The following is a 56,030-nucleotide window of genomic DNA, read 5'->3' as shown; positions in this document are numbered from 1 at the left end:
GGCGGATGCCATCATCAGCATGCAGGGAGCGCAGGCGAGTTGAACGGGAACGCGTGCCTGATGGGGCGGGGCGTGTAGATTGTCGCTCCCGTCGCCTCTCCGGTATCGAACGAGATTGGCTGTACGTTCTACTTGCGGTAATCAATTATTCCATAGAAATAAGCTTTATCTTTAATGCGGACCGAACTTGTTCTTGTAAAGGGAATATTCGGCAAGATGGAACGTGTCACGTCCTCGTTTGTGATAAATGTGAGGCGTCTGAAACAGATCTCAGATTATCCATAGAAGACGCAAAAATACCTATTGTAACTTTCATGATAGGCGTGGTATTTATTTATCTATTCCCCACGCATTTTGTCGAATGAACGGTTTCATAACCATCATTTCCATATTTGCTTCGATTATTATTTATACATGTGCTATATACCGAATCATTGAGTTCAATGCTTTGGCTCCTCCCTGAACTCAATACTGAACATGGCGCTCTCCTCCCTGCCGTGTTCAAAGATATGGCCCGCTGCTCCTCCTCCCGCAGCGGGCCTTTTTATTAAGTTCACAAGAAGTTTTTCCGTAATTGTCCGCTATTTTTATGAAAATAGCGTCGTTCAAATTCGGGCTGTTTATAAGCTATGATGCGACATTTGCGGAAACGAGAAAGTATTGTTGAGTGAAATTCACCGCTCCACTCAAATGGCCTGGCCACCCGATACTTCGATCCTCTGCGCATTGACCCAGCGATTGTTCTCGGAGAGCAGGCTTGCAATCATCGGCCCGATATCATCCGGCACGCCGGTGCGGCCGAGCGCGGTCATGTCAGCGAAGATCTTGTTGATCTCCGGATTATCGCGGACCGCGCCGCCGCCGAAGTCGGTTTCGATTGCACCCGGCGCCACCGTATTGACGGTGATCCCACGGCCGCCCAACTCCTTCGCCATATAGAGGGAGAGCACCTCGACCGCACCCTTGGCGGCCGCATAGGCGGCGAAGCCGGGATAGGAGACCCGAGTCAGGCCGGAGGAGAGGTTTACGATGCGGCCGCCATCGGCGATTAGCGGCAGTAGCTTCTGGGTGAGAAAGAACACACCCTTGAAGTGGACGTTCACTAGCCGGTCGAACTGTTCTTCCCCAGTGTCACCAATCAGCGCCATATCGCCATGCCCGGCATTGTTGACGAGGTGGTCGAATGTCTCGCGCTGCCAGGTTTGGTGTAGCGCTGCCCGGAGGCGATCTGCGAAGGAGGTGAAGCCGGTAACGTCGGCGGTATCGAGTTGCAGCGCGACCGCCTTGCGGCCCATCGCTTCGATCTCGGTGGCGACAGCCTCAGCGTCCGCCTCGCGGCTCTGATAGGTGATGATGACGTCGCTGGCCTTGCGGGCGACGCTGAGCGCGGTGTTGCGGCCGAGTCCGCGGCTGGCGCCGGTAATGAGAGCGATCTTGGTCATGGTCCGTCTCCTTTTGTTGTGACGGCTCCTATATCTCTCCACCGGCATGACTCTTGTTGCCGAAAGCTCGACATTTCTTGCTTATTCCTCCAAATGCGGTTTACCCGAGCAATTGGTATGGGTAGGATTAGGGCATGAAGGATACGCTGCTTGATGCTGTCCGCCGCTATGCGGAGGCCCACGCCGATCCGGCCGGCATTGCCCGAACCCCCATTCCGGGCCTGACGGTCATTCGGGCGACCATGCCCAGTGGGCTGGACTATGCGATTTCGCGGCCGCTCGTCGCTCTTGTGGTGCAGGGAAGCAAGCAGGTCGCGATGGGCGATCAGACCTTCACCTTGGGGGCCGGTGATACGATGCTGATTGCGGCCGATGTGCCGACCGTCAGCAAGGTCATGCGGGCCAGCATCGCTGCGCCTTATCTGTCGCTCGTCTTGGATCTCGATCTGGCGGTGATCGCGGAGCTGATGGTGGAGATGAAGACGGCTCCAGTGGCCAATATGGCGCCGATCCGCGTCGAGTCAACCGATGCCGAGGTCTCTGACGCGGCGCTGCGGCTGGTGCGCCTCCTTGAACGTCCGGCATCCGTACCCGTGCTGCAGGCGCAGCACGTACGCGAGATGCATTACTGGCTCCTGACGGGATGCCACGGAACGGTGATTCGGCGTCTCGGCTATCCGGATGGCCATGTCCGACGCGTCGCACGCGCGGTCGCCATGCTTCGGACCGAGTTCGCCCAGGCCTTGCGGGTTGAGCATTTGGCGACGGTGGCCGGAATGAGTCCGTCCTCCTTCCACCAGCATTTCCGCGCTGTCACTTCCCTCTCGCCGCTACAGTTCCAGAAACAGTTGCGGCTGATCGAGGCGAGGCGGCTGATGATTGCGGAGGGCGTATCGGCAAGCGGCGCGGCCCTCGCCGTGGGTTACGAGAGCGTGCCGCAGTTCACTCGGGAATATCGCCGGATGTTCGGCCTGCCGCCGGTTAAGGATGCGAAGACGGCAAGACGTTGGGCGGAAGCGGCGGAATAGGGAAACGACAGGGTCAAGCTGGACATCCAGCACAAAAAACAACACCCGCCGCGGGAGGAGGTGCGGCGGGTGTCGTTAGGGTAAGGCTGGCTGGGAGGAGGAGGTGCCAGCCTCAATCGCGCGGGTTTGGGAGGAGGTAAACCCTTGCGAAGCTCTATCTTCGAAACTGAAAATAAACCAAATCGCCGAAATTGGAATGCACAATATTGCATGGCAGCAATGTTTCTGATGCAATGCAGCATTGATTGTCCAGCCGGCACATGCTGTATCTCGACAGCGATTATTCCTTCAATTCGGGGCTGGGCATGACGGATTTGAGGCCCTTTATCTGTTCGATACATCGCTCCGCCGGCAGGCGGCAGGCGATCGCCATGGCAAAGACGGCGAGGGCAAAAACGGTGATCGCGGCGATGTCCCAGCCGAAGGGTAACAGACCCCGGCCGCCGAAAGTGCCGAAGTAGGAGAACAGACCCAGCCCCGCGAAATAGGGAAGGAGCCAGCTCGCTTCCCGGAAGTCGAGCTTGCCCGGAGAATGCCACCGCGCATGGATCAGGAAGAGCACTAGGCCTGCCAGAAGCGCCAGGCCGAGGCGCCAGAGCGTGTCCCATCCGCTCCAGTAGATGACCAGTGTCGACACCACGAATGCCGGCGCGGCTATCCAGCTGACAGCGGGCAGGCGCAGCGGACGCCGCTGGTCCGGCAACAGATCGCGAAGCGCAACGACGGTCACCGGGCCGACGACGAAGGACAGAACGATCGCGGAGCTGTTCAACTGCACGATCTCCTGGAATGGCAGCAGCAGGAAGACCATCGTGCTGAACGCGAAATTGACGAGAAGCGCCAGCAGTGGAATGCCGCGCTCGGAAAGCTTGGTGAGAATTTTTGGAAAGAAGCCGTTCCTCGCCAGCGCATAGGCGAGACGCGCATTGGAGCCGGTCGCTACCAGACCACCGCCGAACGGGCCGATGACGGCGCCGACATTGAGCAGGCTGACGAGCCATAGAAGCCCGAGCGAGGTGGCGATCGCCTCGATCGGCCCATACTGGGCATTCATCAGCAGACCGTTCCAGCCGCCGGACAGCATGTCGGTCGGTAACGCGCCGATGAAGGCGAGCTGCAGGCTGGCGTAGACGATAAAACAGATCAGGACCGAAAGGATGAGCGCCAGGGGAATTGTAAGGCCGGGCCGGTGGACCTCGCCGGCCATGTCAATGGCATGGCGAAAGCCGATATAGGAAAAGATGATGCCGCCCGTCGATACGGCGGCGAATATCCCGTGCAGGCCGAACGGAGAAAAGCCGCCGGTATTGGTGAAATTGGCGGTGTCGAAGCGCGACCACAGAAGCGTGACGATGATGACCAGTGGAATGGCGATCTTCGCCCAGGTCAGGGTGGAATTCACCCTGGAGAAGAACTGCACGCCGGCGGCGTTGATAAGTGTGAAAATGGCAAGGAGCACGATCGCCAGGAAAAGAGTCGGCCCATGCGAGATGTCGCCGCTGATCCAGTTGAGATGCGGCGCGAGATAGCGCAGCATCGCCTCCACCTCGACCGACGCCGTCGTGTTGTAGCCAATCCAGGCACTCCACCCCATCGCCATCGCCACCACATTGCCATGGCTGAACTGCGGAACACGGGCGATGCCCCCAGGGACCGGCAGCATGGCGGAAATCTCGGCGAATGTGAGCGCGATCAGGAGAATTGCCAATCCGCCGATACCCCAGGCGATGATCGCAGCCGGTCCGGCCTGCTCACTGGCAAGAAGCGGCGCGAACAACCAGCCAGAACCGAGCGTGCCGCTCACGGCCACGAAAGTAAGGCCGATCAGCCCTATTTCGCGCTTCATATGTTGGCTCTTCGTCACAGTATCCCTGGAAGCTAAGTTGTTTTTGCAGGTGTGCGATGATTCGTGGCTCTGTTATTCGAAGATTGCCGACTTGGAGAAAGATCGCAACAAAAGGTTCTGCAAAGAACTACTTTTTCATTACAGTGGCAATTTCTGTCGCATATTGTCGATGCTGATCAGGAATTCGTACTGTCTACTGTGTCCCCGAAGGCGACCGCCCCGTCTGTTGATCGAGGTCTTTGGCACTAGCCGACCGATCCTTCCCGAGGCATCGTGGATTCCGGTCCAGTGATTTAGCGCTGGCGGGCTTTGCGTGCGGCGTAGCGGCGATCGCGCTCGGCTTTCCGCTCTGCATCATCTGCCAGGACACGCGCGATGTGGCCGTTCATTTTAGCCTGCCGTGCTTCTGCCATGGCTTTGGCCTCGGCATTTGCCGCTTCGGCCAGGGCTGCCGCCTCCGCCAGCCGACGGTCGTGCTCTCCCTGCTTCAACCGCTTGCGTTCGGCGCTTCGCGCTTCGCGCGCAACCGAAATCGCCAAGCGCTCTTCTCGTCTGGCAAGCATTTCGGGATCATCGAGCTTCGGTGCGGCTTCGAATTTTCTCAGGAGCTGTTGCTTGGCTTCGGCCGCGGCTTTGCGGCGTTCGGCAAAGCCACCGTCAGTTGTTGCATGTCTCAATCCGGCATCATCCTTGTCGCTGCAAATCCATCTCAACTATCACCGGTGGTTTCCCCGGCATGAAAAAAGGCCAGGCGATTGCCCGGCCTTCCCTGGATTTCATCTATGCCATGCCAGTACATCCGTGGTCATGGTGAGATCAAATACCGTTAGGCAGCTTGCAGCTGACCTGCGGACATCTTGCCCGACTTGTTGTCTCGTTCCATCTCGAAGCCGATCTTCTGGCCTTCAACGAGCTCGCGCATTCCGGCGCGCTCGACTGCGGAGATATGGACGAAAACGTCCGGACCGCCATTGTCAGGCTGAATGAAGCCGAAGCCCTTTGTGGAATTGAACCATTTAACTGTGCCAGTGGTCATAACGAACCCTTTCCTTAGCAACATTCGTTCCCTCCGTACGACGCACGGAAGGCATTCACTTCGATTATTGCAGTGGGAAGTTCGTCAAGAAAGCACACGAGGCGCCAGCAAAAACAAAATATCAGCAAACAACTATCGAGTGCTATAGATAGGGTGTTCCCACTGCTTTGTCAACTTGTGGCGCAGTTTATCGTCTGTTCCGCCAGCAGGGGGAACTTTTGGCGCTTGCCGGCCGATCATCCCGGATGCACTATCTTTCCTCATGGCAGTCGATCCCCGGGTCGTTGATATCGATGAAAAAATCTAGAATGGAAAAAGCGTTCTCAAGTGCTGCAAACGCGGTGGCCAACGCAGCCGGCCGGCCATCCGTTTTTCTCCTTTGCTGTCTTATCGTCCTGATATGGGCCTTGAGCGGGCCGGTGTTCGGCTTTTCAGATACCTGGCAGTTGATCATCAACACCGGCACGACGATCGTCACCTTCCTCATGGTGTTCCTCATCCAGAACACGCAGAACCGCGACGGGGCGGCCATACAGGCCAAGCTCGATGAGCTGATCCGCGTCAGTTCCGGCCACAACAGTTTCATCGGAATCGAGCATCTTCCCGCATCGGAGGTCGAGGAGTTCCGACGCAAATGCGAGGCGGCGGCAAAGCAACATCATCGGACCCGGAGGCATTCCCGGCGAAACGACGTTCATAAGGCGTAAGCCATGGCAACGCGACCCCTCACATGAAATCGCGAGCGATCTGCTTCTCATAGCCTTTCTCGAAGATGAGCGTTTCGCCCTCATAGGCCCTGACATGGGCGCTCAAGAGCCAGTCTTCGTGCGTGCAAGCAAGACGCGCGCGGCAGACGGTGCGCACCGACCAGTCGCCACGCCGCATTTCACAAATCCAGGTGGAAATGCCTGTCATGGAATGCGGATCGCCTGGCGTGATCGCCCAATCCTCGTCGCGGATCTGGCGGGTTGCTAGCCCGGTATCGGGATGTGCCGACAGGCCGGTATCCTCATGGATCCGGTAATGCGTGTTGCCCGAAACAAGATCGCGCTCGACCGAGCGTCGGGTTTCCGCCGGCTCATGATCGATATATTTCGGCAGTGGATCGGGGTTGGCCGGCTCCGGCATATCGGTATCCTGATACGCGCCAAGTTGCGGCAGGCGGAGTTCGAGGCTCGCTCGGTCGATCGTCAGGCCGGGATCGGTGGGAGCAGGCAGGACCATCGGCCAATAGGCTGTGGAGAGGGCAAGGCGGATGCGGTGGCCCTTCCGGAAGCGATAGCCGCAGGCATCGAGGACGAGCGTTATCCTGACCTTCTCACCCCTGGGCATCGGCTTGGGATCGGCATTGCCCTCGCGGTGGGCGAGATTGAGAACACCGAAGCTGACACGCATTGCGGTTCCATCAGGATGGACGTCAACAAGACGCGCGGCAAGGTTGGCCCAATCGCCGTCACAGGCAACATCGAGCATAAGGACCGGGCGGCCGAGATAGTCGCGTGCCTCCGCAAGCGGTGCGGTTTCGAAGACAAGGGATCGCGCATCGTCGAGACCTTGATCTCCCGCCATTTCCGCATCCGGCTTGAGCGTGAAATATTCGCCCGCCGTAGTGCCGAGATCGAGCGGCGACTTCAGGAAGACGTCGCGCGCGTCTCCGTCTCGCCGCGGGTCGAAATCGAGAGCACCCGTGGCCGAGACATGGAGCTCCTCCATATCCGGCTGCCGCCATTCCTGCTTGGCGATCCAGCGGCCTGGGTCGAATTTCCGGCGTAGCGCCGGACGTGGAGCATCAAGAATATAGGCACGCACCTCAGGCAGCTCCTCCGCGCCGTTCTGTTCGTCGCGCAGCCAATGGTTCCACCAGCGGATCGCCTCGCCGTGGAAATCGGCACGCGGCTTCGGCCAGGCGAAATGCGGATATTTGTGGACCCATGGTCCGAGGATCGCCTTGGCCCGCCCACCGAGACCCTCGACCGCCATCAGCGGCGTATTGCGGTATCCGTCGGCCCACCCAGCGATGACAAGCGCGGGGATGCGGACGGCTGCGAAATCCTCGCATATCGATCCATGCTGCCAAAAGGCGTCCCGCCGCTGATGCTCAAGCCACTCTTCCAGGAAGAAGGGCTCATCTTCCAGCCGCTCCAGCCACTGCTCCCGCCAACGTTCGCCGACGATGGCCGGATCGGCCGGGCGCGACTGATAGGCGAGCATTGTTGCCGCCCAGGACAATTGCGCGGAAAGCTGGCAGCCGTTCTTGTAATGGATATCGTCATTATAGCGATCGACGGTGGAGGCGATGGAAATGGCCGCTTTCAGCGCAGGCGGCTGCAGGGCCGCCACCTGCAGGCAGTTGAAGCCGCCCCAGGATATTCCCATCATGCCGACACTGCCGTTCGACCATTTCTGCGCCGCGATCCAGGCGATCACCTGGCAGGCGTCGTCGAGCTCGCGCGGTGTATATTCGCCGTCGATCACGCCATCGGATTCACCGGAGCCGCGGATGTCGACGCGTATGCCGGCAATGCCAGCCGCGGCAAATACGGGATAGGTGGATTCGTCGCGCGGTAACGTACCGTCGCGCTTGCGGTAGGGCAGAAATTCCAGGACGGCGGGCACCGGATCGGCCTCCGCCCCTTCCGGCATCCATATGCGGGCGGCAAGCCGCGTACCGTCGGCAAGAGTGATCCACTCGTTCTCGATTACGGTGAAAGGACGTGCTGCCATTGTCATCAATCCTGGAGAAAAGGGCGGTTCAGCGGATGGAAGAGAGACCGCCGGCTAATTGCCGGCGCTTTCCATGCGGCGGGTTTTCAGCACCTCTTCGAGCCAGCCTATCCGCATCTCAGGAACCGATTTCAGGAGCAGGTCCGTATAATCATCGAAGGGCGGCGAGAGGGCAACGTGCTTGGGCCCAAAACGAACAAGCCTGCCGCGATGCATGACGGCGACGGAATCCGCGATGGCGCGGACGATGGCGATGTCATGGGTGATGAAGACATAGGAGATCTCGGTCTCCGCCTGCAGCCGCATGAGGAGCTTCAGAATGCCCTCCGCCACCAGCGGGTCGAGCGCCGAGGTCGGCTCGTCGCAAAGGATCAGATCGGGCTTTGCCGCCAGCGCGCGGGCGATCGCCACACGCTGCTTCTGGCCGCCGGAGAGCTCGGCCGGATAGCGATCGAGAAATTGCGGCCCCATCTCGATTTGATCGAGGAGTTCGGCGACGCGCTCCGTCTTCTTGCGCCCATGCATGCCGTAATAGAAGGTAAGCGGCCGGCCGATGATGTCGCGCACGGTCTGCCTCGGGTTCATGGCGGTATCGGCGATCTGGTAGATCATCTGGATGCGGCGCAATTGCTCGCGCGTGCGCTGTGCCAGCGCCTTCGGCAGATCCTCGCCCTCGAAGACGATCTTGCCTTCGCTGGGCGGAAGCAGGCCTGTGATGACGCGGGCGAGCGTCGATTTGCCCGACCCGGATTCGCCGACAATGGCGAGCGTCTGCCCCTTTGGCAGATGCATCGAGACATTGAAGAGCACTTGCACGACATTGGAATAGGCGGCGCTGATATTATCGAGCTTCAGAAGCGGTTTCGTTTGATCGGCTGCTTCCTCATGCTGCATCTCGCGCACGCTGACGAGTGCTTTGGTATAGTCCTCCTTCGGCGCCTCGATGATCTGCCTGGCGGTGCCGTATTCGACGGTCTTGCCGTTGCGCAATACCATGATGTCGTCGGCGACCTGCGCGACGACGGCGAGATCATGGGTGATATAGAGCGCGGCGACGCCAGTCTCCTCGATCGCGTGCTTGATGGCCGCGAGCACATCGATCTGGGTCGTCACGTCGAGAGCGGTTGTCGGTTCGTCGAAAACGATGAGCTCGGGGTTGGGACAAAGCGCCATGGCGGTCATCGCCCGCTGCAGCTGCCCGCCCGAAACCTGGTGCGGATAGCGCTCGCCGAAGCTTTCGGGATTGGGAAGGCCGAGCACGCGGAAGAGATAGGTGGCCCGCTCGCGTGCTTCCTCGCGGCTCATGATCCCGTGCTCGACGCTCGCCTCGATCACCTGCTCGCCGAGGCGGTGCGCCGGGTTGAAGGCGGCGGCCGCCGATTGCGCGACGTAGCAGACCTTGGCGCCGCGCAATGATCTGAGCCCGTTCTTGCCGAGCTTCAATATGTCCTGGCCGTTCAGAAGCACCTCGCCGCCGGTGATGCGGATGCCGCCGCGGCCATAGCCGAGCGCGCTCAGGCCGACCGTCGATTTTCCGGCGCCGGATTCGCCGATGAGGCCGAGCACCTTGCCCTTCTGCAGCTTGAAGGACACGCCGTCGACGATGGTGACGTCGCGCGGGGCTTCGCCTTGCGGATAGATCTTCGCTTCGATCTTGAGATCGCGGACGGCGAGAAGAGCTTCATGCATCGCCGCGTCCTCCTTTGAGCGAGGATGTTCGTTTCATCAGCCAGTCCACCACCATGTTGACGCAGATCGCCAGAATGGCGATCGCCGCTCCCGGCACGAGCGCGGCGGATATGCCGAAGATGATGCCGTCCTTGTTGTCCTTGACCATGCCGCCCCAGTCGGCCGCCGGCGGCTGGATACCCAGCCCGAGGAAGGAGAGGGTGGAGAGGAACAGGATCGAGAAGGCGAAGCGCAGGCCGAACTCGGCCAGAAGCGGCGACAGTGTGTTGGGCAGGATCTCGCGGAAGATGATCCACAGCCTGCCTTCGCCGCGCAGCTTCGCCGCCTCGACGAACTCCATGACCGCGACATCGAGAGCAACAGCCCGTCCCAGCCGGTAGACGCGGGTGGAATCGAGAATGGCCATGACGAGGATGAGGACGACGAGATTCTGCGGCAGGACGGCGAGCACGACCAGCGCGAAGATGAGCATCGGGATCGACATCATCAGATCGTTGAAGCGTGAGAGGACCTGGTCGATCAGCCCGCGCGACGTGGCGGCGGTGAAGCTCAGTATGACGCCGAGCGAGAAGGAGATGATGGTGGCGGCGAGCGCCACCAGCAGCGTCGTTCGCGCGCCGAAGACCAGCCGGGAAAGGATATCGCGGCCGAGATTGTCGGTGCCGAAGACGAACTGCGCATCCGGCGGTTGCCAGACACTGCCGACGATCTCCGTTTCGCCATGAGGGGCGAGCCAGGGTGCGAAGATGGCGCAGATGAAGGCAAGCAGAATGCCTGCTATGCCGATCCAGGCCGTGACGGGAATATCGCGTAGTCTCATCGCGGGTGCCTCAGCCTTGGGTTGGCGACGATAGCGAGGATGTCCGCCAACATGTTCAAGAGGATATAGACGGCGGCGAAGATCAAGCCGCAGGCCTGCACCACGGGCATGTCGCGCACGGTCACTGCGTCGACCATATATTGGCCCATGCCGGGATAGACGAAGACGACCTCGACCACCACGACGCCCACGACGAGATAGGCGAGATTGAGAGCCACCACATTGATGATCGGCGCCACCGCATTGGGCGCGGCGTGGCGGACGATCGCGCGGAAGGCGCCGAGACCCTTCAGTTCCGCCGTTTCCATATAGGCCGAGGACATGACGCTGAGGATCGCCGCGCGCGTCATGCGCATCATATGGGCAAGTACGACGAGGACGAGCGTTGCGACAGGCAGGGCAACGGCTTTCAGGCGCTCGACAAAGGTCATGCTGTCATAAACGGTGGCGGGGAAGGTCGCCATGCCGAATTTGACGGCGAAGAAGAGGATGAGCAGATAGCCGATGAAGAATTCGGGCAGGGAAATCGCGGCAAGCGATAACACGTTGATGATCTTGTCGGGAATTCGATTGCGGAAATGGACCGCCAGCATGCCGAGCCCCACCGCCAGCGGCACCGATATCATCGCCGCACAGAACGCGAGGAACAGCGAGTTGCCAAGCCGCTTTCCGATCTGCTCGCTTACCGAATTGCGGCTCGCCCAGGAGGTGCCGAAATCGCTCTGCACCGCATTGCCGAGCCATTCGAAATAGCGGGTGACCACCGGGCGATCGAGGCCCAGATCCTTGCGGATATTGGCGACGGCCTGCGGTGTCGCGGATTGACCGAGATAGGTCGAGGCAAAATCGCCTGGCAGCGCCTCGACACCGCCGAAGATGAGGACGGAAACGGCAAAAAGCAGGGCAACGCTGAGCAAAAGCCGCTGGATGATGAGCGCCAGCAGCGGAAAACGGTCCCTGTAGCTCAGGTCGGGTTCTTTCTGGTCGGGCAGGATCCCGGTGTCTACGGATTCGGACATGGACAAGAGGCCTCGCACTGAAACGGATCGGGAAGCACCGCAGGACGGGCCTGCGGCGCGTGTTCCGGAATTTCAGGCGTCAACTCTCCAGCCACACCCGGGTGGCGACATAGCCGTTGGACATGTCGTTGCCGATATCGTGGACGTAGCCTTTCACGTTCTTGCTGGCCGCGTTCACGAAGTCATTAAACATCGGCAGGATCAGCCCACCCTCATCGCGGACCATCATCGCCATCTCGCGATACATGTCCTTGCGCTTGGCCTCGTCGAGTTCGGAGCGTGCTTCGTAAAGCAGCTTGTCGAACTCCGGACGCTTGAAGCGCGTATCATTCCAGTCGGCGGTCGAGAGATAGGCCGTCGAATACATCTGATCCTGCGTTGGGCGGCCGCCCCAGTAGGAGGTACAGAACGGCTTTGCGTTCCAGACATTGGTCCAGTAGCCATCGCCCGGCTCACGCTTGACCTCGATATTGATGCCGGCCTTCTTGCAGCTTTCTTGGTAGAGAACCGCCGCATCAACGCCGCCTGGAAACGCGACTTCCGAGGTGCGCAGCAGCACGGAGCCGCTATGGCCGGACTTTTTGTAATGGAAAGCGGCCTTGTCGGGGTCATAGGTCCGCTGCTCGATGCCTTCCGGGAAGAGGGCATAGGTTTCGTTGATCGGGAAGTCGTTGCCGACCTTGCCATAGCCGCCGAGGATCCGCTGGACCATGGTCTCGCGGTCCATCGCATATTTCAGCGCCAGCCGCAGATCGTTATTGTCGAAAGGCGCGGTGTCGCAATGCATGATGAAGACGTAATGGCCGCGACCGGAGGTATTGAGGATTTCCACGGTCGGCGCGCGCTTCAGGAGGTCAACCGTCTTCGGATCGACGCGGTTAATGTAATGCACCTGGCCCGACGAAAGCGCGGCGATGCGGGCGGTCGCATCGTTCATGCCGATGATCTCAATCGAATCCACATAGCCACGGTCGGAACGCCAGTCATTGGGGTTCTTTTCGAACGTGGCGCGAACACCCGGCTCGAAGCTTGCCATTTTGTAAGGGCCGGTGCCGATCGAGGCACCGGGGTCGTCGACGCCGCCATTCGGCTGGATGATGAGGTGGTAGTCCGACAGGAGCAGCGGCATGTCGGCATTGCCTTCGTTCAGCGTCAGCACGAGCTTGTCGCCGTCCGTCTTGATATCCTTGATCGATTTCAGGACGCCGAGTGCGCCGGATTCTGACTTCTCGTCGGTATGGCGCTTCAGGGTCGCCACGACATCGTCAACCGTGAGTTCCTTGCCGTCATGGAATTGCACGCCCTTGCGGATGGTGAAGGTCCAGGTTGCGGCGTCGGCCGAGGGTTCCCAGGACTCGGCCAGCGCGGGAACCGGCGCACCGGTATGCGGATCGGATTCGACCAACATGTCTCCCCAGCAGCGGCCGACGACGAACATGAACTGCGATAGGAATTTTGCCGGGTCCTTGGAATCGGTGGCGGCACCGCCTTCAAGACCGAGTTTCAGATGACCACCGCGCTTCGGCTCCTGGGCCGCCGCACTTTCGGTGAAAAGCTGGCTTGCCACCGTCAGCGTCAGCCCGGCGGCCATGGCGCGGCCCATGAATTCACGGCGGCTCATGCCGCCTGCTGTCACCCGACCGGCAAGATATTTCGTTTCGTTGCTCATTTCCTTGTTCCTTCTCTGGTTGGCCCTTATAGCGCCCCGGCACATTGTTTTTTATTCCGGGGCGAGCGGCGAAATTTGCGGCAAACTAAACGGCAATGCCGTTAAATCAAAGCCTTGGCGGGCTTCTTATCGCAGATTTCGCATCAATTCGTGATTTGTTCCGTCCCCCTTTCCCGCCTCTGTGGCCGGGTTTTCAGCGTAAACCCCACACATCTGCCGACGTTGGAAATTGGCAGTGGATAAGCGCGAATGTTTTTGGATTTTCGCCCCAAGAGGGGCTCGTGACAAGGTCTATGGCGACGGCTCTTGCGGTCCATCATCGCTTCGGGGACGCCGTCAGCGCGGCGGATGCGAATGGGATCGGTCAAATGAGCATTGCCTTTCCGCCGGAGGGTGCTCGCCGCGACAACCCGTCGCCATCGCGCAGCACCATCGAAAAATTAGTATCCCCTTTTTCCGGCTTGGAAGCTTTTGAAGCGACATATTTCGCCGCGCTTGCGACGCCTATCACTTTGGCATCGTCAGGCCGTTCGCATGCCCAGTATTTCGGCGCCGATATCCGCGGGTTGGCGTGCCGCGTCGAGCTTGCGCCAGGCAACATTACCGGCATGTCTTTGCAATTGCCTCGACAGGATGTCGACGGTGGCGTCTGATGGCCCGCTCGTGCGCTCGCTGATCCGCTGCCAGAGCAGCGCGGGGTCGGCTTCGAGCCAGATGCCGAGAAACGGTAGGTTTCGGTCGCGCGCCTGCGTTTCGATGAATTTCCTGTCATCGGGCCTGTCGAAGACGGCATCCGCGACGACCGAGCCGCCTTCGGAGAGGATGAGTCCGGCTCGCCAGGCCATCTCGCGATAGACCTTGATGGAAACTTCCCGCCGGTAGGCTCTGTCCGGCAGACGCGTCTCCGACGGCACGCCATGCATGGCCTTACGGATGCGGTCACTTTCAAGGATCCGCGCGCCCGGCGGCGGGCCGACATGCGTCGCCAGGGCTTCGGCAACCGTCGTCTTGCCGGAACCGCTCAGACCCCCGATCGCGATAAGCCGCGGCGGATATTCGTGAAGCAGATCGCGCGCGAGATCGAAATAGGACCTGGCTTCGCTAGCGAGGTCCGCGGACTGGCTGGTTGCTTCCTCGATTTGCGTCGCGGTCACATGGGCGCGCACCGCCGCCCGCACGGCCATGAACAGCGGCAGCAGCACGAAGCCGTCCTCATCGTCCGCCTCATCGAGATAACGGTTCATGACGAGATTGGCGAGTTCCGGGAAGCCGCGATGCCAGAGATCCATGAGCAGGAAGGCGAGGTCATAGAGCACGTCGACCGTCGCGATCTGGTCGTTGAACTCGATGCAGTCGAAGAGACGCGGTTCGCCGTCGAGAAGGCAGATATTGCGCAGATGCAGGTCTCCATGGCAGCGGCGTACCTTGCCGGCCGTCTCGCGCCGGTCGAGCAGCGCCGCATGGCGGGCGAGTGTTTTGCGGAACAAACCGTCGAAAGCCTCGATCTCGGTCGCGTAGAAGACATGGCTGGTCGAGAAGCCGGCCTTGTTGATATCGAGCACCGCCGCGAGATTCGCCGCGCCGCCGCCGCCGTGGACGACGGGTGCGGTACGGTGGAAGCGGACGATCATGCGCGCGGTCCCGGTCATCAGTTCAGGCGTCAAGGTTCCGGCAAGCGCCATCCGATCGAGCAGGGCGGACTGATCGAACCGCTTCATCTCAACCACTGCGTCAACCAGTTTTCCCGATCCGTCAAAGGAAAGCCGTCCGTCTTCTTCCCGTGTGATCGACCTGACGCCGAGATAGAGTCCGGGGGCGGTTTCGGAATTGAGATCCAACTCCTTCCTACAGGCTTCAAGCCTCAGTTCCGCCGTCGAAAAATCGGCATAGGGCAGTTTCACCGCCCGCTTCATCTTGAAGGCGCGGTCGCCGGCGAGGAAAATCCTGGAAATATGCGTTTCGATAATTTCGACCGGCCCGTCGATGCCATGGCTGGCAGGATCGGCGAGGAGCGCGATTGCGGCCTGCTGGCTATCCACGATCATCCAAGGCTCCTTGATCGGCTCATGCCATATGCAACTCCAAGGGTAGTATTTCCGCTCGGAGAAGCGCCGCGTCCTCCGTTCTTTCGCCTCGAGCTCCCGAGAAGCGCAAGAGCCGGAGGACCGCAGCGCGCCTGCCGCGTTTCACTGCTTGACCGCTCCGATGCATCGGCGAGGCTCCCACCCCTTATATATCGCGACGCTTTTCGAATTCGACCCGCTCGCAGCAAGCGTGTCATCCAACCATTCCAGGGTGCCTCTTTCGTTGACGCGGATCAAACATTGGCGAAATCGTCCGTCTTGACCGAAATCAAGGCAGATCAGCCCGCGCCGCTGCAATCTCAAAGCCAATCTGCGAGAGAATGCCATGTCTGACGATCCAGCAAGACTTTCCGCGTCGGTACCACGCTATACGCGTTATCCGCCCGCGCCGCGTTTCAACCCCGGTATGGCGGCGGAGGGCGATCATGACTGGCAGGAAGCTCTGCCGATCGGGCCGTCCCTGTCGGACCGGGTCCATTTTCCTTTTGACAGTCATGACAGGAGAAAAACGAGATGATCCTACCCAACGGAGCAATTGTCGCGGTCCTCGACGGCGAAAAGATGCGGATCCTCCGCAATAAGGGGCACGAACCACGCATCGAACTCATCGAACTGCCCGCGCCGAACCTCGAGGAGGTCAGCGGTGGCTCCGGCGGCCGGCATCGCAGCAGCACGGCAAATCCCGATATCGCACGTCTGGCGGAGGATGATTTCGCCGCCGCTGCCGCCGCTTATCTGAACCGCGAAGCGCTGGCCGGAAGTTTCCAGCATGTGGTGATCGTGGCCGATCCGCGAACGCTTGGCGAATTGCGCCGGCATTTCCACCCCACCCTGAGCGGCAAGCTGGTCGGACAGATCGACCGGGATCTCGCAAAACATTCCGCTGAAGCCATAAAGACAGCCATCGTCGCGGCGTGATGCGGCCGCTTGCATCGCGGACGCCCATTGATCCGGGTCAAGGAGGCTCCGGTTGCCTTGGCGCAGCATTGCAAGCAGTCCGCACGACCAATGGAGAAGGTAATGAAAGCTCTCGTCTATGAAGGCCCTGGCAGGAAATCACTGCAGGAGCGGCCCGTTCCGAAGATCAGCGCGCCGACCGACGCGATCGTGAAGGTTACCAGGACCACGATCTGCGGCACCGATCTGCATATATTGAAAGGGGATGTGCCGACCTGCGCGCCCGGACGCATCCTCGGCCATGAAGGCGTCGGCATCGTGGAGGGAACCGGCGCTGGCGTGACGCAGTTCAAGAAGGGCGATCGCGTGCTGATTTCATGCATCTCCTCCTGCGGAAAATGCGAATATTGCAGGAAGGGCATGTATTCGCATTGCGCGACCGGCGGCTGGATCCTCGGCAACACCATCGATGGCACGCAAGCCGAATATGTCCGTATTCCGCATGCCGATACCAGCCTTTATCCCATTCCCGAGGGGGCTGACGAGGAAGCGCTCGTCATGCTGAGCGACATTCTGCCGACCGGCTTCGAATGCGGTGTGCTGAATGGTAAGGTGGAGCCGGGCAGCACTGTCGCCATTGTCGGCGCGGGGCCGATCGGGCTGGCTGCTCTGCTGACGGCGCGGTTCTACTCTCCGGCAGAGATCATCATGGTCGATCTGGACCAGAACCGGCTCGATATGGCCAAACGCTTCGGCGCGACCCGCACCGTTGAAGGCAGTGGCGACAAGGCAGCCCAGCAGGTCATGCTGCTGACCGGTGGACGCGGTGCCAATACGGTGATCGAAGCGGTCGGCATTCCGGCTACCTTCGAGCTTTGCCAGGCGATCGTGGCTCCCGGCGGCATCATCGCCAATGTCGGCGTCCATGGCGTCAAGGCCGATCTCCATCTCGAAAAGCTGTGGTCGCACAACATCGCAATCACCACGCGGCTGGTGGATACCGCAAGCACGCCGATGCTCTTGAAGACCGTCCAGTCCGGCAAGATTGACCCGAAGAAGCTGATTACCCACCGTTTCGAGCTCGACCAGATTCTCGATGCCTATGACACGTTCGGGAATGCCGCCAGCAGCAAGGCACTCAAGGTCATCATCGAGCCGGCCGGTCAAAAACTGGAAAAAGCGCGCGGCACGGCCGATGCATCGCGGCGCAACGGCCCGGAGTCCGACAACGGATGGAGCCGCAGCATCACCACCCGTACGGGGCTTGCGTTCCATGTCCGCCCGGTTCGTCCGGAAGACGAGGCGGCTCTGGCGGAATTCTTCGCCCATGTGACGCCGGAAGACCTGCGGTTCCGCTTTCTGGGCGCCATGAAGGAGGTGAGCCATGATCGCATCGTCGCGATGACGCAGGTCGATCACCAGAGGACGGAAAATTTCCTGGCCTTCACCGAGGAGGGGAAAACGGTCATCGCCACGGCAATGCTGGCCTGCGATCCCGCTCTTGAAAAGGGCGAGGTGGCGATCTCCGTGCGTGCCGAATACAGGAACAGGGGCGTGGGCTGGGAGCTGTTGCGCCTTGTCGCCCAATATGCCGAGGCAAAAGGCGTCAAAACGCTGGAATCGATCGAGAACCGGGAAAATCACGACGCGATTGAACTGGAGCGGGAGCAGGGCTTCGTTGCAGAAACCTACCCGGACGATCCGACCCTGGTGCTGATCAGGAAAGAGCTTCGCCGGAGCTGAACGTCCCCGGCCTTCGGGAAGGAGCTGGGGACGTTCGATAGGATTAATGGAATGCCAATCAGCCGAGATCGATATCGTCGGGGTCCTGTGGTAGGTCCCTGATCTCGTCAGCCGCCTTGCGCAGGATATCGGCTATTCTGCGCTGGGTGCCGGGCGCCGCATCCAGCCGCGCCGCCATCGCCTCTTTAAGCGCGCGCCGGGCTTCGTTCACCTCCGGCACCACCTCGGGGATATCGCGGTCGCGCCCGCGCCCTTCACCGCCTTCGAACCACTGGCGGGCGCGAGCCATGCGTTCGCCGATAACGCGGATCCGGTCGAGCGCGGCTTGCACGACCTTCCGATTTTCCTCGAGATAAGTGCGTCCTTCATCGGTGATGGAATAGACCTTCTTGTTGCCGTCGGCGGATGAGACGGCGTGGCCTGTCTCATCGAGATAAGTCAGAGTCGGATAGATCACGCCGGGGCTCGGGCTGTAGAAACCGCTCGAATGCTCTTCGAGCGCCTTGATCACGTCATAGCCGTGACGCGGCGCTTCTTCGAGCAGGGCAAGAACGACAAGCCGCAGTTCGCCGTCGCCGACAAAGCGGCCGAAGCCGCCGCCCATGCCGCGCCCGAAGCCGCGGGCGAAATGTTGGGAAAAGCGGCGCGGGCCGAAATGGCGCTCGCCGTGATGATGACAGCCATAAGCATGCATGGAAACCTCCTTAGGTGCGTCATAGCTTAAGATATATCTTGTAGCTTAATCAGCCTCTGTCAAGATATATCTTACGTGCTATCTCGTATCAGTGGATTGCAGATCCGGAACTTGGCGGCCCAGAGCGTGCCGTCAATATTTCGGCGGGGACCGAAGCATTGCACGATAAGGCGCTGTTACAAGGCTGCCTTCATCGAAAGGCGGATGGGAACATGACGATTGCAAAACTGGGCGCGACGAAGGATCTGGCGCTTCTCCTGGCGCTCTCCACCCTGTGGGGGGCATCCTACACATTCATCAGGATTGGCGTCGAAACCATCCCGCCAATCACGCTGATCGCCGCGCGGACGCTGATCGCCGGGGGCATCCTGCTAGCCGTCATCCGCTGGCGGGGCCTGTCGCTACCCAAAGATGCCGTGACGTGGCGGCGCTTTCTGTTTCAGGCGTGCCTTAACAGCGTCCTGCCCTTCACACTCATCGCGTGGGCGGAGCGTACGGTGCCCGCGGGCCTGGCGACCATCCTCAACTCGACCACACCGATCTTCACTTTTCTGCTGACCGTTCTCATTGCACGCCATGAGCGGGTTGCGGGGCATAAACTGTTTGGTATCGCCGCAGGGATCGCTGGCACTTGCCTTATCGTCGGTGTTGAAGCGCTTGCCGGCTTCGGTCACCAGCTTTGGGCCCAGCTTGCCATCGTGGCGGCGACGGTGTGCTATGCGGGGGCTGCGATTTTCGGTACGAATTTTAGGGGTCTTGATCCAGTCATGCCGGCGGCGGGCTCGCTGTTATGCGGCGCCGTGATCCTCATTCCCTTGAGCCTCGTCTTCGATCAGCCGTGGACCTTCAGGCCATCATGGGAATCAGTCCTCGCCTTGCTTTGTCTCGCCGTATTTTCGACCGCGCTCGCCCTGGTGATCTATTTCCGGCTGCTGCGCACGCTTGGCTCCGTCGGCACGACGGCGCAAGCCTATCTGCGCGTGCCGATCGGCGTGGCTATCGGTGTCATCTTTCTGGGCGAGACACTCGGGTCCACGGCCTGGGCCGGTCTCCTATGCATCATTGCCGGCGTCGCGGCGATGACGATGCCCCAAAAGACCCGAGCGGGGCGACCGGCTAGCGCGTGAAGCCCGCGTGAGAACAGCGCGGAACATTGCGCGATCCCGGACGTTCTTTTCGTCCGTGAACGTCATCACCAGTCATCGTCCTAGACAGGGAGCAGGCACTGCCATGTATCACTATCCGACACCACCGTTTCCCCAGCAGAAACAGCCCATGCCGGGCGTTACCGGCCAGATGGATCCCGTCCCGGATCACGGAGAGAAAAGCTACAAGGGCTCCGGCCGGTTGAAGGACATGAAGGCGATCATCACCGGCGGCGACAGCGGCATCGGCCGCGCCGTGGCGATTGCCTTTGCTCGCGAGGGCGCGGATGTCCTCATCGCCTATCTCAACGAGGACAATGACGCGGAAGAGACCAAACGGCTGGTCGAGCAGGCCGGCCGCAAGGCGGTGCTGGTGCCCGGCGACATCCAGTCGCCCGACCATTGCCGCAAGATCGTCGATACCGCGGCGCGGGAATTCGGTGGGATCGACATCCTGGTCAACAATGCCGCGCACCAGGCTTCGTTCAGCAAGATCGAGGATATCTCCGACGAGGAATGGGAACTCACATTCAAAGTCAACATCCACGCCATGTTCTATCTGACCAAGGCCGCCGTGGCGCATATGAAGCCCGGCAGCGCCATCATCAACACGGCGTCGATCAATTCAGACAATCCCAATCCCAGCCTTCTCGCCTATGCGACCACCAAGGGCGCCATCCAGAACTTTACCGCCGGTCTGGCGCAACTGCTGGCGGACAAGGGTATCCGCGCCAATACGGTGGCGCCCGGCCCGATCTGGACGCCGCTCATCCCCTCGACGCTGCCGGAGGATGCAGTCGCCAATTTCGGCAAGCAGGTACCGATGAAGCGACCCGGCCAGCCGGTGGAACTCGCCACCACCTATGTGATGCTCGCCGATCCCATGTCGAGCTATGTCTCGGGTGCGACAGTCGCCGTCACCGGCGGCAGGCCAATTATTTAGCCGGCAAATCCGCCGTCGGGGCGGTTCTTGGAGACTGCCCCGGCAAAGACGTATTCCCGGCCTGGTCCGAAGATGCAGTCTCCATTGGATGAGTTGGCCCGATCGATAAGAGAGCGGCGCGCCATATTGTTTGTCGGCGCCGGGGTTTCGATGAGCGTCGGCCTGCCTTCCTGGCAAGTGTTGATCGAGCATATGGCGAAAGAACTGCAGCTCGACCCGGAGCGGATCGGCGGGCGAGACGCCAATTACCAGACTATCGCGGAGTATTATCGTCTGAAGCTCGGGAGCATGGAGAGCCTGCGTGACTGGATGAAACGCCACTGGCAGGTTTCCCGGGAAAAAGTCGCGGCGTCGGCGATCCACTCGCTGATCGTGTCGCTCGATGTTCCGATCATCTACACGACGAATTACGACCGCAACCTCGAGGTCGCTTTCGAAATCCACGGCCGGGATTACGTCAAGGTTGCCAATGCGCGCGATGTGGCAAGGGTCACACCAGAGACGACCGAGATCGTCAAATTCCATGGTGATTTCGACGACGAAACCTCCCTCGTGTTGGCTGAAACCGATTATTTCGAACGGCTTTCCTTCGATTCCCCGCTGGACGTGAAGTTCCGCTCCGATGCGCTCCGCCGGACGGTTCTCTTCATCGGTTATAGCATGTCGGACATGAATATCCGGCTTCTGCTGCACCGGCTGTGGAGCACTTGGCATCGGTCTGGTTATGAGAGCGAGCGCCCTGTCTCCTTCATCTTCATGCCAAATCCGAACCCTGTGCAGGAGGCGGTCCTGAGTCGCTGGGGCATCACGGTATTGAGCGAAGAGAAGAATGACCCCGGGGAGGCTTTGCAGGTCTTCCTGTCGAAGCTGAAGGATAGGGCTCAACAGTCCAGTGTTCCGTCCGTACCAGACCGACGATGAAGCCGCTTTCCGACGGTGTCGGATCCCGTTCAGCCGAGCGACAGGTCCTGGCCTGCACAGGATCATCTCATGACAGAGCAACTGTCGCGGGGCTGCGGTTGACATCCCGCACCATGAGGCGCGCGGGGAATAACCCCGCGCAGGCCGACCGTTGATCTGCCGCCGGTGGGATACTGGGTTACGTGCTATTCATGCCTCCTAATAGGAGGCAGCGCTGTCGACGTCTTGTCCGGCACTCTGCGTTGCATTCACGGCATTGGCGGTATCACGTCCCGCGCCGCGGATCGTGTTGGCGCAGGCGGAAAGGGTCAATAGAACGGCTGCAATAGCCGCAAGGGTCGTTGTCGTTTTCATTGTATCCATCCCATTGAAATGTTCTGCACGAACGTTGGCGGGCCCTGAAAAGTTCCCCGCGATTTGCCGGTCGTGGCGGAAGCCAGTCACGCCGGCTGCGCCCGCCCCCTGTCAAAAGCAATGACGATTGCCGCTAAACCAGCGGAAGAAAAATACTCGCGTTATTCATAGGTCGAGTGGAATTAACTGATGCTGCATCGCGCGCGCGACGGCTTGCGTCTTGTTGGCGGCGCCCAACTTATCCATTGCGCTGACAGTATGGGCGGTGACGGTGCGCTCGGTGATATTCAGGATTTCTGCGACATCATTCGCCGTCTTGCCGACAGCGGCCCATCGCAGAACTTCCTTCTCGCGCGAGGTCAATGGTGAGCGGACTGTCTGCCGATCAACCCCCACGATCTGCCGGATCTTCTCTGCGGTGTACGTGGCGATGAACTGAAGAGCCGGCTTGGCGCACACCGGCAGATCAGAGTACCGCCCGCTCATCGAAATACAGGCCGTACGCTGCACAAATCCCGGAACCGGCACGCAAAAACCCCGCACCATGCCGAAGTCTTGAGCCAACGCCATAAGTTCGCCAGCACCAGGTTCCTGTTCTCGATCGTAAGGCGCCTCCTTCCAATCGAATGCCCGAAATGTGTTTCGGCACATACGAGCCACGGGATCAAAACGGGCGTATTTCTGTGTCGTGTAAAGCTCCGGCCACCCTTCAGGTAATCTATCAAAGCAAATGACGTCCTCTATATTTCCATATGGTGACGGAAGATCGGAAATCACCAGATTTGTAAATCCAAACTGTGATATCGTATTATGAAGTATCTTTATAATATCATTATCATTAACAGCCCTATCTATACTTTCAGAGAAGCTCAAGAAAATCGACAGATATTTGAAATTATCTCTGTTCATTTTTCTGATTCTCTGACTGAACCGAACTTGCTGATTGTATTCAATTCATTTTTCTAAGAGGAATCCAGGCCGACTTGCCGTCGCGGTGAGCGCTTCGTAACCTTGAAGACAGTCATCAGATGGTGGTTTGAACAGCAAAGGATACAATAAAGCTCCAGTCACAGATCGTGTGGCGCAACATTCGGCGCGTTGCGGTTCCGCAATCTGTAAGAAACTACAATAACCATGCTCTCCCCTCCTGCTTAGCCTGAGCGCGGTTCGCACCTCGATAGATCGAGCAGAACCAAATTGGTCATGTTATCTTCGAAAGGAACAACCAATGGCTGGACAAACAAACCTATGGAGCGGCACACTTCAGGCTAATGCGGAACAGGGCGTGAATACGGGCCTCACCCTCAACACGCGAGACCCCAACATCACGATCACCGTCACGGGGACGACGAAGTTCGGGAGCGGCTTTCCGGAAGTCGGGCCCGAAGGCGATCCGAATTACACGAACCCGAAGGTCATTCTACCCAGCGCGAACGAAGGTGCGTGTCTGATGAAGATCGGTGACCATCTCGTGAAGGTCGGCGCGGGGCTAACAGATTGGACGATCCGATACGATGGCGAACTCACGTTCCTCTATAACGATGTTCCGGGCGACTACGCCGACAACACCGGCGCGTACAACATCAACGTGACGAGGGAGCAGAACGGCAAGAACGATGGTGGCCATTATGATGTAATCCTGAACTATATAACGGGGGACAATACGACTTGGACCGCTCGTTGGGTCGGGAATAACTTTCTCCATACACCGGCAGGACCCAATCCCGGCGGAACCGAGCATCAGGACACGATCATCATTTATAAGACGTGGGACGACAGTTTCTGGCAGGCAAACTGGGACTCCGCCACGAATAAATTCCATCATGTGCCGCTGCCGACCGCCAACCCGCCAGGCCGCGTTGAGCATGAGGACGTCATCCTGAACTACAAAACTTGGGACAGTAGCCGATGGACGGCCGTGCGTGATGGCGACGGTTTCTACCATACGCCCGCGAAGTAGGGACGACGCCCGCCTAAACCAGTCGGGGGACACCCCTTCGACTGCCGAGCCCGATCACCGGGCTCGGCATTTTTGATAATGGATGTCCGGTTCACGGTCCTCAGAATTGCATCGGGTAGTTCGTCCAGTCTCGGTCTCCAGCATCACTGCAACTCGCATGCCCTGTAGGAAACTACAATACCACTTTCTCCTCTACTGCTTAGCCTTGGCGGCAGGTGCGGATCTCGGAATATCGAGGGAGACGTGCCGAATGGCCGCGTTACTTCGAAAGGAATAGTCAATGGCTGAGCAATCCATCTGGTCCGGGAAACTGGACGCCAGCTCGGAACCGGGCGTGAAAACAGGCGTCACCCTCAATACGCGAGATCCCAAGATCACGATCGCCGTCACGGGGTCGGCAAAATATGCGCAGGACAAATCGGATTTCGGTCCGGTGGGTGATCCGAGCTATCAAAATCCCAACACGCTGCTACCCAGTGCAAATGTCGGTGCCGTCCTCATGAAGGTCGGCAGTGGTCCTTACAGGTTTGTGGGCAACGGATTGTCCGATTGGACAATCCGGGAGGACGGCGAGCTCACATTCTTCTACAATGACTGGCCGGGCAAATATGGAGACAATTCCGGCTCGTTCAATATCACAGTTACCAGAGAAATAGCCGAACCGGTAGCGGATACGCTCAAATACGGGGACAAGGTGCACCTGCTCAACGGTTATACGAATTGGACCGGCGGCTATCTTGATGTTTACGGTACTGCAGATACTGCAGGTGCCAAGTACAATGTCATAACGGCGACCGTGTCCGATCGGGACAGCGGTAGTGGTACTTGGCTGGTCGAATCGGCCAGTGGCGTGGCGGACGGGACCGACGTCCGCAGCGGCGACCTTATTCAGCTCAGGAATCTCTACGGCAATGACGGCGGATATCTGGATATTAATGGGTCCGCTAGTTCTCCGGAGTTGTACAACGTCTATACCGCCGAAAAAAGCGAACAATCCGAGAATACTCTAAATTGGGTTGTGTTTTCCGGTGTGTCCGGATCCAACGTGAATATTGGATCTGTGGTTCATCTGCTTAGCCAATACACTAATGGAAACGGTGGTTTCCTCGATGTCTGCTGGGGTTTCGCGGGGGCCAACGCGAAGTACGGTGTCTATACAACCGAATCCCAAGATCGAGATGAGGGGAGTGGAAGCTGGAAGTTTTTGAGGGCGAATGCATAACCGCTCCGATCGGCCAGTAAGGAGCGCGCAGGCGCGGAGCTTACACTGATCTTCCTTCCAACTGGCTTTACCGGCAGACGGTCTCCCGGGGCTTGCGTCCTGACCTCGACGGGCTGGGCATATCTCATCCTACTCCTGCCGGGCCCAAATAAACGGGCCCGGCTTTTTGCTGATTTGCAACTTTCCCCGCCACCGGTGCGAACACTCCGTTCCATGCAACCTGTAAGAAACTACAATACCGTTTCCTCTCCTCTTGCTTAGCCTTGGCAGCAGGTGCGGATCTCGGAATATCGAGGGAGACGTGCCGAATTGGTCAAATCGTTTTCGAAAGGAATAACCTATGGCGGAGCAGCAAAAATCCGTACTGTGGACCGGCACGCTCGAGGCGACGGCGGAACAGGGCGTGAAAACCGGCCTTGCCCTCAATACCCGCGATCCCAATATCACGATCACCGTCAAAGGATCGGCAAAAAACGGGCCGGCCGCTCCTGAAGAAGGTCCTGAGGGAGACCCCAACAACAAGGATCCAAAGGCGCTTCTGCCCGGAACGAATATCGGTGCGGTTCTGATGCAGGTTGGAGGCGGACAGGCTGGCGGAGGCCCTCTCACGCCCATCGGCAAAGGACTGTCCGACTGGAAAATACGATACGACGGCGACCTCGCATTCTTCTACAACGATGTGCCGGGTGAGTATGGCAACAATTCCGGCTCGTTCGACATCGCGGTCCTGAGACAACTCAAATGGACCGGCACGCTTCCGGCGAATGCGGCGGACGGCGTGAAAACAGGCATTGTCGTCAATACGAGAACGGACAAGATTTCGATCTCCGTAACGGGGACAACAAATTTTGGAGGCGGCTACCCGGACTGCGGTCCTGAGGGGGTCCCGAATTATACAGACCCCAATGCGCTTCTGCTCAGCGCAAATAACGGTGCGTGTCTGATGAAGATCGGCACCGGCCCTTACAGGCTCGTCGGCACGGGAATTTCCGATTGGCCAGTGGCCGAAGACGGCGAAATCGTGTTCTTCTACAACGATGGGAAGAATGTGTTTTCCGACAATACCGGCTCATATGCGATAACGCTCACGGTAAACTGAATGCCGATCGATGCGCCGGTTTCATGATCGGCCGATGGAATTCCAAGGGCTTTGGTCTTGCCCCGGCGATCAGACAAAATCATCCTGCCGAGCCCGTTTCCTGGGCTCGGCACATTCGCTGAACAGGATTTCCGCAGCGATTAAACGTCGATCTCCCTGATCAGATCGAGAGGGCCGGTCAGAGCCGTTCGCGGTTGGACAAGCTCGGGCCGGATCAGGTGGATTTCGACGGCGGGGCGCGGCTCCTCCATGATCTCGAAAGCCTTGGCGAGCATACGTTCGATATCCTGCCTGATCATGAGAACGGGGAAGGGGAGGAATGAACCGAATGGGTCATAATCGTAGCAGCCGACGACGATATCGGCGAAAGTCTCATGCGGATGCTGCGCCAGGAAGCGCAGGAGGCCTTCGAAATTGATCGAGGAATTGATGAAAAGACCACGCGGCAATCGGCCCTCGCGTTCATAAAACGCCTCGAATGCCTTTTGCGACATATCAGGTGAATAGCCTGTCGGCTGGATGCATTGGTCCGGATCGGCGCCGAGCCGCTGTTTCTGGGCATCGCGGAATCCCCTTATGCGCTCGTGGCTGGCATGATCGTTGCGCCCGCCGAACAGGTAGATCTGGTCGGGTTTGACGGGGCCGGTCGCGGAAAGACGCTGAATGATCGCCTCCGTCAGCATCCGAGCACCCTCGTAATTATCACTGATCACGGAAGGCGCCTTTGTTCCGGGCAAGTCGATATTGATGTGTCGAATGCCGGCCGCCTCGCAGAGCAAGTGAATGCCGTCCGGGTCGGTTGCGCCGGCGATGAACAGTTCATCAATGGAATAGGAAATCAGCGTTTCGACCGTCGCGCGTTCCTCCCGCGGATCGCGGCATGCACTGACGACAATGGGGCATTTCCCATGGCTGCGGACCTCTGCCTCGAAAGTCTGCGCCATGGAGGAGAAATAGCGGTTGTCGTGCACCGGGAGCAGCAGGCCGACAAGACCGGAGCGGGAGTTCCGAAGCCCCCTTGCCTGCAGATTGGCCGTGTATCGATGCTGTTCGGCAAGTCTTTGAATGAGTTCGGCCGTGCTTTGCTTGATGCGACGCTTCCGCCAGGTGCCGTTCAGGACCGCGCTGACGGTGGAGGGAGAACATCCCGACAGTACCGAGAGATCGTAGATCGTCGCCTTCTTCTTGCCCTGATGTCTCATGCCCCTGTCTCCTGAAACTCCCTTAGTGCCAATCCGCTCTTGACGAAAGTTTAATTCTACCTGATATTGATTGCACCATCGATTGTGCAAAAGCGAAATATCGATTGTGCATGACATGTGCCGCTTGAGGAGGCGGCGAATTGGAGGATGCGAATTCCGCGTCAACTCGATGCATCATGAGAGACCGCGACAAGCGGCTCACGTCTCTGCATGGAGGCGTTTGGGAGGAGGAAGAAATATGAAAAAGCTTCTGATAGCCGTGCTTGCCGCGTCGCTATCGCTCGGCGCCTCGTTTGCGGCGCTCGCTGCCGACGCCGGAAAGGTCGGCATCGTCGTCAAGATCGGTGGTATCCCGTGGTTCAACGCCATGGATGCCGGCATTAAGGAGCAGGGCGAAAAGCTCGGCGTCGATGCCTTCATGGTCGGACCGACCAGCGCCGATCCGGCGCTCCAGGTTCGCGCGATCGAGGATCTCATCGCTCAGGGCGTCAAGGTCATCGGCGTCGTGCCGAACGATGCCAAGGTGCTTGAGCCGGTGCTAAACAAGGCCAAGCAGCAGGGCATCATCATTATCACCCATGAATCGCCGGGTCAGAAGGGTGCTGACTGGGATTTCGAGCTGGCCTCGTCCACCGGCTTTGGGGAAGCCCATGCCAAGCTGCTGGCGGAAAAGATGGGCGGCAAAGGCGAATATGCGGTCTTTGTCGGCTCGCTGACGGTGCCGCTGCACAATGCCTGGGCCGATGCTGCCATCGCTTACCTCAGGGAAAATCACCCCGACATGAAGCTGGTCGGCGATCGATACGGCGTGGCCGAAGATGTCGACAAGAGCCGCAGCACGGCGCTCGACCTGATCTCGGCTCATCCCGATCTCAAGGGCTTTCTCGCTTTCGGCAGCCAGGGGCCGATCGGCGCCGGTCGCGCCATCGAGGAGCGGCGCAAGGTCGGCAAGATCTTCGTCCTTGGTCCCTTCTCGCCCGGACAGGGCCAGAAACTCCTGATGAACGATGCCATTTCAGGCGGTTTCATGTGGAATCCGAAGCAAGCCGGTGAGGTTTTCGTCACGCTTTCGGACAAGCTGATGAAGGGCGAAGAGATTAAGGACGGTGACGAGATCGAAGGGCTGGGCAAGGTCCAGCCCGATTTCGAAAACCGCAACATCATCGTCGATCAGCTTGTGCCGATCAACAAGGACACGGTCGCCGATCTCGCAGCCATGGGGCTCTGACCATCAGAGCATCCTCCCCGCCGCCGGGCTGGTTTCGGCTGGTCCGGCGGTGCCCCGACTTCATGGATTGCTGCCGATGACCGAATTGGCGAAGAGTAGCCAAGCACCATTGCTCTCCCTGCGCAATATCAACATGACCTTTGGCGGCATCAGGGCGCTGAAGGATGTCAGCTTCGAAGTCATGCCCGGTGAGGTGCATTGCCTTGCCGGTGAAAACGGATCCGGCAAGAGCACCCTGATCAAGATCGTCACCGGCGTCTATCGGCCGGAGCCGGGCGCGGCGATCGAATATGACGGGCAGACCTATTCGCATATGTCGCCAGTGACGGCGCAGGCCGCCGGCATCCAGGTCATATGGCAGGATCTTGCGCTATTCCCCGAAATGTCGGTGGCTGAGAACATCGCCTTCCAGACCGTGCTCGGCCGCTGGCCGCGCGTCATCAGTTACAGCCGCATGCACGAAATAGCGGTCAAAGCGCTGGCGCGGCTGGGCGTCAGCCTCGATGTCGACAGGCCCTTGAAGGACTATCAGATCGCTCAACGTCAGATCGTGGCGATCGCTCGCGCGCTCATCGGTGACGCCAAGCTGATCTTCATGGATGAGCCGACGGCATCGCTGACGCAATCGGAAACCGATCATCTTATGGATATCGTCAGAACCCTTTCCGCATCCGGCGTTGCGGTCGTTTTCGTCAGCCATCGTCTTGCCGAAGTGCTCGAGATATCGGACCGGCTGACGGTGCTGCGGGATGGAGCCCTTGTCGGTGTTTATCCGGCCGCCGGCATGACGCAGTCGCGGATCACCGAACTGATGACCGGTAGGACATTCGAATACGACGTCCGCTCGCGCGAGGTCAGCGCCAATCCGGTCGTTCTGGAGGTGGAGAAGCTCTCACGGCCCGGGCTATTCGAGGATATCTCCTTCACGCTCCGGGGTGGCGAGACGCTGGGGATAACCGGCCTGCTTGGCTCGGGCCGCACGGAACTGGCACTTTCACTGTTCGGCATGCTGAAACCGCGCTCCGGCACAATCAGGCTTGAGGGCAAGCCGGTGCGATTTTCTTCCAATCGCGCCGCCATAGCGGCAGGTATTGCCTATCTCTCGGAGGACCGACTATCTCTCGGCCTCATCCAGCCGCAGTCGATCGCTGATAATCTGGTGATCGCCTCGCTCGACCGGGTCACCTCCGGCGGCTTCCTTTCCGATGACCGAAAGCGCGCGCTTGTTGCCCAATGGATCGCCGATCTCGGCATCAGGATCGGGCGGCAGGATGATGCGATTTCGACGCTTTCCGGCGGCAACCAGCAGCGTGTCGCCATCGCCAAATGGCTGGCAACGAACCCGAAACTGCTCATCCTGGATGCACCGACCGTCGGCGTCGATGTCGGCGCCCGGGCAGGCATTTTCGAGATCATTGCGAAACTGGCCGACAGCGGTTTGGCGATCATCCTGATCTCGGACGAAGTGCCGGAAGTCTATTTCCACGCGGATCGCGTGTTGCACATGGCCGAAGGGCGGATCGTCAATCGCTTCACGCCGCGCGATTGCACCCTCGCCGATATCGAGGCGGCGGTCTATGCGTAGAATAATCCAGTCCCATGCGACGGAGTTCGCGCTGCTGGCGGTGATCGCCGTCATCAGCTTTGTCCTTTCCGTTGCCACCAACACATTCTTCACTGTCGGCAACGCGTTCGATCTGCTCAATTCGAGCGCCGTCAACATCATCTTCGCCGTCGGGCTCCTGGTGGTGCTGATCGCCGGCGGCATTGATATCTCCTTCGCCGTCGCCGCCTCCGTCGTTCAGTATGTCACGGCGATCCTGCTCGGCTGGATGGGCGGTGGTGGATGGCTGAGCGGTCTTCTGATCGCCGGCGGGGCAGGGGTGCTCCTGGGCGCATTCAACGCCTTCCTGATCCATAAATTCCGGATCATCTCCATCGTCGCGACCATCGCCACCTTCAACATCTATTTCGGCCTGCTGATGTTCTTCACGCGCGGCGTGTCGATCTACAATCTGCCGGACTGGCTGACCGATCGCGTCATCCTCTATGAGCGCGAAATGGCCGACGGGAGCTGGATCGAGATCACCCTACCGGTGCTCGTCATGGTGATCTGCGTCATAGCCACCTGGATCTTCATCACCCGGACGACGACTGGCCGCCAGCTTTACGCATTTGGCGACAATCCGGAAGGGGCGCGCCGCTTCGGCATCAATATTGGGGCAATGCAGTTCATCGCCTTCGGTTGGCTCGGCCTGATGGCCGGCATCGGTGGGTTGATCCAGGCGCATTATGCGCAGGAGGTGGTGCCGAATGCGCTTTATGGCCGCGAGCTGGATGTGCTTGCCGCCGTGGTGCTGGGTGGTGCGCGGCTTGGCGGTGGCCGGGGTTCGGTGCTCGGCTGCGTGCTCGGCGTCTTGCTGATCTCCATCACCCAGAACGGGCTCAATCTGGCCGGTGTCTCGCCCTTCGCCTTCAAGATGATCATCGGCGCCATCATCCTCGTCGCCATCACCCTGTCGAATACAAGATTGGAGAGACTCCTGCCCTTCATGCGCCAGCAAGGAAGCCGCGGATGATGAGGCTTGTCGACCGCGTAAGGGCATTTCTGGGGCCGGAGATGGCAGGGCCGGGCTTTGCTCTCCTTGCCGTCATCGTGTTCTTTAGTCTGGTTTCCCCGCAGTTTCTCAGCCGCGCCACTTTCGGTTCGGTCGCCTTTCAACTGCCGGAACTGGGGCTATTGACCCTTGCCATGCTCCTGCCGATCCTGACGGGCGGCCTGAATCTCGCCATCACCTTCACCGCCAACATCGCCGGCCTGACGGCGGCCTGGGTCCTGAAGAGCAATGGCGGCGCGGACGCCGGACCGCTCGCCTTCCTCATCGGTTGCCTGCTCGCGATTGGCGCGGGCGCGGCAAGCGGCCTGGTGATGGGTTTGGTTATCGCCTATACGCGCGCCCATCCGATCCTCGTATCGCTGTCGATGATGATGTTCCTGCGCGGGCTCGGCGAGTTCCTGACGCGGGGCGGGGATATTTCCGGCTTTCCGGTCTTCATCCAGCCCCTCGGCCATGGCAGCATTCTGGGCCTTCCGGTTCCTCTGCTGATCTTCATCTTCTGCGTGTTGATCTGGCACGTGCTCTTGTCGCGGACGCAACTCGGTTTTAACACCTATATGATCGGCTCGAACATCGAGGCGACCCGTTATTCCGGTATCAATACGCGCCGCGTCATCGTTCTGGTCTATACGCTTTCCGGCGTCATGTGCGCGATCGCCGGCATTATCATGCTGGCGCGGTTCAACTCGGTTCGCGTCGGTCATGGCGAATCCTATCTGCTGATCACAGTGCTCGCCTGCTTCCTGGGCGGCATCAATCCGTTCGGCGGCTTTGGCCGCGTCATCCCGGTCTTCGTCGCGCTTATCGTCCTGCAGCTTCTGTCTTCCGGCCTCAACCTGATGGGCGCCAACCAGCATCTGGCAACGGCGGTCTGGGGCATTCTTCTCGTCGCGGTGATGATCCTGCGTTTCGCGGCTACGCGTTTTCAATTTTTCAAACGGAAAGAAGGATAATCCGATGGAAGGCTTTGGCGTTCACACCAGCATGTGGACCATGAACTGGGATCGCGCCGGCGCCGAGAAGGCGATCGCGGCGGCGGTCAAATACGAGATGGATTTCATCGAGATCGCCCTCCTCAACGCACCCGCCGTCGACGCCGCGCATACGCGCGCGCTTCTCGAAAGGCACAAGCTGCGCGCGGTCTGCTCGCTCGGCCTGCCGGAGCGCGCCTGGGCGTCGGTACGTCCCGGCGCGGCAATCGACTATCTGAAGGTCGCCATCGACAAGACGTCGGAGATGGGCGCCGAGGCACTGTCGGGCGTCATCTTTGGCGGCATCGGCGAGCGCACGGGCGTTCCACCGACCCAAGCCGAATATGACAATATCGCCCATGTGCTGCAGGCGGCCGCCAAGCACGCCAAGCCACTTGGCATCGAGCTCGGTGTCGAGGCGGTGAACCGCTACGAGAACCACCTGATCAACACCGCCCGCCAGGCTGTGGAGATGATCGAGCAGGTCGGCGCCGACAACATCTTCGTCCATCTTGACACCTATCACATGAACATCGAGGAGAAGGGGGCGGCCAACGGCATTCTCGATGCCCGAGATCACCTCAAATACATCCACCTTTCGGAAAGTGATCGCGGCACGCCGGGCTACGGTAATTGCCCGTGGGATGCGATCTATGCCGCGCTCGCAGCCATCGGCTTCAGAGGCGGGCTCGCCATGGAGAGTTTCATCAACATGCCGCCGGAAGTCGCCTATGGTCTCGCCGTCTGGCGGCCGGTCGCCAGGGACGAAGCCGAGGTGATGGGCAACGGCCTGCCCTTCCTGCGCAACAAGGCGCGGCAGTACGGGCTGATCTGATTTGCCTAAAGCCGCAACCCGGCTTCATCGAACAAGTGAAGGTCCTTGGCATCAAATGTCAGCCGGATGTCTTCACCGGATGAAAGGGCATGCTGGCCGGCAAGTACCGCAAGCAGCGGTTCGCCTGTCGATGCACGGGCGTGGATGACCGTTTCCGAGCCAAGCCCCTCGACAAGATCAACTTTGGCGCTGATGCCCGGCTGATCAGGTCCGGCCAGACGGATATGCTGCGGACGAACCCCGACGGCAATTGCCTGTTGGACCATGCCATCGTCGGCCGGGCGGGGGACCGTCAGCGTTTCTTCGCCAAGCACGGTCACGGTCGTGCCTTCGCGGCCAATGGCAGCAATGCTGCCCGACAGGAAATTCATGCTCGGTGCACCGATGAAGCCGGCGACGAACCGGTTGGCAGGCGTATTGTAAAGTTCGAGCGGTGTTCCGACCTGTTCAATTTGCCCCTTACGCAGGACGACGATGCGATTTGCGAGCGTCATCGCCTCGATCTGATCATGGGTGACGTAGATCATTGTCGTCTCCAAACGCTTGTGCAGTGCCGAGAGCTCGGCGCGCATGGAGATGCGCAACTCGGCATCGAGGTTGGACAGAGGCTCGTCCAGAAGAAAGGCGGTTGGGTTGCGGACGATCGCTCGGCCGATGGCGACACGCTGGCGCTGACCGCCAGAGAGCTGTCCGGGCCGGCGATCGAGATATTCGCCGATTTCCAGCATGCGGGCTGCCTCGGCAATACGGCTTTCGATCTCGGCCTTCGGCATTCGGGCATTCTCCAGCCCGAAGGCAAGGTTCTGCCTGACGCTCATATGCGGATAAAGCGCGTAGGACTGGAAGACCATGGCGAGACCGCGGTCGGCCGCCGGCACATCGTTGACGTGCTTGCCGTCAATATGGATGTCGCCGCTCGTCGGTTTGTCGAGACCAGCGATCTGACGCAGCAGGGTCGATTTCCCGCAGCCGGACGGGCCGACGAAGACGATGAATTCGCCATCCCTGATGTCGAGGTCGATGCCGTGCAGGACTTTGACAGCGCCAAAGGACTTGGTGACTTTCTCAAGTGTGATCCGGCCCATGCGGCACCCCCTACTTCAGACCCGACGTGGCGATCCCGCGAGCGATGAATTTCTGCAAAAAAACGAAGACGAGAATGACGGGGATCATGGTGACAACCGTCATCGCCAGAATGTACTGCCACTGCACATTGAGCTGGCCGGCATAGACGTTGAGACCGACCTGGAGCGTGTAGAGCGACGAGCGGCTGAGCACGATTAGTGGCCAGAGGAAGTCGTTCCAGCGCCAGACGACGGAGAAGATTGCGAGGACCGCCAGCGCTGGTGCTGCGAGCGGCAGGACGATGCGCCAATAGATTTGCCATTCCGATGCCTTGTCCATGCGGGCGGCATCGATCAGTTCGTCGGGGATGGTGAGCATGTATTGGCGCAGCAGGAACACCCCGGTCGGCGTTGCGACCGTCGGCAGGATGACGCCCCAGAGATTGTTGAAGAGCCCGAGGGCCGAGACGACCGAATAGAGCGGCACCATGATGACGCCGAGCGGCACCATCAATGTTCCCACGATGATGATCAGGATCAGGTTCTGGCCGCGGAACTTGTATTTAGACAGCGCGAAAGCGGCCATCGAATTGATCGCCAGCGTGATGATGGTCGCCATCACGGTGACAAAGACCGAGTTCCAGAGATAGCGCAGGAAATCGAACTGAAGGAACGGTTCCGTATAGTTGGACGTCGCGAACTCCAGCATATCCACCGGCTTGCGGTCGTTGATATTGATCTTGTGGACCGTTTCCGGATTCTTCGGATCGATCATCTGGGCGATGACGCCAATGCGCCGTTTTTCGGCCAGATTGACGCTGGTTCCGTCCGGCAGCTTTACCTCATAGAGTGGCAACGCCTTGTCGAAACCTTCTACGCGGACCTCCTGTGTTACATAGGGCAGAATCGTCGGCGGAAATTTGGAAAGGGCGGCTGGCGACTTGAAGGAGGAAAGGGTCAGCCAGACGGCTGGGCCGAACATGACGATCAGTCCACCGATCAGCCATACCCAGGTGGCGATGTCGGTCCAGTGCCAGCCCTCGCCACCACGCCGGCGGGTGATGAATTGCCAGACTGTCGACATCAGCGTTCTCCCTTTTTCTCTTTGCGGCGGGAGGCCGCCATCTGCATGAGGGTGAGCACCACCAAAACGGCGCCCATCAGGATCGATGCGGCCGCGGCAAGCCCGGGGTTCCTGAGCTCCGAGGCAAAACCCGTCTCGTAGATGTACTGGATCAGGTACATGGTGCTGGTGCCTGGCCCGCCATGGGTCAGCACGAAGACTTCGTCAAAGACCTGCACGGCGCGGATAAGCGCCAGCACCAGAACCACGACAAGGTTCGGCATCAGGAGCGGCAGCGTGATTCGCCGGAAGACGCGGGAACGGGATGTGCCGTCCATTTGAGCGGCCTCGTAGAGGTCCTTCGGGATTGCCTGCAAACCGGCAAGCAGGATCAGTGTGTAGAAGCCCATATGTGCCCAGACGGATACGCCGATGGTTGCTGCGAAGGCGGTGGTACGATCGGTCAGCCAGTTGAATGGCTCCGAGCCGAAGGCCTCATAGAGGATGAAATTCAAAAGGCCCTGGCGGTCGAGGATCCAGCGCCAGATGAGACCGACGACGACCGGCGACAGCAGAACCGGGAAGAAGAAGACAGCGCGCCAGAAACTGCGGCCGACAATCTCGCGATTGAGGATGATGGCGGTGATGAGCGAGACCAATATCATCAGCGCCACCTGGATGACGACGAACCATGCCGTGTTGCCTGCCGCAATCCAGAAGCCGTCCTGTATACAGCTGTTCGGATCGAGATAATCGGTGCAGGAGAATATCTGGCGATATTGGTCAAGGCCGACATACCGGCGCTGATCGAGGAATATCTGCGCTCCGCCCGTCATCGAATAGACGAAATTGATGACGAAGGGGATCAGCACGAAGATCGTGAAGACGGCCATATTGGGCAGCAGGAAGAATGCCGCCATGCCTGTTCGGCCTGCAACCTTCTGCAGTCCTCGAAGGGGGATATCGATGATCCCCATGATACGCTCGACAGCAGCCAACACCAGCGAGCCGGCAGTGCTTCGGAATCCTTTTCGATTGTCAGCCATTCACACCATCTCCGATGCCGGCGCGCGTGGCGCGCCGGCGGAACCGGCTTACTGCGCTTCTTTGACCTTATCGGCGATATCCTGGTCGATACGCTTATAGGCTTCATCAAGGGAAAGTTCGCCCGCCATTACCTGGCCGACACGGCTTACAAGCGCGCCATAATAGGTGTCCGACCACTTCCAGCCCGGAAGCTCCTGGGCCTCTGGCGCAGTCGTCGAGGTGGCTTTGACGAAGATCTTCAACGCGTCCTTGGCCAATTGGCTGTCGGTCTTGAAATCGAGATCGCCGGCAAGGACTTCCTTGTTTGCCGGCAGGAATAGCGTCCGTTCGGAGAATTCCTTCGCGACGGGCGAGGAGGCGAGGTAATCCATCACCTTGGCCACGTCCTCCGGGTTTTTGGTTGCCTTCATCGCGACAAGTCCGGCGCCCCCCGGCATGCCGGTGCAGGCGGCGGGGCCGCACGGGCTGCCCGTCGCAACCCAGTCGAACGCATCGCCGATCTTGGTCATGAAGTTCGGGATCTGCCAGGAGCCGGCATAGTAGAACGCCACCTGCGCATTGATGAAATCGTCGGCAGCCGGACGATAGGTCGTGCCGGCGGCCGAAACCCAGACGTCCTTCTCGGCAATGCCGTCTTTCGTCCAGCCGACCAGATCCGAGATGAACTTCTTGGCCCCGTCGTCGAGCGGCGCCGGCGTACCGTCGGCACCGATATAATTGGCGCCATAGGAGATCGCCGGACCGGTGATGCGGTGGCCGGAGCGATCAATCGCGAACGGGTAGGGGATCTGCTGGCTGTCAGCCACTTTCTTGGCGGCCATGACCCAATCCTCCCAGATCGCACCTTCGCCCGGAAGCGGGACGCCGGCCTGCTCGAACAGCGTCTTGTTGGCGAAGCCGCCGGTCAGGGTGATCTGCGTCATGAAGCCCGGAATGATATCCGACCCGTCGGGACGCATCCAGTCGAGCTGGTCGCCATAATTCTTCTTCCAGAAATCGACGTCCTTCAGATATGGCGTCAGGTCGAGCCAATATTGCGAGAGCGACTTCAGATTGGTGACACGGGCGATATCCGGACCGTGACCGGCCGCGAGTTGGACCGGCAGTTGCTCCTTGATGGTCGAATACGCCACCTCGTCGACGGTGACGTGAATATCCGGATTTTCCTTCTCGAACCGCTTGATCAGGTCCTTGAAGACCTCTCCTTCGACGCCATCCGAATACCACATGATGCGGACATCGCCGGCCCACGTTGCCGTCGTTGAAAACAGCACCAGACCGGCTGCCGCGAGAATTGTCCTGCTACTCATCATCGTCTCCTCCTTCGATGAACGGTCGATCCGTCAGTTGTATTCGGCGGTGCCCTCCCAGATAGCCGCCTTATTCTTCCGTCACCCGGAACCGAGCGGACCTGGTGGAAGCTGCTTAACCATGCCTTCGACGCTCCACTCGGCTGGATCCAGCACTTTACCCTCGGCGGTGATGCGGCCATCCGCATGGAAGACGACAGGACCATACTCCGGGTCATTCATGACGAACCCGTCGTTCTCGCCCGGCGAAAGAGAGAGGTCTGCGAAACTGTTGGCAAGGGTATCTTCCGAACCGTCCCGTTTGGCATCGCCCAGCCGGATGATCCATGTCGCCTTGCGTCCCGGCAGTCTGATCTCGTTGCCGGTTGTCGGCCCCTCGCCAACCAGTTCGAAGGGTGCGCTGCCTTTCAGCAGCAGCAGACCGTTTCCGGATCGCGCCACTGCCGTTTCGCCCGAGATTATCGAGGCGTCAAAAACCTGCCGCGGGAACCAGGCGTGGGTGAAATCGGGCTGTTCCGGCGCGCATTCGAAGATCATTACCGCGAGGCCGCGATAGTGCCAGAGGCGCGGCAGACTGCCCGACCCGCCCCAGTAGGACGGACGTCCATAGCCTGAATGGATCGTCTCGCCCGGATGGTTGATCCAGACCTGCGCATCGGGATTGTCGCCGAGCCGGATGTGCAGGACCGTTTCCTGATAGCCCCATTCGTTCCAGCGGTAATGTGCCGCCGTGCCGATCGAATAGGCCTGCGTCTTGTAATGGTAGAGACGGGCCATACGGTCCTGCCCCTGGGCGAAGCACCATTCCTGCGCCTGGTCAGTCCGCCAATCGGCGACAGCTGCAAGCTCTGACGGGATATGCAGTCCTCGATCGCGCAGGCAAAGCGCCATTTGCGGCAGTGCGTGAACCCGTCGGCCATAATTGCCGGTTCCCCAGATGAGGCGGGCGATGCCGGAAAGCTCCAGCGAGCCGGCGGCTCGCAGGGTGTGTTCATAAGAACGTCCCTGCGCCCCGGTCAGGATACCGTGATGGGCGGAACGGGCAATGATCGTGATAAGCCGGCGGATGGCGTTGCGGGCGCGTTCACGGACATCTGCATCCGGGGCCAACACGAAGAGCGCTGTCAGCCCCTTGAGATCGATCGGGAAATAGGGCGCGGAATTGAATTCGGCCATCTCCCATTTCCCGAAGTGATCGAGCCAGGCGCGAACACGGGAGAGGCCGACAGCTGATTGCTCGCGACCAGTCCGCCCCGAACGCTTGAACCGCGCCTCCGGCAGAAGCGCGCCGGCGAGATAAGCGGCGGTGTGGAACAGGAGCGCGTGGTTTTCGGAAAAATACCACTGTACGTCGTTACCCGGTTCATCCATCCAGTAGCGATAGGACAGGATTGCCTCGTCAATATCAGCGACCACTGCCGGCGCGATATTGGACTCATAAACGATCCGGCACCACAAAAGCGGTACCAGCGCGAAGTCGGCGCAGTCATGACAATCCACGATGGTCGGCAGCGTATCGGCGATCATCCGGTCGGTTTCCGGGCCAAACCGGCCGGAGCCGAGACGGGCAAGCGCCGTCACATTGTCGGGTTCGCCATGGACCGAAATCTCATCCAGCGTTTCGCGGATGCGGTCGGCAATGTTGGCAGCCGCCTTACCCTGCCGTTCGGTGTGACAGATTTCGACGCCGAAAACGCGTGATGCGGTAAAGCCGCCGATCGACAAATCAACATGGAAATGCCGGAAATCTGAGGGCAGCGTATCCGTCTCGCCAACAATAATGCGGGTTTTGCCCGCCTGCAGGTCGCGTACGATCTTCATCGGTTCTTCGCGCGACATGAAATCGCCGGCGATCGTGACCTCCGCCCTGGCATCCACGGAAAGCGCGGCAGACGTCACAAGCGCCACCTCGCCCGATCGATAAACCGGCCGTTCGAAATGCATCTTGTCGAGAGCAGCTTCGATCTCAGCCGCCATCTTGGCTCGAACAGGCACCGGCAGCGCCTGCTCTGCTTTCGGGCCTGACACATAATCGAGTTGGAAGAAGTAGCGCGCGTCACGCTCGGCGAGATCATCGAAGAAGATCGTGATCTCGTTTTCGCCGGCCTGCAACTCGACAGAAAATTCCTTTTCGGCTTCCAGATTGCGGACATAATCGGCCATCCAGCCGATTTCCGCTCCGTTGACGAAAAGCACTGCTCCGCCGCAGGTGCCGAGCCTCAGCGTTGCCGATCTGGCTTCCTTGACCGTAATCATCGTCCGCGCCCAGGTGCTGATCACAATCGGGCGGAACCAGAAGCCGGAGAGATCGACACGCGGGGAGGCGAAGGGCAGCCAGAAACGCGACAGGCTGAAAGCCCCTGTAACGTGTGGGCGCTTGCCGCGCCGCTCGGCAGCGAAAGCGGTGCGGCAGGGATATTCGTGCGGAATGAAGTTCTTGTGCTTGGTCAGGAAGAAGAAGGGATCCATTTCCCCCTTCATGGGTTGGTCCGGCACGTCATAGCGCTCTTCATCAGTGGCGCCGAGCTGCCAATAGGTCAGCGGCATGCCTTCGCCGAGCGGGCGGCGGAGATAGTCGATATCAGCAGCAGGGGTCACAGCCATATTCATCTCAAATCCGCCACGGGAACGGGGGCAACATCGGTATAGGCCTGATTTTCGCCGGTCATGCCCCAGACGAAGGCATACGGCCCGGTGCCGGCGCCCATATGGATCGACCATGCGGGGGAGAGCACCACGTCGCCATTCGCCACGATGAGATTGCGCGTCTCGTCCGGACGGCCCATCAGATGGATGACGCGGTCGGCCTCCGCGAGATCGAAATAGCAGTAGGCTTCCATGCGCCGCTCATGGAGATGTGGCGGCATGGTGTTCCAGACGCTGCCGGGGGCGAGATCGGTGATCCCCATCAACAGCAGGCAAGAGGGGGCGACCTCCGGGTGGATGTACATCCGCAAGCGGCGTTTGTTCGACCGGCTGTCCTCGCCAAGATCGAGCGGCTTGGCTTCGTCCCTGGTGATCAGGCGGTGCGGGATATCGCGGCCAGCGGGCACGGAGTTCAAGTAGAAGCGGGCCGGTTTGGCCGGGTCATCACTTGCAAGCGTAATCTTCTCCGCACCGCGGCCGATATAGAGGATATCGCGATTGGCAAGGGCGAATTCCTGCCCGTCGACGGTGATCCTGCCGGCATCTCCGAGATTGGCGATGCCCATCTCGCGCGCGGTGAAGAAGAGCGGCGTGCCGACATCCGCGCCGTCGCCGAAGCTGAGCGGCGTCTCCGCCGGGCATGCTGCACCGATGACCATGCGGTCGACATGGGTGTAGGCGAATTCGATGCGGCCCAGCGTGAAGAGCCCCTCGATCAGGAACTCCGCCCTTAGCCTCTTCGTGTCGAAGGAGGGGATGTCGTTCGGCGAGACGCCGTAAAGGATGCGCATGGTCATGCCGCCATCTCCGCTGCAATGCCGGTATGCTTCAGGCCTTCGGTCAGGCACAGGATCGCCAGCGCCTGGCCATAGCCGGTCGGCTGGATCGGGATGTCCTTGTAGAATTGCAGGTCGTGCCCCATCCGCGTGCCGTAGGAGACATTCGAGACGGTTCCTGTCTCATCGATATTGGCAAGCAGCACGTTGAGCGCACGCATGCCTGCCTCGAGGCAGCCCGCCGGACCGAGCCCGAGCCTGGCCGCCTTCAGAAGGCCATAGCCGAAACCGGCGGTCGCGGAGATTTCCTCGTAGGAGGATTGGTCATCGAGCAGTGTATGCCAGGCGCCCGACGGCGCCTGGAGTTTCAACAGAGCCTCGATCTGCGTTTCCAGGACGCCGAGAAGGAAAGTGCGGATCGGGGTGGGAATATCCGCAAGTTCGATCAGATCGAGAATGCCGAGCGTGATCCAGCAATTACCGCGGCCCCAGAGCGCCCGGGCGAAATTATGCCGGCCATCGAACGTCCAACCGTGGAACCAAAGGCCGGATTGCGGATCGGCAAGATAGCGTGTGTGCAGGAGGAACTGATGGCAGGCTTCATCGACGAGCTCCCGGCGGCCGCCGGCCTGACCGTATGAGGCGAGGAACAGCCCGACCATCACGAGCGTATCATCCCACAATTCGCGGTCGTTGATCTTGTCCGAAACGATATGCGGCAGACCGCCTTCCGGAGTGCGCGGCATTTCCGTCAGGATCCGGTTGGCCCAATCGTCCATGACGGCGGCCCAGCGCGGATCGCGGGTTTCGCGCCACAGAAGCGAGAGGGCAAGCATCGGCGCCGTGGTATTGATGTTGAGCACCGGCAGACCCTCGGCGATGCGGTCGGCATACCAGTTCTCCACCAGCGCCTTCAGCGCTTTGTCATCCGTCTGTTGCGAGAGCCGCACAAGACCGTAGAGACCGATGCCCTGCGGCCATTCCCATGAATTGAAACTGATATAATCGCCGGGCGTGCCGTCCAGATTGGGCTCGTGATACTGCCCTACATGACGCAGGCTCATCATGCCCGCGACGAGCAGTTTCAAGCGTTCACGCAAAGCGCGGCCGTCTGGCAGCATCCCGCATTTCCTCCCAATTCCAGCCGTCGATGCGCACCTCGCATTGGCCGGCAGCTTTTTGAAATTGGTGACATAGGAATTTCTATTGCGCAATCTGAAATTTTTTTGCAGTTTTCCGCCTACCGTTTTCGGAGGACAGGCGCCATGGACACGACCGGCAAGCGCGGCAAGCCCAGCCGCAAGGTCAGGCTGGATGATATTGCGGCACGCTGCGGGGTTTCGCTCAGCACCGCGTCGCGTGCGCTGGCGGGTGAAAAAGGCGTCCGGCCGGAAATCCGTGCCCGGGTCATCGAGATGGCGAAGGCGTTGAATTATTCCGTTCCGTCCTCCGTTGCTGGCAAAAAGGTGATCCTGGCGGCCAGCAGCGTCGCGATGATCGATTATGTGCGCAATCAATTCACCGCGCAGGTTCTTGAAGGGCTGCACCAGCGTGCCGAAACTCTTGGCGTGGAAATCGTCACGCAACCCGTCTCCGGTGACGCACAGGGTATCGGCGCGCTGCAGCGAGCGCTCGATGATGAAAGCGTCGCCGGATTCCTGTTCCTGACCCTTGATGACGAGGAAGTGCTGGCGCTCACCCGCGATTTTGGCAAGCCGGTCGTCCTGGTCAACGGCGATGATCCCCTGATGCGACTTTCGAGCGTCACGCCCTGCAACCGTTCCGCCGCACGCATGGGCACGGAATACCTGCAGCGCCTCGGCCATGAGCGCATCTTGTTCCTCATGCGTCGCGGCCGGCGCACCATCGAGCGGCGCTTCGAGGGTTGGCAGGACGCCATGCTGGCCCATGACGCCAAAGACTTCAGGGACCTGATCGTGGAAGTGCAGGACTGGCTGCCCGAACTTGCGGCCGATGCCATCGGCGCGCGCATCGCCGAACGTGGCCTTGATTTTTCCGCCGTGCTGACGGCGGGCGAAAGCCTCGCAGCGGGCGCGATGCTCGGCCTGCAGAAAGCTGGCTACCGCGTGCCGCAGGATGTCTCGGTGATGGGCATGGACGATCTGCCCCAGGCGGCTTTCTACGACCCGCCGCTCAGTTCGGTGCACATTCCGATGCGGGATATCGGCGCCACGGCGCTCGATCTTCTGCTTGGTGAGGTCAACAGCCATGCCGCTCCGGCGCGCCGCATCGAGCTCGCCTGTCATATCGTCGAACGCCAGTCCACGGCAGCAGCCTGACACGGCGGAACTGATGCTTGCGCGCCCGAACCTGCCGGGGTCGAAGTGCCGCCGCTTGATCATCAGGGCACCCCATAGCGGACGGAGGCGAGATCGACCGCCTTGCCGGTTACAGCGGATTCCTGCGCGGCAATGCCCATGGCAACCGCCCACCAACCGTCCTCAAGGGTGACTTCGACCGGTTGAACCCCCAATACTGCCCGCTGAAAGCGCTGGTGCTGATAGAATGTCGAGCCGTTGTGATCACCGGCGGCAAGCAATTTCGGGTCGACCGGTATCTCGACCATCTTCGGTCCCTTCGGATCGCGCGGCGAAACGATGACCTGGGCGACCGGCGGCTCTCCAAGGTGTTTCGGCCAGAAGCGGCCCGGACCTGGCACATGGCATTCGATCTTGCCGGTCGGGCCGATTGCCGAGATTTCCTCCTGATACCGTGACCCCTCGGCGAACATGCAGAGCTCCAGCATGGCTCGTGCGCCGGAAGCAAAGTCGATGATGACATAGGCATTGTCCCAGATATCGGAGCGCTCTCCGCCATAAACCTCATCAAGGTGATTCACGGATTGCCCGCCCGACGCCATGACGCGCACCGGGTCCGATCGCAGGATATGACGCATCAGATCGAAGAAATGGCAGCATTTCTCGACAAGCGTACCACCTGTTTTGCGGTTGAGGCGGTTCCAGTCGCCGATTTTTTGCAGGAAAGGAAAACGGTGCTCGCGGATCGTCAGCATGCGGATACCGCCGGTCGCCGTCTCCGCCTCATCGATCATGCTCGCAACCGGCGGCATATAGCGATATTCCATCGCCACCCAGATGGGAGCGGGGTAGGCGGCCCTGAGTGCTGCCAGCCGCAGGGTATCTTCAGGGGCGGTGAACAATGGCTTTTCCACCAGAACCGGCAGGGGACGGATTGCAGCGATTTCCTCCAGTTGCCGGAGGTGGAGATAGTTCGGGCTGGCGATCAGCAGGCAATTCACCGCCTTCACGGCCAGCAGTTCGGCGATCGATCCCGCCATGACGGCGCCGGGCGCGGCTTCGGCGGCTGCCTTGCGCATCACTGGATCGGGTTCGAGGATCGCCGCAGCGGTGGCGTCTTGCAAAAGGGCGATGTTGCGCAGGTGCTCCTGGCCCATCATCCCGCAGCCGATAATGCCGTAATTCAGCCTGGCCATATCTTCTTCCTATTTGAGGCGCGCCACGTAGCGGGCAATTTCGGGATCGAACCAGGTGCGCGAGACCTCGGCACGGGCGCCGTCCCGCGCCTGGCTTACACGCGTAACGAGCGGAACCGGTGCACCGGCAGGCTGGCCGAAGACGGGCGGCGCCCACTCCGGAACCTTGCCCAGTCCCACCTGGTCCTCCGCCCGGACGATCCACAACCCGAGCTTCTTGCGGTAATAGAGGTAGAGGGATTCCGAGAGGTCATTTATGTCCATTGCTTCGACATAGCTCCCGTCGAGCCAGATCTCCTCAAGCGCCGCCGGTTTGCCGGAAAGCCGCCGGATGCGGCGGATGCGATGCGCCTCGGTCGAACTGCCGAAGTCCGGCAGGTCCGAAGGCTTGGCGAGCCGCGCGATATCCAGAACTTCCGCCGTGGGCAGGCCGCCGCCACCAATGAGCTCCAGCCTGAACATCGCATAGACGCTCTGCGGATCGCTGATCGCGCGGACGTAGTTGCCGGAACCCTGCACGCGCTCCAGAAGCCCGCGGCTTTGCAATTCCGCCAGCGCCTTGCGCAACGTGCCGACGGCAATGCCCATCTCCGCCGCCATCTCCCGCTCCGGCGGCAGCTTTTCACCGTCAATCAGCCGGTTCGCCGCGATGTCTCGAACCAATAATTCGACGATCTGCAGATAGACCGGAAGACTTCCAGGCGGTTGATTCATATCCACTTTTCAGTGTCCGTGACCGAAGATGGAAAAATTGATACACTATTGATTTATATCAATGCCGATGTTACGCAAGAGAAAAATTGCGCTGCGAGGAGAAATCCATGACTGTCGTTCCAGTCACATCCGGCGATCTCGACGCTGCGGAAGTGTCCTGGTTTTCGGCGCTTTGCTCCGATGATTACGCCTATCTTGGCGTACCGGACGGTTCGCTGCGGTCAAGCTTCGAGCACTGCTCCTCGATTGTGAGGAAGGCCGAGGCTCTTGGCTTCAGGAATATTCTCTGCCCGTCCTCCTATCAGGTGGGCCAGGATACGCTGAGCTTCGTCGCCGGCTGTGCGCCCCTAACCGATAGTATCAATTTCCTGGCGGCGGTCCGCTGCGGTGAAATGCAGCCGATCATGTTGGCGCGCACCGTGGCGACACTCGACCATATGCTGAAAGGGCGCCTGACGCTGAATATCATCAGCTCGGATTTTCCCGGTGAAAAGGCCGACAGCGCGTTTCGCTACCAGCGCAGTCACGAGGTCGTGGAAATCCTTCGCCAGGCCTGGACCCGTGAGACGATCGATTTCGAAGGGGAAGTCTATCACTTCAAGGGCGTGCCGACCGATCCGGCGCGGCCTTATCAGCAGAATGGCGGGCCGCTTCTTTATTTCGGCGGCTATTCGCCTGATGCATTGGAACTCTGCGGCGCGCAGTGCGACGTCTATCTGATGTGGCCGGAAACCAAGGAAGAACTCGCCGGGCGCATGCGGGCCGTCAATGAAAGGGCCGCCGCGCACGGGCGCACGCTGGATTATGGTCTGCGCGTTCACATGATCGTTCGCGATACGGAAAAGGAAGCGCGTGAATATGCCGAGCATCTCGTCTCCAGGCTGGACGACGAATATGGCAAGCTGATCCGTGCTCGCGCCCACGACAGCACTTCGCTCGGTGTGGCGCATCAGGCTCGCGCCCGCGAGCTCGCGGATCAATATGGCTATGTCGAGCCGCGCCTCTGGACGGGCATCGGACGGGCCCGCTCCGGCTGTGGCGCGGCCCTTGTCGGTTCCACCGACCAGATTCTCACCGAATTGGAGGCCTATCGCAAGATGGGTATCCGCGCCTTTATCCTGTCCGGCTATCCGCATCTCGCGGAAGCCGAGCACTTCGGCACGAAAGTGCTGCCGCAGCTCAAGACCTGCTCCCTGCCGCATGTCTACGGTCGGGTGCCGGCGCAAATGCCGGCAACGCCGCTCGGCACTGGGGAGCGTCATTGATGGAACGCGTCGGAGCGGCGAGAGGCGGCGACATGTCCGGGCGGAGTGAACATCTGTTTGTCCCTGAGCCGGCCAATTTTCGAAGCTTCCGCGACGCGCTCGGAAGCTTCACGACCGGCGTTACGGTCGTGACAGCGCTGGGGCCGCATGGTCCCATGGGGATGACGGTCAACAGCTTCGCCTCCGTTTCACTGGATCCGCCGCTGGTGCTCTGGTCTCCGGCAAAAAGTTCGACCCGGCATGATCTTTTCACCGCGGCCGATTATTATGCCATTCATGTGCTGAGTGCTGATCAGAATGATCTGAGCGTCCGGTTCACCAGGGGCGGCGCCGGCTTTGCGGGGCTTGAGTGGGATTGCAACGAGGAAGGAGCGCCGGTTATTCCGGAAACGCTGGCGCGGTTCGAATGCGTCCGTTCGACGATTTACGATGCAGGCGACCATTCCATCGTCATCGGCAGGGTTTTGCGTGCGGCGCATCGGGAGGGGGAACCCTTATGCTTTTTGCGCGGCAGCTTCGGACGTTTTGCCCGCACGGTCTGAACGAGGATGCACCGTCCCGGCGTTTGCTTCACATCCTTCGGATCAAAGGCCTGACCTTGGCCTTCGATCTGATGCAGCACGGCTGAAGGTGCGGCTTTTCGCTGCCAGCGGCTGCGGACCTCAGTCTTCCTTCACGTCTGATTCTTTGTTCCGGAAGGCAGCTTCTCCGGCATCCGAAACCTCGACCCATTTGGGGTTGGGTGAGGTTTCGGCGACGTAATTATCGTGCCAGTTCCACCACTTGTACGTGGGTGTCTGGGGATAGCCCTCGGGCGAGTCTTCCCACGTTTCCTGACGGCCAAGCGGAGTGATGTCGAGGTAGCTCCAGGTGCTCCCCAATGCCTCGTCGCCGCGGTTGTTGATGAAGTAGGTGCGGAATATACGATCACCATCGCGCAGGAAGACATTATGGCCGTGCCACTCGTCAACACCGAAATCAGCGTCGAAGTGATCGGTGATTGTGTACCAGGGTATATCCCAACCCATTCGCGCCTTGAGGCGCGTGATGTCCGCTTGCGGTGCGCGCGAGACGAATGCGAGGGTAGTGTCGCGGGCATTCAGATGGGCGAGATGAGCCACCTGATCGGCCACCATGGAGCAACCGCGGCAAGCGTGATCGGGCCAGCCGAATACTCCGGGTTCGAAGAAAGCGCGATAAACGATCAGTTGACGCCGGCCCTCGAACAGGTCGAGCAGGCTCGCCGGGCCCGATGGTCCCTCGAACGTATATGTCTGCTCGACGGCCATCCACGGCATCCGCCGGCGTTCGGCGGCCAGTGCATCGCGAGCCCGCGTGTGAGCTTTTTCCTTTACGAGCAACTGCTCACGCGCAACCTCCCAGGCCTGTGGCGAAACGATTGGGGGCTTTTGCATGGCGGAATGTCCGCTTTTTCGGTCGTTTTCAGGTGAATTAGCCATAGTCACTGCACCTCCAGATTAGACGAACCTCCGGCCTTCAGGCGCTATGCCATCGCGGCCGGCCGCTCGTTGTTGGTCATGACCTAATCTGGCACCGAAGCCTTGGATGGTGAGAGTAACAAGTGTGGCGGGATTTTAATCGCTTCGTCGGTCGTGCCGTTACCCCGAATGCAGCAGCCCGGTTTTGCGGATATGCGCCAGGAACGCCGTCGTTGCGGGTGACAGCGAGTGACCGGAGCGACGGACCAGGCCGATGCGGCGGCGGGCGCCGAAATCGCGGATCCGCCGTTGGATGAGTCTTTCCATTGGCAGAACGGGAAGCGTCAATGTTGGCAGTGCCGTTATGCCAAGACCTTCGGCGACCAGTGCGCCAGCTGTGGCCAGATGGGCGACTTCGAAACGCGGTGCAAGGGTGTGGCCAATTCTTTGACAGGCGCCGTCGATCAGCTCCCTGACACTCGTGCCTTCGGCCATGGCGATGAATGGCATTTCGACCAGATCGGCCCAATCATGGATCTGGTTCTTGGCGAGGGGGCCGTCAGGGGCTCCGATTGCAACGAACTCATCGTCCATCAGGGGCTGAAACGCCAGACGGCTGCGGGCGGAAACGGTTCCTGCCGTAAATCCGATGTCGGCGAGCCCGGTCTCGACGGCCTCGAGGACGCTGCCGGAAAGCGCATCGATGATACGCAGATCGATATTCGGATGCTCCACGGAAAAACTCCGCAGCAGCCGCGGCAACAGGCCCGCCGTTACGGATGGAAGACCCGCGATCGTCAGGCGTCCGTTCTTCGCCGAGAGATAGGCATGATATTCCGCCATCGCGTCCTCCGCGGTGTTCACCATCCGCTCCGCCACGCGGGCAAAAGCGAGGCCGGAAGCCGTTGGCGACACATTGCGCGTATCCCGGTCGAAAAGGCGGCTGCCAAGACGCTGCTCAAGCGCTGAAATCTGGCGGGAAACGGCTGAAGCCGAAAGCCCCAGTTCCACCGACGCGGCGCGGAAGGAACCGGTGCGCATCAGCGAAATCACGACCTGGAAGTCTGTTAGTGTGGGAATATTGCGTTTCATGCAACAATTATGGGAAACTTTGCACTTCTTGCAAGATTGGGGATGAGCGATCCTTGCGGGGACATTCCCAATGGGGGTATCAAGGGAGGAGATATATGAAAGGCATTCTTTACGCCCTTCTGGGCGCGACCATGCTTGTTGGCACGGCTTTTGCGCAGGACAAGGACCTGCTCATAGGCTCGACCTCAGCATCTTCCAGCCACTACGGCTATTTCGTCGCTGTTGGGAAAGTGATCAATGAAAAAGCGGAAGGTCTTCGTGCTTCGGTCGTCGAGACCGGCGCTACGATGGACAATATCCGCCGGATGGAGCGCGGCCAACTGGATCTGGGGCTGGTGACGACCAATGTAGCGCAGCATGCCGTGGCGGGAACCAACGAATTTGAGGGAAGGGCCCAGAATCTGTTGTTGCTTTGGGTCTATACTGGCGCGCCGCAGAATGTGGTGGTGCGGGCCGACGCTGGTGTCGAGAGTTTAAAAGGGCTCGCCGGCGTGCGGTTCAACCCAGGAATCAAGGGGTCGGCCACGGAATCGACCACTGAAGCGGTTTTCAAGACGCTGGGGCTGAGCGCCGAATATGTCCGCGGCTCGACCACCGATATCGTCGACATGATCAAGGATAATCGTGTGGCCGGTTATGTGAAATCCGGCTCGGGCAACAAGCTGGACAGCTCGACGATGGATGTCGCGACCTCGACCGGTATCACCATCCTCGGACTGGCGCCGGAGCAAGCGGAGAAATTGCGCAGCGATATGCCCGACATTTCGGTCGTCGATATTCCCGAGGGCGCTGCGGAGGGTATTCCGGCCTATACGACCTGGAGCTTCGGCGTCGGTGTCGGCGCACCCCCCACCATGGATGAGGAGACGGCCTATGAGATCGTCAAGGCGGTCATGGAGGACAAGACCGTGCAGGCGAACGCGTTGGCCAGCCTCAAGGGCGAGAATCTGGCGGATCTGACGGTGCAGTTCGGTACGGTCCCGCTGCATCCTGGCGCGGCGCGCTGGTTCGCGGAGCAGGGTATCGAGCTTCCGGCAAAACTGAAACCGGTCAAGTGACGATGTGGTCCATGGCCCTCGGGCATATCCAGAAGCTGCTGGCGATCCTTGTCGGAATTTTCGTTTTCTATACCGCCGCGTCCGGTCCCTTCGAGGGGCTGATCCAGCGTGCGATCTTCCTTGCGCTGGTATCGGGTCTCGGCTTCGCGCTCTACCCGTTGGGTGCGAGAACAGCCTGGCGTCCGGTCGGACTGGCTGTCGACATCGTCCTGAGCGCGGCGGCAGTGGCAGCTTGCGGCTACGTTGTATGGAACTATGACGCGATCATGACGACATTGCCGTGGGCGACCAAGCTGGATATGGCTTTGACGGCAGGCCTTGTACTTGCGGTGCTGGAACTCGGACGGCGCACGGTCGGGCTCATTTTTCCGATGCTGGTGGTGGTCGGGCTGGCCTATGCCCTGTTCGGTGATCTGCTCCCCGGCGTCCTTCGCCACCGCGGGTTTGACATGGCCTTCGTCACCGAGACGATTTTTCTCGGTGACCTTGGTATCTGGGGCATGCTGACCGGCGTTGCCGCGACAGTGATCGCAGCCTTCGTCCTTTTCGGGGCACTGCTGCTGCATACCGGCGGAGGACAGGCATTCATGGATCTTGCCATGCGCCTCGGCGGACGGCAGCCCGGAGGCGCGGCGAAGATCGCCACAATAGCAAGCGGTCTCTTCGGCATGATCTCGGGCTCGGCCGTCGCGAATGTCGCGACGACGGGCAACTTCACTATTCCCATGATGATCCGCCTTGGCTATCCGCGCCCCTTTGCCGCGGCGGTCGAGGCGGTCGCATCCACGGGTGGGCAGATCGCGCCGCCGATCATGGGTGCTGCCGCCTTTGTCATGGCCGAGATCCTCGGCATGCCCTATCTCACGGTCATGCTGGCCGCCATTGTGCCGGCAGTACTGTTTTACGTTTCGGTCTTTGTGACCGTGCATTTTGTCGCCCTTCGCCGGAACCTCGCCATCGTACCCGCCGAGGAACTGCCGGCTTGGTCCGATATCCTGTCGCTGCGTCGGGTTTTGCCTATTGGCGCCGCGCTCGGGGGGCTGGGGTTCGGCATCTGGCTGGGGCGTTCGATTTCCACCTCCGCCTTCTATGGCATAGTGGGCCTGCTGGTCGCATTCGTCGCGACTGAAGCAGGACGGTTGTCGCCGCGGGAGATGGCGGTCAAGGTACTCGATGGTCTGGAAGACGCCGGTAAAGGCATGGTGATCATCGGCGTGCTCCTGGCCGGTGCCCAGGTGCTGGTATCGATGATCAACCTCACGGGTATTGGCGTCACCCTCTCCTCGCTGATCGTTGCACTGGCGGGAGATTCGACCATCCTCGTCTCGGTGATTGTCGGCGCGGTCTGTCTGATCATGGGGATGGGGCTGCCGACGACAGCGGCCTATGTCCTGGTCGCCGCCGTGTTGGCGCCGGCCATGACAGCGGTCGGAATCGACCCGCTCGTATCGCATCTCTTTGTGTTTTACTTCGCGACCATCTCGGTCATCACGCCGCCCGTCTGTGTCGCGGTTTTCGTGGCCTCGGGTATCGCCAGGACCAACTGGCTGCCTGCGGCGGGGGAGGCCGTGCGTCTTGGCGCGGTGACTTATATCGTGCCTTTCCTCCTGCTGCTCTATCCCGGCATGACACTCAATGGCGGCGTGCTCGCTGTCCTTGAGGCGGTGACAGCCGGGCTCGCGCTGGTGCTCGCGGTGCCGGCACTTCTGTCGGGCGTAAGGTTGACGGGAAGACGCGCTCTGGACGTGGCGATTTTAATCGTAGTCATCGGTCTGGCGATATATCCACAGCCGATAACCCCCTTTATCGCTTTGGCAATCTTCCTCGTTGCGCGCGGCACGGGACGGGTACGGCAGAAGGTTCTGGCATGAAGGTCGTGAGGATTGGAGCCGGTGCAGGCTTCCAGGGTGACCGGATCGCTCCGGCAGTGGATCTCGCGGAACGTGGAGAGCTGGACTTCCTGGTCTTTGAATGTCTGGCGGAACGGACGATAGCCTTGGCGCAGCAGGCCCGGCTTCTGGATCCGGCACGCGGTTATGATCCGCTTCTGGAGCGCCGGATGAGGGCGGTCTTGCCGCTCTGCGCGAAAGCCGGGACGCGTATCGTGACCAATATGGGCGCAGCCAACCCACATGCCGGGGCGGAGCGGGTTCGCGCGGTCGCCCGCGCGCTCGGTCTGACGGGGCTGAGGATCGCGGCCGTTCTTGGCGACGATGTTCTGGATCGCATCGGTGGCCACGTTCTGGATGAGACCGGGGCCCCGGCCAGCGCACTCGGTGACCGGCTTGTCTCCGCCAATGCCTATATCGGCGTCTCCGGTATTGTCGAAGCGCTTGATAGAGGTGCGGACGTGGTTATCTGCGGGCGCGCATCGGATCCGGCGCTATTTCTTGCGCCTTTGGTTCACAGCTTCGGCTGGGCGATGGACGACTGGACCCGGCTGGGGCAGGGAACGCTGGTCGGGCACTTGCTGGAATGTTCGGCGCAGATCACGGGCGGCTATTTCGCCGATCCAGGGGTCAAGCACGTGCCGGGGCTTGCTCACGTCGGATTTCCTCTGGCGGAAGTCTCGGACGATGGAAATGCAGTCGTCACCAAGCTGCCTGGCACTGGCGGCATGGTGACGCGGGCGACCTGTACCGAACAACTGCTCTATGAGATACATGACCCGGCGAATTATCTGCAACCGGACGTTATAGCCGACTTCTCGGGAGTGACCTTGGATGAGATCGGATCGGATCGTGTGCTGATTTCGGGCGCGAAAGGCGCCCCCGCCTCGGGCAAATTCAAGGTCTCGGTTGGTTATCGCGACGGCTGGGTGGGCGAGGGGCAGATCTCCTATGCAGGCGCCAATTGCGTCGCGCGCGGACATCTCGCGGTCGAACTTCTGCGCGAAAGACTGGCGGATGCCGGGGATGGGATCCTGGAGGATCGCGCCGATCTGATCGGCTGCAATTCCGTGGCATCGCGCCGGGTAAGTGGGGTTTGTGAGCCCGCGGAAATCCGGCTGCGTTATGCCACACGCTGCAGGGATAGCGAGACCGCCCAGCGAGTCGCGGAAGAGGTGGAGAGCCTCTATCTGAATGGGCCCGCCGGGGGCGGTGGCGTAACCAGGTCAGTTCGGGAAATCATTGCAATCGCTTCGACGCTCATCCCCGCTGCAGAGGTTCCGACCATGGTCGAGTTGATGGAGGCGCAAGATGAGACTGCATGAACTTGTTCATGCCCGAACGGGAGATAAGGGTGATATCTCGAACATTTCGGTGATTGCCTACCGTGCCGCGGACTGGCCATTGATCGAACGCGAGATCACGTCGGATCGGGTCACCGCTCATTTCAAAGAGGCACTCGGCGGGGAGATAACGCGGTACGCTTTGCCGCAGCTCTGCGCACTTAATTTCGTTATTCGTGGCGCTCTAACGGGCGGCGTAACGCGATCGCTTGCGCTCGACGCGCACGGGAAATGCTTGGCGTCCGTGCTGCTTGAGATGGAGATTTGCCCCAAATGACGGCCTAATATCGGGGTACGAAATCGCGACCGCTGTCAATGGATGATGGCCTGTCCTTCACAAACAGCTCGCCGATGCGGGGTGCGGTTCTCGCAACAATTTCCCCGCCCTTCAGGACGAAAAGCCGGTTTGGCTTCAGGCGCAGGGCTTCCAGAATATCTTCCGCCTGCAGCACGATGAGATCGGCCTTGCAGCCAACATCGAGACCATAGCCCGTCAAGCCCATGGTTTTGGCCGAATTGACGGTCAGAGCATCGAAGATCTTCCGTTTGTCTTCTATTCCGCCCATCTGCGCTAGATGGATCGCCATATGCCCGACCTCGAGCATATCGGCCGACCCCATGGAATACCAGGGGTCCATCATGCAGTCCTGACCGAAGGAGACATTGAGGCCGGCCGCCATCAATTCGCGTACGCGCGTCATGCCTCTGCGCTTGGGATAGGTATCGTGCCGGCCCTGCAGCATGATGTTGATCAGTGGATTGGGTATGACGTTGATCTCGGCTTCTGCCATCAGGGGGATGAGTTTCGAGACGTAGTAATTGTCCATCGAATGCATCGATGTCAGGTGCGATCCCGCCACCCGGCCCTGCAAACCGAAACGGATCGTCTCGGCTGCGAGCGTTTCGATATGGCGGGAAAGCGGATCGTCCGTCTCGTCGCAGTGCATGTCGACCGGCAGTCCACGATCGGCGGCAATCCGGCAAAGCGCCTCGACCGAGCGGCGACCTTCGTCCATGGTGCGCTCGAAATGCGGGATGCCTCCGACGATATCGATCCCCATGTCGAGCGCGCGCTCCAGCGAGGCGGCCCCCTCCGGCGCCCGGAAATAGCCGTCCTGCGGGAAGGCCACGAGTTGAAGGTCGATATAGGGCGCTACCTTTTCGCGGACCTCGAGCAACGCCTCGGCCGTCACGAGGCGCGGATCGGACGTATCGACATGGCTGCGGATGTAGAGCAACCCCTGGGTGACCGCGAGGTCGCAATAGCGCAGAGCGCGCTCGACCAGAGCTTCCCTGGTCAGCAGTGGGCGCAACTCGCCCCATAGGGCGATGCCTTCCAGCAGCGTGCCGGAGACGTTCATGCGCGGAATGCCGAGTGAGAGCGTCGCGTCCATGTGAAAATGCGGATCGCAGAATGGCGGACTGACCAGCCGGCCAGTCGCATCGACTTCCTCGCCCGCTTCGGCTGCAATCGTCTTTTCCACCGCAGTGATCTTGCCGCCTGAAACGCCGATATCGAAACCCTTGCGCCCATCAGGCAGGTTGCCGTTGCGGATGATGAGATCGAACATAATGGCCTCTCGCAATGAAAATGATCAGCGCTCGCCGCGGCGGTAGGGCTGCATGAGCGCCTGGGGAACTCTGGCTCGTCGTGCCATGACGGCAAGGGCCGCAATGGAAAGTATGTAGGGGATCATCAGGAAGATCTGGTAGGGAATAACGCCGCTCAGCGCCGTCTGCAACCGTAATTGGAAGCCGTCGAAGAAGGCGAAGAGCAGGGCGCCCAAAAGAGCCCGGCCGGGTCGCCAGGACGAAAAGACGACGAGGGCAATGCAGATCCATCCGCGTCCCTGGACCATGGTCGGAAAGAAGCTGTTAAAGGCCGACAGGGTCAGAAATGCCCCCGCCATGCCCATGAGCGCGCTGCCGAAGATCAGCGCGCCGTAGCGAACGATCATGGGGTTGATCCCCTGAGCCTCTGCAGCATGTGGGTTCTCGCCGGTCATCCGCATAGCTAGGCCAAGCGGCGTGCGAAACAGGAAATAGGCCAGGATCAGCGCCAGGGCGACCGCAAGATAGGTGGGCGGGGTTTGCGAGAAAAAGGCAGGGCCGATAAAGGGCAGGGAGGAGAGGCCGGGAATGTCAATCGGCTGAAAGGGCTCGATGGTTGGTGGCGTGCCGGCCACCGGCACGAACAGCCGGAAGATATAATAGGCAAAGCTTGAGGCGAATAATGTCACACCCAGGCCGGTGACGTGCTGCGACAGGCCCAGCGTCACTGTCAGGACTGCATGCAGCAGCCCGAAAATGCCGCCGGCAAGAGCCGCGATGAGAAAGCCGGTCCAAAGGTCAGCCCCGCTATAGACCGAATACCAGCCGATCATCGCACCAAAGGTCATGATACCTTCGATCCCGAGGTTCAGAACACCTGCGCGTTCACAAACCAGCGCACCCAACGTTCCGAATAGCAGAGGGGTTGCGATACGAAGCACGGCCGCCCACAAGCCCGCTGAGGCCAGAATGTCGAAAAGCGCGATCATCGAGCTATCCTGTATTGGGTGAAGAATAAAGCGATCAGCATCGACAGCAGAGAAAGCGCGACCGTCACGTCGGCTATATAGGTGGGAATGCCCATGCTGCGGCTCATGCTGTCGGCACCG

The 56,030-nt window shown here is 60.1% G+C and carries 52 protein-coding genes and 1 pseudogene (2 of these 53 running past the window's edge); 25 read left to right on the top strand and 28 right to left on the bottom strand.

Features of this window, described 5'->3' with window-relative positions:
• Positions 1-43, top strand: partial view of an elongation factor G gene (locus ATN84_RS20610; RefSeq protein ID WP_068884188.1) — the end only. It extends 1,907 nt beyond the left edge of the window; 43 of the gene's 1,950 nt are visible here — the last part of the coding sequence; its start codon lies off the left edge, out of view; its stop codon occupies positions 41-43.
• A 643-nt stretch (positions 44-686) separates the two neighbouring features.
• Here ATN84_RS20610 and ATN84_RS20605 read toward each other — a convergent pair.
• Positions 687-1,442 carry an SDR family oxidoreductase gene (locus ATN84_RS20605; protein WP_068884186.1) on the bottom strand — a complete coding sequence of 252 codons (756 nt, stop codon included), beginning with the start codon at positions 1,440-1,442 and terminating at the stop codon, positions 687-689.
• A gap of 134 nt (positions 1,443-1,576) precedes the next feature.
• On the opposite strand from ATN84_RS20605, the gene ATN84_RS20600 reads away from it, so the two are divergent.
• Complete coding sequence (locus ATN84_RS20600) at positions 1,577-2,470, top strand: AraC family transcriptional regulator (RefSeq protein WP_068884184.1); 894 nt, start codon at positions 1,577-1,579, stop codon at positions 2,468-2,470.
• A 280-nt stretch (positions 2,471-2,750) separates the two neighbouring features.
• Here the strand turns inward: ATN84_RS20600 and ATN84_RS20595 are convergent, their stop codons facing one another.
• From ATN84_RS20595 to ATN84_RS20585, 3 genes are all read right to left on the bottom strand, one after another.
• Positions 2,751-4,316 (bottom strand): APC family permease, encoded by a 1,566-nt coding sequence (locus ATN84_RS20595; RefSeq protein WP_068884182.1) that lies wholly within the window; start codon positions 4,314-4,316, stop codon positions 2,751-2,753.
• Positions 4,317-4,609: 293 nt separating this feature from the next.
• A complete protein-coding gene (locus ATN84_RS20590) occupies positions 4,610-4,993 on the bottom strand; it encodes a DUF6481 family protein (protein ID WP_068884180.1) in 384 nt (127 codons plus the stop codon).
• 149 nt (positions 4,994-5,142) lie between these two features.
• Positions 5,143-5,352 (bottom strand): cold-shock protein, encoded by a 210-nt coding sequence (locus ATN84_RS20585; RefSeq protein WP_068884178.1) that lies wholly within the window; start codon positions 5,350-5,352, stop codon positions 5,143-5,145.
• Positions 5,353-5,660: 308 nt separating this feature from the next.
• Between ATN84_RS20585 and ATN84_RS20580 the strand changes: the two genes are divergently transcribed.
• A complete protein-coding gene (locus ATN84_RS20580) occupies positions 5,661-6,059 on the top strand; it encodes a low affinity iron permease family protein (protein ID WP_068884176.1) in 399 nt (132 codons plus the stop codon).
• Positions 6,060-6,078: 19 nt separating this feature from the next.
• Here ATN84_RS20580 and ATN84_RS20575 read toward each other — a convergent pair whose 3' ends face one another.
• The 6 genes from ATN84_RS20575 to ATN84_RS20550 all read right to left on the bottom strand — a co-directional run bounded on the left by ATN84_RS20575 (position 6,079) and on the right by ATN84_RS20550 (position 15,318).
• Positions 6,079-8,076: a CocE/NonD family hydrolase gene (locus ATN84_RS20575; RefSeq protein ID WP_068884174.1), complete on the bottom strand. Its 1,998-nt coding sequence runs from the start codon at positions 8,074-8,076 to the stop codon at positions 6,079-6,081.
• Between the two features lie 54 nt (positions 8,077-8,130).
• Positions 8,131-9,765, bottom strand: a complete 1,635-nt coding sequence (locus ATN84_RS20570) for an ABC transporter ATP-binding protein (RefSeq protein WP_068884172.1) — start codon at positions 9,763-9,765, stop codon at positions 8,131-8,133.
• Positions 9,758-10,585 carry an ABC transporter permease gene (locus ATN84_RS20565; protein ID WP_068884171.1) on the bottom strand — a complete coding sequence of 276 codons (828 nt, stop codon included), beginning with the start codon at positions 10,583-10,585 and terminating at the stop codon, positions 9,758-9,760. The genes ATN84_RS20570 and ATN84_RS20565 overlap by 8 nt, the downstream gene beginning before the upstream one ends.
• Positions 10,582-11,604 (bottom strand): ABC transporter permease, encoded by a 1,023-nt coding sequence (locus ATN84_RS20560; protein WP_068884169.1) that lies wholly within the window; start codon positions 11,602-11,604, stop codon positions 10,582-10,584. The genes ATN84_RS20565 and ATN84_RS20560 overlap by 4 nt, the downstream gene beginning before the upstream one ends.
• A gap of 79 nt (positions 11,605-11,683) precedes the next feature.
• Entirely contained in the window at positions 11,684-13,273 is a 1,590-nt protein-coding gene (locus ATN84_RS20555) for an ABC transporter substrate-binding protein (protein WP_068884167.1), read from the bottom strand.
• A gap of 521 nt (positions 13,274-13,794) precedes the next feature.
• Positions 13,795-15,318 carry a bifunctional aminoglycoside phosphotransferase/ATP-binding protein gene (locus ATN84_RS20550; protein WP_068884165.1) on the bottom strand — a complete coding sequence of 508 codons (1,524 nt, stop codon included), beginning with the start codon at positions 15,316-15,318 and terminating at the stop codon, positions 13,795-13,797.
• A 364-nt stretch (positions 15,319-15,682) separates the two neighbouring features.
• Between ATN84_RS20550 and ATN84_RS27045 the strand changes: the two genes are divergently transcribed.
• From ATN84_RS27045 to ATN84_RS27575, 4 genes and pseudogenes are all read left to right on the top strand, one after another.
• Entirely contained in the window at positions 15,683-15,874 is a 192-nt protein-coding gene (locus tag ATN84_RS27045; RefSeq protein WP_153020319.1) for a hypothetical protein, read from the top strand.
• Entirely contained in the window at positions 15,871-16,275 is a 405-nt protein-coding gene (locus tag ATN84_RS20545) for a baeRF12 domain-containing protein (protein WP_068884163.1), read from the top strand. The genes ATN84_RS27045 and ATN84_RS20545 overlap by 4 nt, the downstream gene beginning before the upstream one ends.
• Before the next feature lie 102 nt (positions 16,276-16,377).
• A pseudogene (locus tag ATN84_RS27580) lies at positions 16,378-17,409 on the top strand (zinc-dependent alcohol dehydrogenase family protein); the annotation flags it as partial.
• A gap of 90 nt (positions 17,410-17,499) precedes the next feature.
• Positions 17,500-17,997 (top strand): GNAT family N-acetyltransferase, encoded by a 498-nt coding sequence (locus ATN84_RS27575; protein ID WP_244491157.1) that lies wholly within the window; start codon positions 17,500-17,502, stop codon positions 17,995-17,997.
• 58 nt (positions 17,998-18,055) lie between these two features.
• On the opposite strand, the gene ATN84_RS20535 is transcribed toward ATN84_RS27575, so the two are convergent.
• Positions 18,056-18,691 (bottom strand): PadR family transcriptional regulator, encoded by a 636-nt coding sequence (locus ATN84_RS20535; protein WP_068884160.1) that lies wholly within the window; start codon positions 18,689-18,691, stop codon positions 18,056-18,058.
• A 212-nt stretch (positions 18,692-18,903) separates the two neighbouring features.
• Between ATN84_RS20535 and ATN84_RS20530 the strand changes: the two genes are divergently transcribed.
• The 3 genes from ATN84_RS20530 to ATN84_RS20520 all read left to right on the top strand — a co-directional run bounded on the left by ATN84_RS20530 (position 18,904) and on the right by ATN84_RS20520 (position 21,700).
• The gene (locus ATN84_RS20530) at positions 18,904-19,818 is read left to right on the top strand and encodes a DMT family transporter (protein ID WP_068884158.1); all 915 of its coding nucleotides are present in this window, start codon (positions 18,904-18,906) and stop codon (positions 19,816-19,818) included.
• 103 nt (positions 19,819-19,921) lie between these two features.
• Positions 19,922-20,779 carry an SDR family oxidoreductase gene (locus ATN84_RS20525; protein WP_068884156.1) on the top strand — a complete coding sequence of 286 codons (858 nt, stop codon included), beginning with the start codon at positions 19,922-19,924 and terminating at the stop codon, positions 20,777-20,779.
• Between the two features lie 72 nt (positions 20,780-20,851).
• Entirely contained in the window at positions 20,852-21,700 is an 849-nt protein-coding gene (locus tag ATN84_RS20520; protein WP_068884154.1) for an SIR2 family NAD-dependent protein deacylase, read from the top strand.
• Positions 21,701-21,898: 198 nt separating this feature from the next.
• Here ATN84_RS20520 and ATN84_RS20515 read toward each other — a convergent pair whose 3' ends face one another.
• Both ATN84_RS20515 and ATN84_RS26360 read right to left on the bottom strand, forming a co-directional pair.
• Positions 21,899-22,054: an entericidin domain-containing protein gene (locus ATN84_RS20515; protein WP_068884432.1), complete on the bottom strand. Its 156-nt coding sequence runs from the start codon at positions 22,052-22,054 to the stop codon at positions 21,899-21,901.
• A gap of 165 nt (positions 22,055-22,219) precedes the next feature.
• The gene (locus tag ATN84_RS26360; protein WP_082766407.1) at positions 22,220-22,963 is read right to left on the bottom strand and encodes a LuxR family transcriptional regulator; all 744 of its coding nucleotides are present in this window, start codon (positions 22,961-22,963) and stop codon (positions 22,220-22,222) included.
• A gap of 319 nt (positions 22,964-23,282) precedes the next feature.
• Between ATN84_RS26360 and ATN84_RS20505 the strand changes: the two genes are divergently transcribed.
• From ATN84_RS20505 to ATN84_RS20495, 3 genes are all read left to right on the top strand, one after another.
• On the top strand, positions 23,283-24,014 hold the full coding sequence (locus tag ATN84_RS20505; RefSeq protein WP_082766406.1) for a LecA/PA-IL family lectin: 732 nt from the start codon (positions 23,283-23,285) through the stop codon (positions 24,012-24,014).
• Between the two features lie 280 nt (positions 24,015-24,294).
• Positions 24,295-25,236, top strand: coding sequence for a LecA/PA-IL family lectin (locus ATN84_RS20500; RefSeq protein WP_068884145.1), 942 nt, complete (start codon positions 24,295-24,297; stop codon positions 25,234-25,236).
• 340 nt (positions 25,237-25,576) lie between these two features.
• On the top strand, positions 25,577-26,335 hold the full coding sequence (locus tag ATN84_RS20495) for a LecA/PA-IL family lectin (RefSeq protein ID WP_068884143.1): 759 nt from the start codon (positions 25,577-25,579) through the stop codon (positions 26,333-26,335).
• 140 nt (positions 26,336-26,475) lie between these two features.
• Here the strand turns inward: ATN84_RS20495 and ATN84_RS20490 are convergent, their stop codons facing one another.
• Entirely contained in the window at positions 26,476-27,537 is a 1,062-nt protein-coding gene (locus ATN84_RS20490; RefSeq protein WP_068884141.1) for a LacI family DNA-binding transcriptional regulator, read from the bottom strand.
• 238 nt (positions 27,538-27,775) lie between these two features.
• Between ATN84_RS20490 and ATN84_RS20485 the strand changes: the two genes are divergently transcribed.
• The 5 genes from ATN84_RS20485 (at position 27,776) to ATN84_RS20465 (ending at position 33,189) form a co-directional block, all read left to right on the top strand.
• Positions 27,776-28,765, top strand: a complete 990-nt coding sequence (locus ATN84_RS20485) for an autoinducer 2 ABC transporter substrate-binding protein (protein WP_068884139.1) — start codon at positions 27,776-27,778, stop codon at positions 28,763-28,765.
• Positions 28,766-28,841: 76 nt separating this feature from the next.
• Complete coding sequence (locus ATN84_RS20480) at positions 28,842-30,350, top strand: sugar ABC transporter ATP-binding protein (protein ID WP_068884137.1); 1,509 nt, start codon at positions 28,842-28,844, stop codon at positions 30,348-30,350.
• Complete coding sequence (locus tag ATN84_RS20475; protein WP_068884135.1) at positions 30,343-31,344, top strand: ABC transporter permease; 1,002 nt, start codon at positions 30,343-30,345, stop codon at positions 31,342-31,344. Before ATN84_RS20480 ends, ATN84_RS20475 begins: the two co-directional genes overlap by 8 nt.
• Positions 31,341-32,336, top strand: coding sequence for an ABC transporter permease (locus ATN84_RS20470; RefSeq protein WP_068884134.1), 996 nt, complete (start codon positions 31,341-31,343; stop codon positions 32,334-32,336). Before ATN84_RS20475 ends, ATN84_RS20470 begins: the two co-directional genes overlap by 4 nt.
• A 4-nt stretch (positions 32,337-32,340) precedes the next feature.
• On the top strand, positions 32,341-33,189 hold the full coding sequence (locus tag ATN84_RS20465) for a sugar phosphate isomerase/epimerase family protein (protein WP_068884133.1): 849 nt from the start codon (positions 32,341-32,343) through the stop codon (positions 33,187-33,189).
• A gap of 5 nt (positions 33,190-33,194) precedes the next feature.
• Here ATN84_RS20465 and ATN84_RS20460 read toward each other — a convergent pair whose 3' ends face one another.
• The 7 genes from ATN84_RS20460 to bglB form a co-directional block, all read right to left on the bottom strand.
• Positions 33,195-34,274, bottom strand: a complete 1,080-nt coding sequence (locus ATN84_RS20460) for an ABC transporter ATP-binding protein (protein WP_068884132.1) — start codon at positions 34,272-34,274, stop codon at positions 33,195-33,197.
• Between the two features lie 10 nt (positions 34,275-34,284).
• Complete coding sequence (locus ATN84_RS20455; RefSeq protein ID WP_068884128.1) at positions 34,285-35,337, bottom strand: carbohydrate ABC transporter permease; 1,053 nt, start codon at positions 35,335-35,337, stop codon at positions 34,285-34,287.
• Complete coding sequence (locus ATN84_RS20450; RefSeq protein ID WP_082766405.1) at positions 35,337-36,362, bottom strand: carbohydrate ABC transporter permease; 1,026 nt, start codon at positions 36,360-36,362, stop codon at positions 35,337-35,339. The genes ATN84_RS20455 and ATN84_RS20450 overlap by 1 nt, the downstream gene beginning before the upstream one ends.
• A gap of 48 nt (positions 36,363-36,410) precedes the next feature.
• Entirely contained in the window at positions 36,411-37,676 is a 1,266-nt protein-coding gene (locus ATN84_RS20445) for an ABC transporter substrate-binding protein (RefSeq protein ID WP_068884126.1), read from the bottom strand.
• Positions 37,677-37,754: 78 nt separating this feature from the next.
• Positions 37,755-40,283: a hypothetical protein gene (locus ATN84_RS20440; protein WP_425287432.1), complete on the bottom strand. Its 2,529-nt coding sequence runs from the start codon at positions 40,281-40,283 to the stop codon at positions 37,755-37,757.
• Entirely contained in the window at positions 40,280-41,116 is an 837-nt protein-coding gene (gene kduI, locus ATN84_RS20435) for a 5-dehydro-4-deoxy-D-glucuronate isomerase (protein WP_068884123.1), read from the bottom strand. The genes ATN84_RS20440 and kduI overlap by 4 nt, the downstream gene beginning before the upstream one ends.
• Complete coding sequence (gene bglB / locus ATN84_RS20430; RefSeq protein WP_068884121.1) at positions 41,113-42,216, bottom strand: beta-galactosidase BglB; 1,104 nt, start codon at positions 42,214-42,216, stop codon at positions 41,113-41,115. Before bglB ends, kduI begins: the two co-directional genes overlap by 4 nt.
• A 144-nt stretch (positions 42,217-42,360) precedes the next feature.
• Here bglB and ATN84_RS20425 point away from each other — a divergent pair, with 144 nt between their 5' ends.
• Positions 42,361-43,395, top strand: a complete 1,035-nt coding sequence (locus ATN84_RS20425; protein WP_068884119.1) for a LacI family DNA-binding transcriptional regulator — start codon at positions 42,361-42,363, stop codon at positions 43,393-43,395.
• 62 nt (positions 43,396-43,457) lie between these two features.
• Here ATN84_RS20425 and ATN84_RS20420 read toward each other — a convergent pair whose 3' ends face one another.
• The gene (locus ATN84_RS20420; protein WP_068884118.1) at positions 43,458-44,570 is read right to left on the bottom strand and encodes a Gfo/Idh/MocA family protein; all 1,113 of its coding nucleotides are present in this window, start codon (positions 44,568-44,570) and stop codon (positions 43,458-43,460) included.
• 9 nt (positions 44,571-44,579) lie between these two features.
• A complete protein-coding gene (locus tag ATN84_RS20415; RefSeq protein ID WP_068884116.1) occupies positions 44,580-45,284 on the bottom strand; it encodes a GntR family transcriptional regulator in 705 nt (234 codons plus the stop codon).
• A 107-nt stretch (positions 45,285-45,391) separates the two neighbouring features.
• Between ATN84_RS20415 and ATN84_RS20410 the strand changes: the two genes are divergently transcribed.
• Entirely contained in the window at positions 45,392-46,549 is a 1,158-nt protein-coding gene (locus ATN84_RS20410) for an LLM class flavin-dependent oxidoreductase (RefSeq protein ID WP_068884114.1), read from the top strand.
• On the top strand, positions 46,549-47,091 hold the full coding sequence (locus ATN84_RS20405) for a flavin reductase family protein (protein ID WP_244491149.1): 543 nt from the start codon (positions 46,549-46,551) through the stop codon (positions 47,089-47,091). The genes ATN84_RS20410 and ATN84_RS20405 overlap by 1 nt, the downstream gene beginning before the upstream one ends.
• Before the next feature lie 120 nt (positions 47,092-47,211).
• Here the strand turns inward: ATN84_RS20405 and ATN84_RS20400 are convergent, their stop codons facing one another.
• Both ATN84_RS20400 and ATN84_RS20395 read right to left on the bottom strand, forming a co-directional pair.
• Entirely contained in the window at positions 47,212-48,009 is a 798-nt protein-coding gene (locus ATN84_RS20400) for a DUF899 domain-containing protein (protein WP_068884112.1), read from the bottom strand.
• Between the two features lie 159 nt (positions 48,010-48,168).
• Complete coding sequence (locus ATN84_RS20395; RefSeq protein WP_068884109.1) at positions 48,169-49,080, bottom strand: LysR family transcriptional regulator; 912 nt, start codon at positions 49,078-49,080, stop codon at positions 48,169-48,171.
• 95 nt (positions 49,081-49,175) lie between these two features.
• Here ATN84_RS20395 and ATN84_RS20390 point away from each other — a divergent pair, with 95 nt between their 5' ends.
• The 4 genes from ATN84_RS20390 to ATN84_RS20375 are packed head-to-tail and all read left to right on the top strand — an operon-like array spanning position 49,176 to position 53,647.
• Positions 49,176-50,138 carry a TAXI family TRAP transporter solute-binding subunit gene (locus ATN84_RS20390; RefSeq protein ID WP_068884107.1) on the top strand — a complete coding sequence of 321 codons (963 nt, stop codon included), beginning with the start codon at positions 49,176-49,178 and terminating at the stop codon, positions 50,136-50,138.
• Between the two features lie 11 nt (positions 50,139-50,149).
• The gene (locus tag ATN84_RS20385; RefSeq protein ID WP_068884423.1) at positions 50,150-52,009 is read left to right on the top strand and encodes a TRAP transporter permease; all 1,860 of its coding nucleotides are present in this window, start codon (positions 50,150-50,152) and stop codon (positions 52,007-52,009) included.
• The gene (locus tag ATN84_RS20380) at positions 52,006-53,352 is read left to right on the top strand and encodes an acyclic terpene utilization AtuA family protein (RefSeq protein WP_068884104.1); all 1,347 of its coding nucleotides are present in this window, start codon (positions 52,006-52,008) and stop codon (positions 53,350-53,352) included. Before ATN84_RS20385 ends, ATN84_RS20380 begins: the two co-directional genes overlap by 4 nt.
• Entirely contained in the window at positions 53,339-53,647 is a 309-nt protein-coding gene (locus ATN84_RS20375) for an AtuA-related protein (RefSeq protein ID WP_068884102.1), read from the top strand. The genes ATN84_RS20380 and ATN84_RS20375 overlap by 14 nt, the downstream gene beginning before the upstream one ends.
• Before the next feature lie 4 nt (positions 53,648-53,651).
• Here ATN84_RS20375 and ATN84_RS20370 read toward each other — a convergent pair whose 3' ends face one another.
• The 3 genes in view from ATN84_RS20370 to ATN84_RS20360 are tightly spaced (at most 24 nt apart) and all read right to left on the bottom strand, a layout consistent with a single transcriptional unit that may run on beyond the window.
• Entirely contained in the window at positions 53,652-54,941 is a 1,290-nt protein-coding gene (locus tag ATN84_RS20370) for an amidohydrolase family protein (protein ID WP_068884100.1), read from the bottom strand.
• Positions 54,942-54,965: 24 nt separating this feature from the next.
• Positions 54,966-55,910 carry an ABC transporter permease gene (locus ATN84_RS20365; RefSeq protein ID WP_068884098.1) on the bottom strand — a complete coding sequence of 315 codons (945 nt, stop codon included), beginning with the start codon at positions 55,908-55,910 and terminating at the stop codon, positions 54,966-54,968.
• A protein-coding gene (locus ATN84_RS20360) for an ABC transporter permease (protein ID WP_068884096.1) crosses the window boundary here: on the bottom strand, positions 55,907-56,030 show its end. Its footprint extends 926 nt past the window's final position; only the last 124 of its 1,050 coding nucleotides appear in the window; its start codon lies off the right edge, out of view; its stop codon occupies positions 55,907-55,909. The genes ATN84_RS20365 and ATN84_RS20360 overlap by 4 nt, the downstream gene beginning before the upstream one ends.

Origin of the sequence: Paramesorhizobium deserti (assembly GCF_001558695.1) — a bacterium.
Classification (GTDB): domain Bacteria; phylum Pseudomonadota; class Alphaproteobacteria; order Rhizobiales; family Rhizobiaceae; genus Paramesorhizobium; species Paramesorhizobium deserti.
This window is presented reverse-complemented; position numbering and strand designations above follow the sequence as displayed.

What these genes read in the sequence shown, in the direction of transcription:
- ATN84_RS20605 (WP_068884186.1), bottom strand. Translation starts at nt 1,442, where the DNA reads ATGACCAAGATCGCTCTCATTACCGGCGCCAGCCGCGGACTCGGCCGC.
- ATN84_RS20600 (WP_068884184.1), top strand. Translation starts at nt 1,577, where the DNA reads ATGAAGGATACGCTGCTTGATGCTGTCCGCCGCTATGCGGAGGCCCAC.
- ATN84_RS20595 (WP_068884182.1), bottom strand. Translation starts at nt 4,316, where the DNA reads ATGAAGCGCGAAATAGGGCTGATCGGCCTTACTTTCGTGGCCGTGAGC.
- ATN84_RS20585 (WP_068884178.1), bottom strand. Translation starts at nt 5,352, where the DNA reads ATGACCACTGGCACAGTTAAATGGTTCAATTCCACAAAGGGCTTCGGC.
- ATN84_RS20580 (WP_068884176.1), top strand. Translation starts at nt 5,661, where the DNA reads ATGGAAAAAGCGTTCTCAAGTGCTGCAAACGCGGTGGCCAACGCAGCC.
- ATN84_RS20575 (WP_068884174.1), bottom strand. Translation starts at nt 8,076, where the DNA reads ATGGCAGCACGTCCTTTCACCGTAATCGAGAACGAGTGGATCACTCTT.
- ATN84_RS20570 (WP_068884172.1), bottom strand. Translation starts at nt 9,765, where the DNA reads ATGCATGAAGCTCTTCTCGCCGTCCGCGATCTCAAGATCGAAGCGAAG.
- ATN84_RS20565 (WP_068884171.1), bottom strand. Translation starts at nt 10,585, where the DNA reads ATGAGACTACGCGATATTCCCGTCACGGCCTGGATCGGCATAGCAGGC.
- ATN84_RS20560 (WP_068884169.1), bottom strand. Translation starts at nt 11,604, where the DNA reads ATGTCCGAATCCGTAGACACCGGGATCCTGCCCGACCAGAAAGAACCC.
- ATN84_RS20555 (WP_068884167.1), bottom strand. Translation starts at nt 13,273, where the DNA reads ATGAGCAACGAAACGAAATATCTTGCCGGTCGGGTGACAGCAGGCGGC.
- ATN84_RS20550 (WP_068884165.1), bottom strand. Translation starts at nt 15,318, where the DNA reads ATGATCGTGGATAGCCAGCAGGCCGCAATCGCGCTCCTCGCCGATCCT.
- ATN84_RS27045 (WP_153020319.1), top strand. Translation starts at nt 15,683, where the DNA reads ATGTCTGACGATCCAGCAAGACTTTCCGCGTCGGTACCACGCTATACG.
- ATN84_RS20545 (WP_068884163.1), top strand. Translation starts at nt 15,871, where the DNA reads ATGATCCTACCCAACGGAGCAATTGTCGCGGTCCTCGACGGCGAAAAG.
- ATN84_RS20535 (WP_068884160.1), bottom strand. Translation starts at nt 18,691, where the DNA reads ATGCATGCTTATGGCTGTCATCATCACGGCGAGCGCCATTTCGGCCCG.
- ATN84_RS20530 (WP_068884158.1), top strand. Translation starts at nt 18,904, where the DNA reads ATGACGATTGCAAAACTGGGCGCGACGAAGGATCTGGCGCTTCTCCTG.
- ATN84_RS20525 (WP_068884156.1), top strand. Translation starts at nt 19,922, where the DNA reads ATGTATCACTATCCGACACCACCGTTTCCCCAGCAGAAACAGCCCATG.
- ATN84_RS20520 (WP_068884154.1), top strand. Translation starts at nt 20,852, where the DNA reads ATGCAGTCTCCATTGGATGAGTTGGCCCGATCGATAAGAGAGCGGCGC.
- ATN84_RS20515 (WP_068884432.1), bottom strand. Translation starts at nt 22,054, where the DNA reads ATGAAAACGACAACGACCCTTGCGGCTATTGCAGCCGTTCTATTGACC.
- ATN84_RS26360 (WP_082766407.1), bottom strand. Translation starts at nt 22,963, where the DNA reads ATGAACAGAGATAATTTCAAATATCTGTCGATTTTCTTGAGCTTCTCT.
- ATN84_RS20505 (WP_082766406.1), top strand. Translation starts at nt 23,283, where the DNA reads ATGGCTGGACAAACAAACCTATGGAGCGGCACACTTCAGGCTAATGCG.
- ATN84_RS20500 (WP_068884145.1), top strand. Translation starts at nt 24,295, where the DNA reads ATGGCTGAGCAATCCATCTGGTCCGGGAAACTGGACGCCAGCTCGGAA.
- ATN84_RS20495 (WP_068884143.1), top strand. Translation starts at nt 25,577, where the DNA reads ATGGCGGAGCAGCAAAAATCCGTACTGTGGACCGGCACGCTCGAGGCG.
- ATN84_RS20490 (WP_068884141.1), bottom strand. Translation starts at nt 27,537, where the DNA reads ATGAGACATCAGGGCAAGAAGAAGGCGACGATCTACGATCTCTCGGTA.
- ATN84_RS20485 (WP_068884139.1), top strand. Translation starts at nt 27,776, where the DNA reads ATGAAAAAGCTTCTGATAGCCGTGCTTGCCGCGTCGCTATCGCTCGGC.
- ATN84_RS20480 (WP_068884137.1), top strand. Translation starts at nt 28,842, where the DNA reads ATGACCGAATTGGCGAAGAGTAGCCAAGCACCATTGCTCTCCCTGCGC.
- ATN84_RS20475 (WP_068884135.1), top strand. Translation starts at nt 30,343, where the DNA reads ATGCGTAGAATAATCCAGTCCCATGCGACGGAGTTCGCGCTGCTGGCG.
- ATN84_RS20470 (WP_068884134.1), top strand. Translation starts at nt 31,341, where the DNA reads ATGATGAGGCTTGTCGACCGCGTAAGGGCATTTCTGGGGCCGGAGATG.
- ATN84_RS20465 (WP_068884133.1), top strand. Translation starts at nt 32,341, where the DNA reads ATGGAAGGCTTTGGCGTTCACACCAGCATGTGGACCATGAACTGGGAT.
- ATN84_RS20460 (WP_068884132.1), bottom strand. Translation starts at nt 34,274, where the DNA reads ATGGGCCGGATCACACTTGAGAAAGTCACCAAGTCCTTTGGCGCTGTC.
- ATN84_RS20455 (WP_068884128.1), bottom strand. Translation starts at nt 35,337, where the DNA reads ATGTCGACAGTCTGGCAATTCATCACCCGCCGGCGTGGTGGCGAGGGC.
- ATN84_RS20450 (WP_082766405.1), bottom strand. Translation starts at nt 36,362, where the DNA reads ATGGCTGACAATCGAAAAGGATTCCGAAGCACTGCCGGCTCGCTGGTG.
- ATN84_RS20445 (WP_068884126.1), bottom strand. Translation starts at nt 37,676, where the DNA reads ATGATGAGTAGCAGGACAATTCTCGCGGCAGCCGGTCTGGTGCTGTTT.
- ATN84_RS20440 (WP_425287432.1), bottom strand. Translation starts at nt 40,283, where the DNA reads ATGAATATGGCTGTGACCCCTGCTGCTGATATCGACTATCTCCGCCGC.
- kduI (WP_068884123.1), bottom strand. Translation starts at nt 41,116, where the DNA reads ATGACCATGCGCATCCTTTACGGCGTCTCGCCGAACGACATCCCCTCC.
- bglB (WP_068884121.1), bottom strand. Translation starts at nt 42,216, where the DNA reads ATGCTGCCAGACGGCCGCGCTTTGCGTGAACGCTTGAAACTGCTCGTC.
- ATN84_RS20425 (WP_068884119.1), top strand. Translation starts at nt 42,361, where the DNA reads ATGGACACGACCGGCAAGCGCGGCAAGCCCAGCCGCAAGGTCAGGCTG.
- ATN84_RS20420 (WP_068884118.1), bottom strand. Translation starts at nt 44,570, where the DNA reads ATGGCCAGGCTGAATTACGGCATTATCGGCTGCGGGATGATGGGCCAG.
- ATN84_RS20415 (WP_068884116.1), bottom strand. Translation starts at nt 45,284, where the DNA reads ATGAATCAACCGCCTGGAAGTCTTCCGGTCTATCTGCAGATCGTCGAA.
- ATN84_RS20410 (WP_068884114.1), top strand. Translation starts at nt 45,392, where the DNA reads ATGACTGTCGTTCCAGTCACATCCGGCGATCTCGACGCTGCGGAAGTG.
- ATN84_RS20405 (WP_244491149.1), top strand. Translation starts at nt 46,549, where the DNA reads ATGGAACGCGTCGGAGCGGCGAGAGGCGGCGACATGTCCGGGCGGAGT.
- ATN84_RS20400 (WP_068884112.1), bottom strand. Translation starts at nt 48,009, where the DNA reads ATGGCTAATTCACCTGAAAACGACCGAAAAAGCGGACATTCCGCCATG.
- ATN84_RS20395 (WP_068884109.1), bottom strand. Translation starts at nt 49,080, where the DNA reads ATGAAACGCAATATTCCCACACTAACAGACTTCCAGGTCGTGATTTCG.
- ATN84_RS20390 (WP_068884107.1), top strand. Translation starts at nt 49,176, where the DNA reads ATGAAAGGCATTCTTTACGCCCTTCTGGGCGCGACCATGCTTGTTGGC.
- ATN84_RS20385 (WP_068884423.1), top strand. Translation starts at nt 50,150, where the DNA reads ATGGCCCTCGGGCATATCCAGAAGCTGCTGGCGATCCTTGTCGGAATT.
- ATN84_RS20380 (WP_068884104.1), top strand. Translation starts at nt 52,006, where the DNA reads ATGAAGGTCGTGAGGATTGGAGCCGGTGCAGGCTTCCAGGGTGACCGG.
- ATN84_RS20375 (WP_068884102.1), top strand. Translation starts at nt 53,339, where the DNA reads ATGAGACTGCATGAACTTGTTCATGCCCGAACGGGAGATAAGGGTGAT.
- ATN84_RS20370 (WP_068884100.1), bottom strand. Translation starts at nt 54,941, where the DNA reads ATGTTCGATCTCATCATCCGCAACGGCAACCTGCCTGATGGGCGCAAG.
- ATN84_RS20365 (WP_068884098.1), bottom strand. Translation starts at nt 55,910, where the DNA reads ATGATCGCGCTTTTCGACATTCTGGCCTCAGCGGGCTTGTGGGCGGCC.